Genomic DNA, 57,671 nt, shown 5'->3' with positions numbered 1-57,671 from the left:
TACATCCTCATCGGTTATTCTTAGGGAATCTACCAGAATGGTATTCCTTGCTACCAGGTACTCGTCGTTTTCAATTTTTTTCAGTGAATTACATGATAGCGCGACTATGGTAAGTAGTAAGAATAAGCTTATTTTAGCGATGCTATGTTCAGGGTATGAAAACCTCCTCATATTAATCAAAAATACATTATTTGTATGGTTGTAAAAAGTGAATTGAAACTTATCAAAAGCTTACATCAAAAAAAGTACCGAAATGAACACGGTCTGTTTATAATAGAAGGGAAAAAGGCTGTGGAGGAGTTATTGCGCTCTAAATTTAAGGTGTTCAGGATTTATGTTTTGGAGGATGTACTTCCTGTAAAAGGTGTTAAAGATGCAGCTGTAATTCTTCCAAAGGAAATGAATCAGATAAGTAGTTTAAAAAATCCAAATGGCGTTGTTGGGGTATTTTACATTCCAAAAGCCGCAGCTGTGGATTTTAGTGATTGGATTATAGTGCTAGATGATGTTCAAGACCCTGGTAATTTGGGAACTATAATCAGGCTTTGTGATTGGTTCGGGATACCTTCTTTGGTATGCTCCGAGAATACCGTGGATTGTTATAATCCAAAAGTGCTTCAGGCAACGATGGGTTCCATAGCTCGGGTAAATATTTCATATACCAGTCTAGATTTATTTCTGTCAGAGGTTTCGGTACCGGTCTACGGTTCGTTCATGGATGGGAATAACGTATATAAAGAAGAACTACCTAAAAGGGGTATTTTAATTATGGGCAATGAAGGGAAAGGTATTTCTGATCGGGTCAATAGGAAATGTGAAAATAGAATCACCATCCCCAGATACGGAAAATCTGAAACCGAAAGTTTAAATGTGGCGACGGCTTCAGCAATTCTAATGAATGAGATTAGAAGGGCTTAAATAGTACTCGCCGTTTACTCAAAAGTAAAGTTGACGAAAAGCCCTCTGGTGCGCATCCCGTCTATATTTCCCGTCCATGGGCTGTTGGGGTCGTTATCACGAATCAATTCATCCGTGAGTGCAAAAACTCCTCTTATCGATGGGGTGAACTTAAAATACTCCAAGTAAAAATCTATACCAAAACCAAGCTCATAATTATAGACCCATTTCGTCATTCGGAACGTACCCGAACTATTGTCGTCTAGGCTAGTTTCATTACTGCCAAGGTTTAAGCTTGTGGATCCGCCACCAATTAAAAAGGGTTTCCAATTCCCGAATCTTTTTGCACTCACCTTTAACAACAACGGAAAATTTATATAAGTTGATTTTACTTCTCGAATCGCATCTCGCTCCTCATCAAAACCTGGAAAGCCTAAATTTCTAGACGTATAATGAAGACCTGGCTCAAAGCGTAGGTCCAAGAAATTATTTATACGCATCTCTCCGATTAGCCCTACGTTAAAACCTAGTGTTTTGCTTACCAGAACATCTCTGCCATTCTCTTCATAATCAAACTTAAAATCATATTGATTGAACCCTAAAAAATAGCCCCAATTTAAGAATTTCTTATCCTCGTTCTCCTTATTAAGAATAGGGCGTTCATTAAATTGTGCATGGAGTGAGGGCATTAATACTACGAGCCCAACACAAATAAAAAACCATTTCCTCATTTACCAACAATTACGCCGTAGTTGTTAAACCATCGGGTTTACGATTAGTCTAGCTACGTTTTTTAGCAACATATATAGATGCGACCCCAAATGTTTGAGGCTTGTTCACTACATCTATAAACCCAATTTTGAGTAAAATATTGTTGAAGTTTTCTCCATGCGGAAAAACAGCGGCAGATTCGCTTAGATAGCCATAGGCGGAATTATCTTTGGAAAATATTTTACCTATCAGCGGCAAAACATATCTTGTATAAAGATGGTAACCCTGTCTAAAAGGTGTTTTGGTAGGCACAGAGGTTTCTAGCACTACGAGGCTACCTCCTGGTTTTAATACGCGAAGAATCTCGCTGAGACCAGTTTCCAAGGTTTCAAAATTACGAACACCAAAAGAGACCGTTACAGCGTCAAAAGAATGGTCGGGATACGCTAGATTTTCACTATCACCTACGACCATTTCAATTTTTGGGTCCAGTTTCTTTTCCTTTATTTTTTCCTTTCCAACTTCTAGCATGCCAGGAGAAATATCCAAACCTATGATTTTTTCAGCACCTGTTTTTACCAAGGCAATGGCAAGATCGCCCGTGCCCGTAGCAATATCCAAAATAGTTTTAGGTTTTTCTTTTTTAAGAATAGCAACAACTCTTTTCCTCCATTTAATATCAATTCCAAAAGAGATCACCCTGTTCAGTCCGTCATAATCTTTAGAAATCGTGTCGAACATTTTGGTGACCTGTTCTTTCTTACCAAGTTTGGAGTCCTTATAGGGAGTTACTTTATTAGGCATTGCATTTTTTTTTCAAAGATACGATTTAGGCTTTGCTTGCAAGCGCTTTAATTAGGATTGATGATCGTCAAGGTTAAAAGCTTTAAAATTAGTAGTGACCTTTATTTAATTGTGTAATTTTGCGTCGAAATACGCGTTGACTATACTACTACTAATTTTTAATATGCTATTATAAACGAGTTGTTTATAGTCTATAAAAGCGCAATTAAGTACGTAAATGAAGATTATAATTGCAGGTGCGGGTGAAGTAGGATTTCATCTTGCCAAATTGCTTTCCTACGAATCTCAAGATATTACCTTAATAGACACACGTAAAGAAAGTCTGGCCTATGCGGACAATCATTTAGATATTCGTGTGTTAAAGGGAGATGCTACTTCTATAGCTGTTCTGCAGGATGCGCGAGTACAGGATTCCGACCTTGTAATTGGCGTTACCTCCTCGGAAACTACGAATATAACCTTGTGTATGTTGGCAAAGCAGCTAGGTTGCAAACGTACCATTGCTAGAATATCCAATACAGAGTTTATAGATAATAAGGAAATATTGCAGTTCTCAGAGTTAGGTATTGATGAGCTCATTTCACCCGAAGAACTTGCGGCGACAGAGATTCAGTTACTACTCAATAAATCTGCCTTCAATGATACCTATGAGTTTGAAGACGGTAAGTTGATTATGGTAGGGGTTTCCCTGCCCAAGTCCGCTCCCTTTGTGGGTAAAATGGTAAAGGAGGCGGCTAAAATATTCCCCGAGCTTCATTTCATGCCCATTGCGCTAAAGAGAATGGGTACCCAATTCACGGTCATTCCAAGGGGTGATACCGTTTTCAAGGAGGGGGATCAAGTGTATTTTATTACGGTAAAAGAAGGTGTTGATGAACTGTACAAGCTTACCGGAAAAAAGAAAGAAGATATAAAGAATGTCATGATTCTTGGAGGAAGTAAGGTAGGTTTTAAAACGGCTAGGGACCTTTGCGCCAACAAATTCAATGTAAAGCTGATAGAGAAAAGTAAGGAAAAAGCTTTTGATTTGGCAGATGACCTGCCCAATGCCTTAGTAATCAATGGTGATGGTAGAAATGTGGAGCTTCTTGAGGAAGAGAGTCTAGAGTCCATGGATGCCTTTATTGCGGTTACCGGAAATTCAGAAACGAATATCATGTCTTGTTTGGTAGCAAAATCAAAATTCATAAAAAAGACCATTGCCTTGGTGGAGAACATGGATTATTTTCAGCTATCGCATTCTATTGGTATCGATACCTTAATAAATAAAAAGCTTTTGGCCGCGAATAATATATTCCGGCATATACGGCGTGGAGAAGTAGTAGCGCTCATGCGGTTGAACAACCTAAATGCGGAGATTTTAGAATTTGTCGTAAAAAAAGATTCTCGTGTTACGGGAACGACCATAAGGGAATTGAATTTTCCTAAAGCTGCTACCATTGGCGGTGTTGTTAGGAACGGTGAAGGTATCATTGCCTTAGGAGGATTTAAAATAGAGGCCGGAGATAGGGTAGTGGTCTGCTGTCTTCCAGAAGAAATTTCACAAATAGAACGAATGTTCCTGTAAAATGCGCCTGAATTCTAGAATAATTTTTCACTTAATGGGTCTTTTATTGCTTTGCAATGGGGGCTTTATGCTGTTGGCTGCAGTGGTCAGCGGTATCTACAAGGACGGTGCTACCTTAAGTATTACCCTAGCTTCGATTTCAACGATGTTCGCTGGTGTTTTTGCGATGTATTATACACGTGGACATCGTAAGGAAGTAAAGCAGAAAGAGGGTTATATTATCGTCACGTTCGGTTGGATCGTGATGTCCATTTCAGGGATGTTACCCTATATTTTTTCGGGAGCCATCCCCGATATCACTAATGCTTTCTTTGAGACCATATCCGGATATACCACAACAGGTGCTTCTATTATGGATGACATTGAATCCATGCCTGAAGGAATTTTGTTCTGGCGAAGCCTTACCCATTGGATCGGTGGTATGGGTATAATCGTATTGGCAATTGCAATACTACCGCTTTTAGGAATTGGTGGTATGCAGCTATTTGCAGCTGAAGCTCCTGGACCAAGTGCTGATAAATTACATCCAAGAATTACCGACACGGCAAAAAGACTTTGGCTCATTTACGTAGGGTATACCGTAGTCGAGACCATACTCTTAAAATTAGCGGGGATGTCCTTTTTTGATGCTATAAACCATGCCTTGGCGACCCTCTCTACAGGTGGATTTTCAACTAAAAATGCTAGTTTGGCACATTGGAACGACCAGCCCTTGATACAGTATATTATAATTCTTTTCATGTTCTTGGCAGGGACCAATTTTGTGATGAGCTATTTTGCGTTCAAAGGAAAAGTTCAAAAAGTATTGAAGGACGAGGAACTGAAGTTTTATTTTCTGTTTATTCTCACCGCAACGATTACGGCTGGCTTGGTCATTTATTTTAGAGCGAATATTACGGAACTTACTCCAGGATACCCTATGGTTTTAGGTAAAGCGGAAAGTTCGTTTAGGCATGCACTCTTTCAGGTGGTCGCCGTGGTTACCACTACGGGTTTTGTCAGTGCAGACTTTACCGCATGGACCCCTTTTTTAACGATATTCTTTTTTGGGTTATTTTTCTTGGGAGGTTCTGCCGGTTCTACAGCAGGTGGTATCAAGGTAATGCGCCATTTATTGATTATAAAGAATGGTCTTCTAGAGTTCAAACGAACCTTGCACTCCAATGCCATTATACCGGTACGGTACAATAATAAAACGGTCAAGGAACATATCGTTTATAATATAATAGGTTTTTTTGTACTTTATATGCTTCTTTTTATCATCGGGGCTTTGGTCTTGGGCTTCTTAGGTCTGGATTTTGAATCGGCCATTGGTGGGGCAGCGTCTTCCTTAGGTAATGTAGGCCCTGCCTTGGGAAGCTTAAATCCTGTTAGTAATTTTAACGGATTGCCAGATTTAGCGAAATGGTGGTGCGGATTTTTGATGCTGGCTGGTAGGCTAGAATTATTTACCGTATTGATACTTCTTACGCCTTATTTCTGGAAACGGACATAAACCCGATAACACTATAAAAGTTCTGTTTCAACGAATCCTGAAGGTGATCAGCGATACCCTTTAGTATAAACCGTTCTGTTGGTCGAGGTTAAACCATCCATTAATCCTTCTCTGGTAGTCTCCACAACCAATGTGGGTTCCCACGGAGTTTTGGTAGGGGGTTCTAGCCAGAGCGTCTGGGTCATCTTACTTGCTAGCCATTTTCCTGTTTTCGTATCTTTAAAAGGATAGGTTGAGGTAATCACCAGCCTATGGTCTTCCCAATGGGTAGTTGAGGTGATAGCTTTACGTTCCCGACCGGTCAATACATTGTTTTCGGATTTTGAACCGTCTAAAGCAAATTGATAGGTTACAAGTTGTTGAAAGTCCCGGGGAATAAAAACGACCCGCTCTACAGCTAACTCCTCAGGAACATGCTTGATTGAAATTTTATCTCCCCAACCGCTACCCAAAGTAGGTATGGCCGGTTCGTCCGTCCGATTTATGACCGATACCCTATGCAGCACGGTGGTAGACCATGTACCCGAAAAATCAGGGTTCTTCATAGCATTACTTCTAGGCTTCATTTTGGTTCTATCACTTCTCGTGTAGGTTTGTACTGGACTTCCCGAACCTTTTGAGGGTGGTAAATAGGGTTCTTTTCTATTTGCACTCGCTGTTACCCTGGGGTATTCAATGAATGTTTTTTCATAGTTCTGAACAATACTGTCCATAATTCCTACGACACCAGGATAATAATCTTTAACGTCTATTTCCTCTCTTGGGTCCACGCGCAAATCAAATAGGCGTACCAAGTTATCAGGTTCAGGGTCAGGTACTTCTGTTTTGTATACGTACCACAACTTCCAATTACGCCATTTCACTGCCATGATTTGACCAAAACGTTGTGTGAAAATGGCACTTTCGCGATTGGCGTGTTCTTGCTTGCCCTCTAAAAACGGTAGTTGGTTTACGCCATCGATATATCGGTCTTTCGGTACTGCCTTGTCCGAGCCCGTGGCATTGATAATGGTGGTGAATAAATCCACCTCATGTACCATCTCATTAGAAACTTGACCGAGTTTGATCCTATTTGGCCATCTAATGACCGCCGGCGTGCGCACACCACCTTCCATAGCGGAGTTATAGTAGCCTCTATACGGTCCTGGAGAACCTCTCCATGGTCTTCTCATCTCAGCGCCGTTGTCCGTACACCAAATAACTAAGGTGTTCTCCTCGATTCCCAGTTCTTTCAATTGGTCTAAAATTAAACCTACGTTAAAATCAACATCGGCCATGGAATCGCCCATATCACCTGCTCCGGTAGTTCCGGCCATATCGGGGTGGGGTAGTGCGGGAAAATGGAGCTGGGTCATGGCGTAATACAGAAAGAAGGGTTTATTTTTTTCGGCGTTCTCTTTTATAAATGCAACGCCTTTTTCGGCCGCTTCTCGGTCAATGGTTCGTCTGGTATCAGGATTAAATGGTTTTACTTTTTTAGAATCACTGCCTGCGGTACCTTCCCATATATAGGGTTCTGGCTGTAAACTTGGGTCAAATCCTTTCATTGCAGGATATTGGGCTACTGTGGTCGTTCCCGGTATGCCGTACCATTGGTCAAAACCTTGGTCCGTAGGCTCTCGGTTACCGAGCCAGTCTTTAGCCCCTAAATCCCACTTTCCGTAGAGCGCCGTGGCATAACCTTCCAATTTTAAACGTTCCGGGAGCATTTCTTCCCACAGTGTCGTCCCGGAATAGTAATCCTCCCCGGCGCGAACAGCATATCGTCCGGTCATAATGGCGATACGAGATGGAGTACATGAATACTCCACATTAAAGTTCGTTAGGCGAATGCCCTCATTTCCTATTCGGTCAATATTAGGCGTAGGAACACCCCTGGCACCACCAAACGAGGCAACCTCGCCTACGCCAAGGTTGTCTGGGAATATAAGTACCACGTTAGGTTTTGTTTGAGCGAAAAGAATACTACCAACAAAATAAAATGGAAGTAGTATTAAACGGGCGATCAGTTTTCTCATTGGGAAGTTTTTTCTAGTTTGAATATACTATATGATTCCCTCCAATTGTAATTTTTCTTTTAAAAAATGGAAGTCGCCTTTGTGGCATAGGTCACCTCCAAAGAAAACACCCTCAAGGCCTAAACCTTGAGGGTGTTTTCAATCGCTAGTTTCATAATTTCTAACCTAGAGCAGTTTTTATTCTAGATATGGCATCTTTTATATCCGCTACGGAGGCGGCATAAGATATACGAATACAATTTCCGTTACCGAAGGCATCACCCGTAACGGTTGCTACATTGGCATGTTCCAAGAGATACATGGCAAAATCCGAAGCATTATGTATTGTAGTGCCGTTCAAAGTCTTTCCGAAATACGCCGTTACATCCGGATAAACATAAAAGGCTCCCTCGGGTTCATTGCATTTAAATCCGTTGATACTATTTAAAAGACCAAGAATAAGTTTTCTTCGTTCTTTGAACTCGTCCACCATATACGAAATACGGTCGGGCGACTCTTCCAATGCGGTAATTACCGCTCTTTGTGCTATACAGTTAGCGCCACTAGTTACCTGACCTTGTAATTTGTTACATGCTCGGGCTATGTAGGCTGGGGCACCGATGTACCCAATACGCCATCCGGTCATGGCGAATGCCTTTGCTACTCCATTGACCGTTACGGTGCGATCGTACATGTCCGGGAATGAAGCCATAGAAGCATGTTCCGTGACACCATAGTTGATATGCTCATAAATTTCATCGCTTACTACGATGATTTGAGGATGTTTTTGTAACACATCCGCTAATGCGCGTAATTCTTCTTTACTATAAATAGATCCACTAGGGTTACAAGGAGAACTGTACCAAAGCATTTTTGTTTTTGGTGTGATGGCAGCCTCTAATTGTGCCGCGGTCATTTTAAAATCATCTTCCAAAGAAGTAGGTACTTCTACGGGAACACCGTCTGCAAGTTTCACGATATCAGAATAGCTTACCCAATAAGGGCAGGGTAAAATAACTTCGTCCCCTTTGTTCAACACTACTTGTGCAACGTTGTAAAGTGCTTGTTTGGCTCCTGTGGATACCACAATTTGAGGCGCTTCATAGGTCAAGTTATTATCACGTTTAAACTTTGTGATTATAGCTTGCTTTAAGTCTACATATCCGTCAACTGGGGTATAGGAATTATAACCATCTTTAACGGCTTGTATTGCGGCTTCTTGTATATAATCCGGAACTTTAAAATCGGGCTCCCCCAAGCTTAATCCTATGATGTCTTTACCTTGAGTTCTAAGTTCACGGGCCTTTGCGGCCATTTCCAGTGTTGCGGAAGGAGTTACACTGTTGATCCTGTCCGATAGTTGCTTGTTCATGTCGCTTATAAAATTACTAGTACTGAAGGGAAGGTTGTTTTCCCAATTCCTTTAAATGTTTGAAGTGCGAAATTATGGCTTTCCTAGTAGTTTTATACTCATGGTAAGGCAAATTAAATTCCTTTGCCGTCTGTTTCACAATTTTAGAAATTTTTGTGTAATGTACATGGCTAATGTTCGGAAAGATATGGTGCTCTACTTGGTGGTTCAAGCCTCCTGTGAACCAGTTAACAATTCGGTTTTTTGTGCCAAAATTTACCGTTGTGAACAATTGGTGAATAGCCCAAGTATTTTTCATGGTGCCGTTTTCGTCCGGCAACGGGGTATCAGCATGGTCAACAATGTGTGCTAATTGAAAAACTACGCTTAAAATAACCCCTGCCACGTAGTGCATAATAAAGAAACCAATAAGAATTTTCCACCATGCAATGTCAAGAAATAACATCGGTAAGACTATCCAAATAGTAATGTATAGCGCTTTGGTAATTAACAAGGTGCTCCAGTTCATGGCGGCACTTGGTAATTTTCCGTAAGACAACTTACGCTTCATGTAACGGTACATTTGCTGAAAATCTGTCGTAATGGCCCAGTTAAATGTGAGCAGACCGTAAAGGAATACCGAGTAAAAGTGTTGAAATTTATGATGTTTTTTCCATTCCGTATGTTTAGAAAAACGCAGAATTCTTCCTGCTTCCATATCTTCATCATGCTCGTGGATGTTGGTGTATGTGTGATGTAATACATTGTGTTGTACCTGCCAATTGTAAACATTTCCTGCGAGTATGTAAATACTACTTCCCATGAGTTTGTTCACCCATTTTTTATTGGAGTAAGACCCGTGATTACCATCGTGCATCACATTCATTCCTACCCCGGCCATTCCTACACCCATGACAATGGTTAAGAGCAAATTTGCCCAAGTTGGTAAGCCTAACGTAAGTATAAGGAAATAAGGAGCTAAAAATAGCGTAAACATTACGATAGTCTTTACGTGCAATCTCCAGTTCCCTGTTTTCTTTATTTTATTGTTTTTGAAATACTCGTTTACCCTTCCATTCAATGTTTTAAAAAATTGGGCAGAGTCTTTTCTTGAAAAACGAATTGTGTTCTGTTCCATTTGAAGAAATCTTTTTGATAAATATAACGCAATTGATGTCGTTATTGTTTGATAGCTTAGTTAAAAAACGAAATCTTTGCAAAAGTGAATATACTAATAAAATTAATTTACAAAGATACGGATGACGGCTGAAACCATATTTGAATATTTTCCCAATTTATCTGATATCCAAAAGAAACAGTTTGTGCTTTTGGAGGAGCTTTACAAAGATTGGAACCAGAAAATCAATGTGGTTTCCAGAAAGGATATTGAAGAGTTATACCTACGGCATGTGTTGCACTCTTTGGGAATCGCAAAGATTCAAGATTTTAAGGATGGTGCTGAGATTTTAGATGTGGGCACAGGTGGAGGTTTCCCGGGTATTCCTTTGGCAATTCTTTATCCCGACGTTCATTTTACTTTAGTAGATTCTATTGGTAAGAAAATTAAAGTGGTGAATGAGGTGGTGGACGGTTTAGAACTATTAAACGTTACTTCAGTAAATTCCAGAGTTGAGGAGATTCCAGGACAATTTGATTTTATAGTGAGCAGAGCCGTGGCGGCAATGCCAACTTTTGTACACTGGGTAAAAGACAAAATTAAAAAAGAGTCCGTTCATCAAAGAAGGAATGGTATTCTTTATCTAAAAGGAGGTGATTTAAGTGAGGAGCTTAAGGATTACAGGACGGCAGAGGTTTTCGACTTAACATCCTACTTTGAACATGATTTTTTTGAGACCAAGAAAGTAGTCTATTTGCCTCTAAAGTTTAAGGGGTAATTAAATGGCTAAAATGGCATAATAACCGCTTCTACATTTTTTTGCAAAGCTTTTCAGGTGACTCCAGTAATGGATTCTTAGACAAGTAATGGTCAGTCTTAATTTTGAATACATTTTTATGGCCCTTAGATTTTAGGTAATAGATATGAGATAATTAAATTTAATTTAAAATAAATTAACGTTAAATTTACATTTATATTGTTTTTAAGATGCTGATAGGCGCAGATTTTTTCAAGATTGTCATTTTAATTTGCCTGACAGGAAAAGTCATCTCTACTGAAAATAATTCTTGTGTCCGATAGTTCGTCCATAAGAATATCACTGCCTAAAAATCCAATTTGCTCTCCTTCGCAATTATAGATGGGAACGACTGTTCCACAAATGGGGCAGCAGTTATTAGCTATGAATACGGTTTGGTTTTGGTATTCGGCAATTTCAATGAAAAAATATTGGGCAATATCGCTTTGGTCATTTTTTATAACTTCGGTCTGTGCTCTTAACCAAGTTAAATCTTCGATTGGGTTCGTAGTGTCGCACGCGGCAATGATTGGAAGGTTTGAATCATCTGTACTACAGGATAATAAGCTAATAAAGCTCGCAAGTAGAATACGTCTTTTCATAATTACATTTCTTAAAGAGATACGCTAATTACCAAATGGTTGCTAGCTCTGGTGTTTTCTTTACGTCATGTATTAAGAATAAAAAGGTGCCAATTGGCACCTTTTACATGTTTTAGTGGTGAGAAGCTTATTTGCTCCAAGGCGGTACAACTCCATTAGACCGGGCATAAGCAATTAATTGGCCTTTATGCTCTCCATTGTGCTCCATAATGGCTAAAAGTCCGCCCATTTTGTTCATCTTAGCGAAACCAAAATCGACCTCTTCATTGAGTTCGCTATTGTCTACCATCATAATTTTTTCCAATACAAATTCGTTCGATTTTTTTAATGCGCTAATGATATTTTCTTTCCCTGTAATTTTTCCAAGAGACATCATATCAACATCTTCAGGCGGTGGAAATCCCATTTTAGAAGCAAGATAATAATTTGCTCCGGCAACATGCATAAGCGCCTCTCCTACAGAGCTTACGCCTTCGGCTGGTCTCCAGTCGTATTGGTCTTCGGCAAAAGCTTCTGCCAATTGAACAACTTGGGCTTGGTTACCCGTTAAAACAGCTTTAATAGTGCTTTGGGCTAAATTTTCTTGTGCATAATTGAGTCCCACGGTCAATAAGGCACAAATTGCTAATACTTTTTTCATTTTACGAGGTTATAGTTGTTTAAAGACTCCGTTAGGTTATCTAACGGAGCCTTTAAATTTAATCAATTTTCAATCTACTGATCGTTTTTCCAAACAATTTAACATCAGTAGGTTACCCTAAGAACGGATACCTGTAATTCTCTGGGGTAACAAACGTTTCTTTTATTAATCTTGGGGAAACCCATCTTAATAGATTTTGTGCGGAACCGGCCTTATCGTTGGTTCCCGATGCTCTAGCGCCACCAAAGGGTTGTTGTCCAACAACTGCTCCCGTAGGTTTGTCATTAATGTAAAAGTTTCCTGCGCAATTCTGTAGCGCCTGTGTCGCCTCTTCAATGGCGTACCTGTCCGTGGACAAAACTGCTCCGGTTAGTGCATATTCCGAGGTAGCATCTACAAGCTTCAAGGTTTTGCTCCAATCCTTGTCATCATAAACATATATGGTGACAACGGGGCCAAAAAGTTCGGTCTCCATAGTAGTGTATTTTGGATCTGTAGTGACAATCACGGTAGGCTCAATAAAATACCCTTTTGATTTGTCGTAGTTTCCACCCGCAACGATTTCCGCAGTCATATCGCTTTTAGCCTGATCAATATACTTGGCAAGTTTATCAAAGGACCCTTCGTGAATTACCGCAGTGATGAAATTGCTCATATCTTCAGGAGAACCCGGTTCGTTAAAAGAGGCAATATCCTTCTTTACGAGGTCCAGTATTTCTTGAGCCGTTGATTTTGGCAGATAAACCCTGGATGCCGCACTACACTTTTGTCCTTGGAATTCAAAGGCACCTCGGACAATGGCCGTTGCGACTTGTTTTGGTTTTGCTGAAGGGTGGGCTACGATGAAGTCTTTTCCACCAGTTTCACCAACGATTTTAGGATAGGTCTTGTAGGTATGTATATTATTTCCGATTTGTTTCCAAAGTTCTTTGAAAACAAATGTTGAGCCCGTGAAATGTATTCCTGCAAAATCGGGACTGGATAGCACCGTTTCCGTAATCATTACCGGGTCACCGTAGACTACGTTGATAACGCCATCAGGAAGACCTGCTTCCTTAAACACGTCTACAATTACTTTAGCCGAAAATACTTGACTATCACTCGGTTTCCATACGACAACATTACCCATCATGGCCGCACTTGCAGGCAGGTTTCCCGCAATAGCCGTAAAGTTGAACGGAGTAACCGCATATATAAATCCTTCTAAAGGACGATATTCCACGCGATTCCATATGCCTTCCGCAGAATCTGGCTGCTCCTCATAAATCTGTGACATGAATTCTACGTTGAACCTTAAGAAGTCTATGAACTCACAGGCCGCATCTATTTCTGCTTGGTGTATCGTCTTTGACTGTGCCATCATGGTGGCAGCGTTAATCTTTGCCCTGTAAGGACCTGCGATGAGTTCCGCTGCCTTTAAGAAAATAGCAGCGCGTTGTTCCCAAGTGAGGTTTGCCCATGCATCCCTTGAAGCTAGACAATTAGAAATGGCATTTTCTACGTGACTCTTTTCCGCGAGATGATAGCTCCCGACGATATGTTGGTGGTCATGTGGTGGAGACATGGTTTTGGTGTTCCCGGTACGCACTTCTTCGGCGCCAATATACATAGGTACATCGACTTTGTTATTGTAATATTCTTTATATTGATGTAGCACTTCCTCTCGCTCCGGAGTCCCCGGAGCATAGCTTTTTATTGGCTCATTAAAAGCTGTTGGTACTTGAAAAAAACCTTTACCCATTGTCAAAATTTTTAAAATTAAAAAGTCTAACAAAGGTACTAAAAGGGTTTGCCACTAAAAACTAAATGGCCCAGAAAAGGAATCAATTTAAGGCGAACGGTGCGCTAAATTTAAATGTAGGAATGAACACTCTGAATTTCTCCGAGGAATCAAAATTCACCATGTTATAATGTCCTTTCATAGCTCCTATAGGGGAGGTTAACAGGCAGCCAGAATTGTAGGTATGCGATTCCCCGGGTTGAATTACCGGTTTTTTGCCAATAACACCTTCACCGTCCAAAATTTCAATATCGTTTAAGGAGTCGTAGATTCTCCAATGACGTGATGTTAGTTGCACAGGTTCTTTGCTTTGATTCTCAATTGTAATGGTATACCCGAAAGCATAATGCATTTTATAATTTTTAAAGAAAGTACCTTCAAAATTAGTATTTACTGAAATCTTAATGCCTTTAGTAACCTGTGTAGTCATAATCTAAAATGTAAAAATGCTGGTGGTGAACAATATTGCTACACCTACAATAGCCAAAATAATGAAAATAGTATTGAGAAAAAGATATTTAACAATAGTTTTAAACCTTCCTTGCTGGTAATAATTTCTCATTGCCTTGTAGAGGTAAATCCCAAAAATGAGAAAGAAGATACCTCCGCTTTCAATACCAAAAATATTATCTATCAAATAACTAATAATGAGCAAGATAAATAACAATGATTGATTGTGGAAACTAAAGATTAAATGATCGGTATAAGTATATTTTTTTCTGATATACATCAACCAAACGAAGATGGCGAAGACCGGCAGAAAGAAAAATGTGGTGAAAGGCAATTTTGAAATTAAGGAACTAATGTACTCACCCGGTCGACTTTTGGCCTTGATCAGACTTTTAGCGCCGCTAAATGACATGCGGTGCTCCCGGCTGTTTTCGATATTATATTTCTCAACAAGATCATCAAAAACGTAGATGGTGTCGTTTTCTATTAAAAGGGTAAAAATCTTTTGTTTTTCAAAATACCTTGCAATAAAGCCTTTATCCGATACGGCTTCCAATTCTTTTTTTGGATGCGCAAGGATCATAGAATCTTTTTTACGCTGCTGATTACTGATAAATTCTCCTAATTTTAAGGAGTCTATAGTGTTTAAGAAGCTCTCCGCCTCTTTTTTCTCTTCAAAGTCTAAATTTTGAATGACATCGTCGGCCTCAAAATTTAGAATTTCATTTCCAGTGGTATCCGCAAATTTATCTATTTGTGAAAAATCACCTGATAAGCCCATTAAAAGAAAGTATACGATAGATAGGCTTAAAAGAAACCTAAAAGGATTGGTGTAAGAAACCCGTTTACCTTCTATATAGTCACGGGTAATTTTCCCCGGTCTTAATAAAAGGGCTCCCAGGGTCTTGAGCAGTTTAGAGTCGTAAGAAAGAACATTGGAAAAAAACTCATCAAAAAAATCTTTTAGGGAAAGCTTTTTGGTGCTATTGGCCTGTGCACAGTTAGGGCAATACTTATCGCTCATATCCAAGGGATGTTTGCAATTTAAGCAAGCTACCCCTCGGTATTTTAGCTTATAACGCCCAGAAGTATTAACCTTTGGTTTGGTTTCCATTTAAAATCAGAAAGTAAATTACCCTAATTGGTGATGTTTCTAGAGTTTGCCGAACCTACGCCAATAATACTATCGTAAATGTCGCCAAAATCCCTGTAATATACCAAAATCAAGTAATTATTTTCAGTAAAATGAAAATTACCTCCTACAGGATTTAAGTGGATTTCATTTTCCGAGTTTTTTGTCACGTATTTATAATTGTAAAAGCCTTGTTTGAATTTTATTACGGCTTCCATCATACCATTTTCTTCATTGTAGACCATTTTGTTCTCTTCGGTCAAGGCATAGTTATTGTACTTTCCGAATATGTGAACATCGTCCAGTGCTAGTGCCTCGGTATAGGGCAGACTAAAATGTACATTAGTGTACTCAGCTTCTCTGGAAGCGTTCTCGCCCTGCAATGTCCTAATCGTAAAATCACCATTTATGTCAGGGAAAAAGGTGTAGGGTTCGTCATTTCTGTAATCATCGGAGAATAGGTAGTGATGGTAGATTTCGTTCAATTCAATTCTTGATATCTGGGAACTTGGGGCCCTTAGGTCGCTTGTGTCAAAGAGCAGATACTCATTACCACCGTTAAATGCGGTCTCTTGGTCGTATCTGTACACCAGCTCTTGACCAAGTGTAAATTGTGGTTTAATGTTGTAAAGAGCGTTAGGCCAATAATAATTCTGTAAAATAGCCACTTTCACTTCCTTTTTTGGATTTACCAATCTAAAATTACCCGCATTGATGGCAAACTGTACCACCTGTTTCTCGTTTAAAAAGTCAAAATCCCTGGACCGTTTTACCGTACCACCTACTTTAACGATATCTTTATAGACTACAAATCTTCTAGAAAATTGAAGTTCATAACTACTGTTGTAAATTTCTAGGACATAATTGCCGCTAACTTTCAATTTTACATTCTCGTTGGGGATGGTTAATTGGTAGTTGGAATAGGTCTCTAGGGTGGTGTAGCTGTTTTCGTAATTAATGATTCGCTGATTGTCCACGCCACTCAAATATTGTGATTTAAGCAGGTCCGATGGTGTCCAGTCGTAATCACAGTGCACTATTTTATAGTAGTAGTCCTGTTCGTTGGCCAACAAATCGTCAAACTCCAAATACATGGGTTCACCTAGCTGTATAATGGGGAACTGATCTTCTGTAGGGCCTTTGAAAATAATCGATTTAATATTCTCTGGTTCAATTACTTCCTCCTGTACTTGAGCAACCGTATTTTGTAGAAAAAAAAGTAAAAGAATTTGTTTAAGGAAAAAGCGCATTATTTAGCCAATTTTTAGGTAAAGGTAAACAAAAAGGATGCCGAACAAATTAACATCGATATAATGCCGAAATTATAAGGTAATTATTATGAATTTTTTTCATTTAGTAGTAAATTCGCACCTAATTTTGTTAACCTAAGGTCTACAATATATGTCTAAAGACATTCGAATCAAAAAAGGTCTGAACCTCAATTTAGTAGGTGCTGCAGAGCTTACAACGTCAAAAGCTGTAGCGAGTAACGTTTACACTTTAAATCTAGAGGATTTTCATGGTGTGACGCCAAAAATGCTTGTAAAGCAAGGAGCTGAGATAAAAGCGGGAGAACCTATATTCTACAACAAAAACGTAGAGGAGATGCTTTTTGTGTCTCCTGTAAGTGGAGAGTTGGTGGAGATAGAAAGAGGAGCGAGAAGAAAAATCCTTACCGTAAAAATCTTGGCGGACAAGACTCAGGAAACGTTAAGTCACAAAGCTATCTCATTAGAAAGCGCTACTAAGCAAGATGTAAAGGCATTTTTATTAAAGGGTGGATGCTGGCCATTTATCAAACAGAGGCCCTATGACGTTATTGCAAACCCCGATACTACGCCGAAGTCTATATTCGTGTCCGGCTATAATTCAGGACCATTGACCGCAGATTTGGATTATGTACTAAAAGGTAAAGAGGCAGAGCTGCAGGCTGCGTTGAACGCACTAGCAAAACTGACACCAGGTAAGATTCACGTATCGGTTGGTCAAAATGCAGATTCTCCCCTTGCTGGAATGAATGGGGTTGAATTGCACAAAGTTTCTGGACCACACCCTGCAGGTTTGGTGGGAACACAAATCAATAGATTAGACCCCATTAATAAGGGGGAGGTGGTTTGGACCGTTGCTCCACAGGATTTAGTGATTATCGGCGAGTTTTTGTTGACAGGAAAATTTAATGCGGAGAGAACTGTTGCTTTGGCAGGTTCTTCGGTAAAAGCCCCCAAATATTATACTACCAAAATAGGTGCCGAGATATCTACCTTTTTATATGGTAGTGGTGTTAACGAAGAGAATTTTAGGGTAATCAACGGGGATGTGCTTACAGGGTCTAAAAGCAGCCCTGACGGTAGTTTAGGTTTTTATAATAATACGGTAACGGTAATTCCTGAAGGTGATGACTATGATTTCTTCGGATGGAATAAACCCATTTTCAATAAAGTTTCCAATACCAGAGCATTGACATTCTCGTGGTTACAGCCTAAAAAGAAATATGATTTAAATACGAATACCAATGGTGAGCACAGGGCTTTTGTGGTTACCGGTCAGTATGAGGAGGTGTTTCCTTTGGATATTTATCCAATGCAGTTATTAAAAGCCTGTATGGTTAAGGATTTGGATGAAATGGAGCAATTAGGGCTTTACGAGGTTGCGCCAGAAGATTTTTCTTTGACGGAATTTATATGTATATCTAAGCAACCACACCAGAAGATTATTCGTGAAGGATTGGATTTGTTACAAAAAGAAATAGGATAAAAGATGAGCATAAAAAGTAAAATGCATGAGTTGAAATTAAAGTATCAGGGCAAAAAGATGGCTCCGGCCTTCAATGCCTTTCATACTTTTTTATTCACTCCGGACGAAACCACCCATGCCGGTGGCACTCATGTGAAAGCAGCAGATGATTTAAAGCGAACCATGAACACGGTAATCATGGCATTGATTCCCATATTAGTGTTCTCCATGTTCAATGCAGGCTACCAACATTATTCTGCAATCAATGGTTTTCCATCCAACTTTTCGGTTATGGAACACTTTATTACATGGGATAATTTCTGGATAGGAATCATAAAAGTACTTCCGTTGGTGGTAATTTCTTACGGGATTGGACTTATAGTTGAATTTATCTTTGCGGTAATCAAAGGTCATGAAGTAGAGGAAGGCTATTTGGTTACGGGAATGCTTGTTCCATTGATTGTTCCTGTAGATACGCCATTATGGATGTTAGCGGTAGCTGTTGTTTTCGGTGTTGTTATCGGAAAAGAGGTCTTTGGAGGTACTGGGATGAATATTTTAAATCCCGCTTTGACCATACGGGCATTTTTATTCTTCGCCTATCCTACTTGGATGAGTGGTGACAAGGTTTGGGTACATGAGGCACGGGAGCGTTCAGAACAAATTTTAGCAGGCGCAACCAATGTTGATGCTATTTCCGGTGAAACCATTTTGGGTTATTTGGCCCAGAACAATGGTGCTGCGATGGAAGCAAAATACAGTATCTCGGATATGTTCTTCGGTTTTATTCCCGGTTCTGTAGGAGAAACATCGGCTTTTCTATGCCTTTTAGGAGGTCTCTTTTTAATATTCAGTAAAATTGCTAGCTGGAGAATTATGGTTAGCGCCGTGATAGGCTCATTGGTAATGGGTCTTATCTTTAATCAGGTTGTAGATTTCGGTTGGGTAGGAGAAACAAGTAAGTTCTATGGGCTAATGAGTTTCGATTTTTGGAAACATTTGATTGTAGGCGGACTTGCGTTTGGAATCGTTTACATGGCCACAGACCCTGTTACGGGGTCGCAGACCAATCGTGGGAAATGGATTTATGGTTTCTTTATTGGTTTCATTTCCGTAATGATAAGGGTATTTAATCCAGCTTATCCAGAGGGAGTTTTTCTTGCAATTCTATTAATGAACGTGTTTGCTCCAACGATAGACCATTACGTCATTCAAGGTAATGTCAAGAGAAGAATGAAAAGACTTAAGAATGCAGTTATCCTTCCGTTGGATTCGGACGCAGAGGCTAAAGAACTAAAAGCAGAAACTGTTTAATTATGGCACTAGATACAAATAAGAATAGTTACACCGTAATATTTGCGGCAGTAATGGTTGTAGTAGTAGGTTCTATACTAGCATTCCTTGCATCTGGTCTAAGACCTAACATTCAAGAGAACGAACGTTTTGCGAAACAGCAGAATATTCTCTACGCCATGGGTATAAACGAGAATGGTGATGATGCCGGTAGCGTAAACTTTATCCCTACGGACAAAGTAGAGGGAGAATTTAAAAGTTACATCAAGGAGCAACTCGTAATTGAAGGCGACAAGATTACGGAAAATAACGAGGCTTTTTTAATCGATTTGAAAAAGCAGTTAGCTGCTAAGAAAAAAGGGCAACCTTATAAACTTCCACTTTTCATTGGCGAAAAGGATCAAAAGAACTTTTATATCATTCCAATGTACGGGAAAGGACTATGGGATGCCATCTGGGGTTACATTGCGGTGGATGATACCATGACCGTTCAAGGTGTATACTTTGATCATAAAGGAGAAACGGCAGGATTGGGTGCCAATATTAAAATGCGCTATTTCATGGACGATTTTACGGGAGAAAGCATTTTAGACGGTACCAAGTATGAAGGTATCGCAGTGGCCAAAGGAAATAATGATCCTTTGAACAAAACTAAGGACGATAACGAGGTGGATGCACTTGCAGGCGCTACCATTACCGGTAACGGGGTGGCAGCTATGATCAAAGAGAGCATTGATTTGTATAAGGATTATTTAGAAACGATAAGAGTTAAATAATATGGGATTACTTACAAAAAAAGATGCTGGGTTAATATTGGACCCTTTAGCGGATAACAACCCAATTACCATTCAGGTTCTGGGAATTTGTTCGGCACTCGCGATTACTGCGGAATTGGAAGCCTCCATAGTAATGTCCATTTCGGTAATCTTTGTTATGGGTATCGGAAACTTTGTGATATCCTTAATGAGAGATATTATACCTTCAAAAATTAGAATTATCGTTCAGTTGATCGTAGTGGCGACACTGGTAATTATAGTAGATCAGGTTTTGAAGGCATTTGCTTATGAGCTTAGTAAAACACTTGGAGCCTTTATTGGGCTGATCATTACCAATTGTATAATCATGGGCCGTTTTGAAGCCTTTGCTTTGGCCAATGGTCCTTGGCGTTCTTTCTTGGACGGCATAGGGAATGCTCTTGGTTATGGCGTTATATTGATAATTGTAGGGTTTTTTAGAGAACTTTTAGGTTCAGGCACGCTTTTAGGTTTCCCTGTTTTAGGAGACCCGATCACGAAAACGGGTTTGTATGCTACCGGATATGAGAATAATGGTTTCATGATTATCCCTCCTGCAGCTTTGATAGTGGTAGGTATTATTATTTGGGTACAACGTTCAAGAAACCCAGCTTTAGTAGAAGAAAACTAACCAGATATTTAAAAAGACATTATGTTAGAACATATAGAATTATTCTTTAAATCCATTTTCATTGATAACATGGTTTTCGCCGTGTTCTTGGGAATGTGTTCCTATTTGGCAGTTTCAAAGAAAGTGGCGACTGCGGTAGGACTAGGTGCTGCTGTTATTTTTGTCTTGGCAGTAACCGTTCCTTTAAATTGGTTGTTGGATAAATATCTTTTGCAGGACGGTGCTCTGGTATGGTTAGGAGAGGAGTATGCAGACTATAATCTTAGTTTCTTGTCCTTTATTCTTTTCATAGCTACTATAGCCACTATGGTACAATTAGTGGAAATCGTGGTAGAAAAATTTTCTCCATCACTTTACAATTCATTGGGTATATTTTTACCGCTTATTGCTGTAAACTGTGCCATTTTGGGAGGTTCACTCTTTATGCAGGCAAGAGAAATAGAGACTTTAGGTTTGGCCTTTAATTATGGGGTAAGTTCCGGTATCGGTTGGTTTTTGGCCATTTTGGCAATTGCTGCGATTAGGGAAAAAATTAGATATTCCAACGTACCTGCACCATTAAGGGGTTTGGGAATCACCTTCATTATTACCGGATTAATGGGTATTGGATTTCAAAGTTTCGGTGGTATGCTTACCGGTGGCGGTGATGAGGCTCCGGCAGAGGTAGAGAATACCACGGTACAACAGCTAGAGCAGAAAGAAGTGCTTTCTGATGAAGATGCTGATGAAGTAAAAAAAGAGATTGACGAGAATGAAATTTCGTATAACGACGTAAACAAATAACAATGATTTTAGCTACAAGTACAGGTGGTACAATATTAATTACGGTAGTTGCCTTCTTAATACTATTAATGGTATTGGTGGCACTGCTATTGTTTACCAAAGAAAAATTATCCCCCTCGGGACCCGTGACCATTACCATAAATGGAGAGAAGAAGGTAGAGGTTGCATCAGGTAGTTCTTTGTTAACTACTTTGGGTAATCAAAAGGTATTCTTGCCATCGGCATGCGGTGGGGGTGGTACATGCATTCAATGTGAGTGCCACGTGCTTTCTGGTGGTGGTGAAGCATTACCTACAGAGACACCACACTTCTCTAAACGAGAATTAAATCACGGCGCGCGTTTGGCATGTCAGGTAAAAGTAAAGCAGGATATGGAGATTACTATTCCTGAAGAAGTTTTTGGTATCAAAAAATGGCCAGCCAAAGTAGTGCGTAATTATAACGTTGCATCTTTTATAAAGGAGTTTGTTGTAGAAATTCCAGAAGATATGGGTTATAAGGCTGGTGGATACATACAGATTGAAATTCCGGAATGTGAGGTCAAATTTGCCGATATGGATATTACGGCCCACCCAGAAGAGCATGACACTCCGGATAAGTTTCAAGCAGAGTGGGATAAATTTAATTTGTGGCCTTTGGTTATGAAAAATCCTGAAACGGTTGAAAGAGCATATTCAATGGCCTCTTTTCCCGCAGAAGGAAGAGAGATTATGTTGAACGTTCGTATTGCAACTCCGCCTTGGGACCGTTCTAAGAATGGATGGATGGATGTAAATCCTGGTGTTGCTTCTTCGTATATCTTTGGTTTAAAACCAGGCGATGATGTTACTATATCCGGACCTTACGGAGAATTCTTTATTAATGAGTCCGATGCGGAAATGTTGTATGTAGGTGGTGGTGCCGGTATGGCCCCTATGCGTTCACACCTGTATCATTTGTTCAAAACATTGAAGACAGATAGAAAGGTATCTTATTGGTACGGTGGTCGTTCTAAACGAGAGTTGTTCTATTTAGATCATTTCTATCGTTTGGAGAAGGAGTTTCCGAATTTCAAATTCTACTTAGCATTGTCGGAACCTATGGAAGAAGATAATTGGAAAGTGAAAGAGAATATAGATGCACCGGGAGATGGTTTCGTAGGTTTTATACATAATTGTGTAATTGATAATTATTTAAACCACCACGAATCTCCAGAGGATATCGAACTTTATTTCTGTGGACCGCCATTAATGAACAAAGCTGTTCAAAAAATGGGAGAGGATTTTGGAATTCCGGACGAACATATTCGTTTTGACGATTTCGGAGGATAATCTCAAGAAGAACATAAACATAGAAAAACCGATATTTTATATCGGTTTTTTTGATAAGTAGATAGAAGATGCAGCCATTAAACGAGCAAGAACTACATAACTTGGCCATGAATATCGTGGGAAAAGAACTTGAGGCTGGCGGTTTTGAGTTCTTGGCGGTAAATAGCGAATTGAAGAAGAATCCCCAATTTGTTTGTACTAAAGAAAAACAATTGCATTTTATTGTTGTAAAAAGTATTGAATATCCCGGTGACCCAAAAGATATAGCGTTTTACAAGAGTGACTTGAACAAGATGAGAGACCACGCCCTAAAGTTTGAGGCTAAGACCTATTATGCCGCTGTTGGTTTGGTCAATGCCAAGGATTACAATCTTCCGGTGTATTTGAATGAGGAGTATATAGTTGATTATGATGGTTTAATAGAGATTAAGGAATGAAGGGTTGTCTAAGTGTCTTTTTAGTTTGTTTATTTTTTTCATGTACTAATAAAGAAATAGTTAAAAATCAGGCAATAGGAGAAGCGCTAGGTACCTCTTATAATATCATCTACCTAATGGATGAAGAAGTGGACTATAGAAAAGAAATAGACTCTGTTTTTGCAGTAGTCAATCAATCGTTATCTACCTACATTCCAACATCCGATATTTCAAGAATTAATAAGGGAGAAACGACTATAGAAGTAGACCATATGTTTCGAGAAGTTTTTGAGCTTTCGAAGGAAATATATGAAGCCACGAACGGTTATTTTGACCCAACGGTCGGTAACTTGGTCAATGCATGGGGTTTTGGTCCTGAGGACCAGATAGTAATGGATAGTACTAAGGTGGATAGTTTATTGAAATATGTTGGTTTTAATAAGGTAAACATAACAAATGAAGGTATTATCGAAAAGGAAGATTCCAATATCTATTTCGATTTTAATGCTATTGCCAAAGGTTATGCCATTGACAGAGTAGCAGCTATGCTTAACGACAAGGGAATACAGAATTTTCTAGTAGAAGTAGGGGGCGAAATTGTAGCTAAGGGCACCAATGTGGTAAAGAACAAACAATGGGTGGTAGGTATAGATGACCCAGAGGCTACTGGAGATAGAGAACTGAAACTGTTGATTAATTTGGAAAATAGGGCCTTGGCTTCTTCTGGGAATTATAGAAAGTTTAGGGTAGATAGCCTTACGGGAAGAAAGTTCGTTCACACGATTGATCCTATTACAGGTTATACTAAGGATTCTAATACACTCGGGGTAACCATACTGGCGGAAAATTGCGCCATTGCAGATGCTTATGCTACAGCTTTCATGGCTATGGACCTCGATGAGGCTTTTAAATTAATTTCTTCTAATGATAAGTTAGAGGCATATATCGTCTACTTGGATGATAAGGGTGAGACTAAGGAGTTTTTAACTTCCGGGTTTAAAGAAGTCGTTTCTAAATAATTATTGGTGTTTTCTAACTAAAGGTATTATTTCTTCGCTAGCAAGACGGTATGTATCAATTTCTTTTTCTGTAAGGTTTTCCGAGTAATTAATTTCTTCAACTTTAAATCCTGCGGCCCTCAATTTATCAAAGTAATCTAAACCGTAAATACGTACATGATCGTATTGCCCAAAAATTTTTGCGCGCTCCTTTTTATCGGTGATGGAATCATCTTCAAAAGTTTTCGCTCTTTTTAGATCCTGCGGTATTTGCAGAACACCCCATCCACCTGGCTTTAGTATTCGAAATAATTCCTGCATGGCTTTTGTGTCATCAGGAATATGTTCTAACACATGATTGCAGAGAATTACATCAAAAGAATCGTTCTCAAAGGGCAAATCACAGATATCGGCCTTTACATCTGCCAAAGGAGAGTTTAAATCTGTGGTGGTGTAATCAATATTGGTAAGCTTTTTAAATCTATCATAAAAAGACTGTTCGGGTGCAAAATGAAGCACCTTTAAATGATCACTAAAAAAATTGGTTTCATTCTTTAAATACAACCATAAAAGTCGGTGTCTTTCCAGGGATAGGGTAGAAGGGGAGAGTACATTTTCTCTTGGACTCTCATAGCCATAGGGCAGAAAGCTTCTAAATTTTTTCTCGTCTATGGGGTCCTCATAGGTGTTTCCCTTATAATAAAGTGCAAATAAGGGTCTAAAGAAGTAACTTAACTTTATAAGGAGTGGTCTGGGTATTGCATTTAAAAAATATTTGAAGATTTTTTTCATTCTTCAATTACTATGACTTGAAAGCGGTCTGTCTAAATTCATCTTCTTCATTACTCTCAATCCCTAAGGCTTCGTAAATATATTTAAAGGTGGAGAGTAATTCTGGTTTACCGTTTACGATGGCTACATTGTGTTCAAAATGCGCACTTGGCTTTCCGTCAGCCGTAAGGATGGTCCAGCCATCTTTAAGCTGTTTTATGTTCTTAGTACCCATATTGGTCATTGGTTCAATGGCTACGGTCATTCCTTCTACAAATTTTTTACCGCGTCCGCGTCTTCCGTAATTCGGCATTTCGGGGTCTTCGTGCATTTTTCTTCCTAAACCATGTCCGACCAATTCCCGCACTACATCGTAACCATGGTCCTCCGTAAACTTTTGAATTGCATAACCTACATCACCGACTCGGTTACCTATTTTAAATTCCCGTATACCCACATAAAGGGACTGTTTGGTAATGTCCAATAGTCTTTTAATTTCTTTCGTTACCTCCCCAACTTCAAACGTATACGCATGATCTCCATAAAAATCGTTCATTAAAACACCACAATCTATAGAGATGATATCTCCTTCAACCAAAGGTATATTGTTTGGAATACCGTGAACCACTTGTGCATTTGGACTCATGCACAAAGAATTCGGAAAATCATATAGGCCAAGAAAGCCTGGGACGCCACCATGATCTCGAATAAAAGTTTCGGCTAGAGCGTCTAAATGTAGGGTGCTTACACCTGGTTTCACTTCAGTTGCGAGCATTCCCAACGTCTTTGATACAAGTAGTGCACTTTGGCGCATCAATTCTATTTCCTCGGCAGTTTTTATCTTAATCATAGGTTACAAAGGTAAAGCAATCGGTTCTTTGATTCTAATAGCCGCAAACGTATTGGATTAGATAAGCGATTTACAGGTCATAGTTTCTGGTTGTGGCACTCCTATCATTTTTAAAATGGTAGGGGCGATGTCTCCCAGAACACCATCCTCAATTTCCTTTAAATCTTTATCAATTAAAATCACCGGTACTGGATTGGTAGTGTGTGCAGTATGCGGAGAACCATCAGGATTTATCATTGTTTCGCAATTTCCGTGATCTGCTATAAGTATAGTGGAGTATCCATTGGCCAAACCGGTTTCTATAACCTTTTTAGCACAGGTGTCTACCGCTTCACAAGCTTTTATGGCAGCATCCATTATTCCGGTATGGCCAACCATATCCCCATTGGCAAAGTTCAGACAGACAAAATCTGCTTCCTGCTTTTCTAAATCTGCTACAAGGGCTTCGGTCAATTCATAAGCATTCATTTCCGGTTTTAGGTCATAGGTTGCCACTTTAGGGGAATTGCGAAGAATTCTACTTTCGCCTTCAAAAGGTTCTTCTTGTCCGCCGGAGAAAAAGAAAGTAACATGGGGATATTTCTCCGTCTCGGCTATCCTTATTTGTTTTTTACCGGCCTTGGCCAATACTTCGCCAAGCGTTTCGGTGATGTTATCCTTATTGAAAATAATATGAATACCACTAAAGCTGTCATCATAATTGGTCATGGTAACATAGTATAGCCTTAGTTTTTTGGTACCGTACTCTGGAAAATCATTTTGAGACAACATATTGGTCAGTTCCCTACCTCTATCTGTTCTAAAATTGAAAAAGATGACCACATCATCCTCTGAAATAGTACCATTTTTATCGGCTACCAGTGGTTTAATGAATTCATCGGTGATATCATTAGCGTAGTTGGCTTCTAAACTTTCGATAATATCAGTTGTAGCTTCACCTATGCCCTTTGTGATAACGTCGTAAGCCAGCTTAACTCGTTCCCAACGGTTGTCTCTGTCCATGGCATAATAACGTCCCGTCACGGTAGCAATTTTACCCGTAGTTTTACTCATGTGTTCTTGTAGATCCTTAACATAGGAGGTGCCGGCTTTAGGGTCAACGTCTCTACCGTCCGTAAAGGCATGAACATAGACATCTTTAAGTCCTCTATCATTGGCAGCGGTTAACAAACCCTTAAGATGGTTTATATGTGAATGCACCCCACCATCACTTAATAAACCTAGAAAATGGACCTTCTTATTATTCTGTATAGCATATTCAAAAGCATTGACCAATACCTGCTCGTCTTTTAAGGTATTGTTCTGAACCGCAAGGTTGATGCGTGTTAACTCTTGATAAACGATTCTACCGGCGCCAAGGTTCATATGGCCGACTTCACTATTGCCCATTTGCCCCTCTGGGAGTCCAACATTTAAACCATCTGTACGCAATGCCGCATTTGGATACGTTGTGTACAGTGCATCTATAAAAGGGGTATTGGCGTTGTCGATGGCCGAAACTTTAGGGTCTGGAGAGGTTCCCCAACCATCCAAAATCATTAAAATTACTTTTTTATTCATGTGTTTGTTGCAATATTGAATCCCAAAAATAGTACCATTTAGCTAGTTAAGCGATATTATCCTGCACCTTTTTGTTAAATTCTTAAAGCTTTGGGTGTTAATTCTTTTAACGCCGAAAAAGGTCTTTTGTTAAACTTTAGTTATTTAACTGTTAACGGTGAAACAAAACATAATAAGTAGCGTCTATATTTATATAAACAAAACCTATTCATCAATCTTACCGAAATTTCGGTATTAAATTCATTCATCATGAAAAAAGCAATCCTAACCTTCTCCATGACAGCGATGTTCTTGGGGACTGGCCTATTGGCCAACGAAACGAAGTCCAATGTTCAATTCGCTCAAACGACCAATGTCAAAGGAGTTGAAATCAATTCTTTCTGTAAAGCGGTCATGCAAGGAGATACTGACATGGTAAAACGCATGTTAGAACTTGGAGAAGACATCAACCAAAAATCACTGGGAATGACGCCCGTAATGTTTGCTGCTCGTTACAATAAGGCAGAAGTATTACAATTACTTATAGACAAGGGTGCCAATCTGAAAATTAAGAGTAATCAGGGCTTTTCCGTCAAAAAGTATGCGGAATTATCAAATGCCGTTGATGCTCTAGCGGTACTGGAAACCGCTTTAGGTTCCTGAAAATCCAATCAACCAAATCAATCAAAAAACGAAAAAACCCTTGCTTATACAAGGGTTTTTTAATTTAAATAATAACTCTTATAGTGTTCAGGTAAAAGAGTAATAGCGTTAAAATTCAAATCCGTTGAATGCTCTATGCATAAAAGCATAAACTGCCATAAACAACATTAAGGCACAAAAAACGGAATATACTTTTAAAAGCACGACCAAAAATTCAGGCTTGCAATTTTCAAATGCGCCCAAATACAGGCTTTTAAAGTGTGATAGTGTTCCCATTATAGTTCTATTTCAGTACTAAAACGAATTCAGTACAGGTGTTCTAAATACAAAGCTATAAGTTTAAATCTAGGCGGTAAAATTATTTGGGAGACTCAAATATAGGTAAAATCAATCTTCCTATGTTGTGTTTTAACGTTGATTGGCATAAATTAACGTTTAACGCCCTCCTTGATATTTCTCAATAGCTTCTCTTATCTTTTGTATTCTATTTTCAGGGTCAGGGTGCGTACTTTGGAATTCTGGAACCCTATTTGGACCACCAGCGGCCTTTAAAATTTCCATAACCTTAATCATTTCGTAAGGATCATAACCGGATTGTATCATAAAAAGTACGCCAAGCTCATCACTTTCTAACTCATCGTCTCTACCATTGGTCAACAAGGTGTTTTGACCTATATTACCAACCAGGCCGCCCATGTCCGCGCCAACTGTTGCTCCCATGGTCACGGTCTGCCAAAAACTGCTTTCTGCAATTCTTTCGGCGGAATGCCGCCCGATAACATGTCCTATTTCATGTCCTAGAACCCCGGCTAATTGTGCTTCGGTCAATTGGGAGAACAGTGCGTAGGTAATAAAACACTGTCCACCGGGTAGGGCGAACGCGTTAATGGTCTGGTTATCCGCTAAAAGATGAAAATCGTATTGATAGGGAGTTTCTCGCGCAATACTGTTGTTCACTAATTTTGCTCCAACATTATCCACAAAAGACTGTAATCGCTCATCAGGATAAAGGCCCCCATGTTGCTGTGCCATTTCCGGAGCACTTTGTAGTCCAATGGCAATCTCTTGTTCCGCAGACATATTTATAGTCTGGGTCCTACCTGTGTATGGGTTTTCTTCTTTGTTGTTACATTTTTGAATAAATGCAAAAGCGACAATTGCTAATCCTATAAATATTCGGATTTTCCAACTTCCTCTTCTCATGATGTGTTATTAGTGTTCGTAATGCGAACCCTAATATACAAAAGAGTTATAGAAGGGCTCTGTTGATGTCTAAAATATTGTTTTGTATATAATTCTTCAAAAAGCCGATGGTAAAGTGTTCAGCCCCAAGAAATTCTTCTTTTTGTAGCAATTGTACGATATTCTTACTTCGAAAAGCCTCTAGCATGGGTTTGGACAAGGGTGCATAGCTATAATGCCAGGGCTCATATTTAAACCCCCTTCGTTTTGGACTGTCGGTATAGACAAGATAATAGCCATACTCGTTTGCATTCTCATCCATCCAAGTTTTAAAATCCTCGAAAGGTCCTCCAGATTCAAACTTTTCGGGAACGAGAACATCACCTTTGGTCTTTCTATACCCATTTATGATATCAATATCGGTTCCCCAATGGTGACGACTGGTACCGGGGATAGTGGAATACGCTATAATCTTATCAATAGCAGCCAATGGTTGCATACCTTTCTCCTCGGTATAATTGAGATATTTACGTTCAAAAATGGCTTCTTGCCTGTAAAAGTTACGATAGCTAGAGACTATTTTTAAATCTATACCATCAAGATAAGCAGCTTTTTTCATCTTTACGAAAGCATCATGTGCTTCTTCTCTAAGATTGATGCCTTCACCGAACAAATCAATATCTACTTTACCCATAAGCTCAAGTATGGAATAGGTAACATGCTGCGATAGCGCTAAATTTGGAATAATTGAAAGGGCAATGCCTGCAGTTCCACTTTTTTTAATGAATGATCTCCTTTGCATATTGTAATTATTTTATGTCGGGTAAAATTACCAACTGAAAACAGTAGATATTGATTTAAAATTAAACAATTAATCTGTGCCGTATATCCAATTCACTTAAATCTTAATTAGTTTTCTTGGTACGTTGTCAAATATAAATATCCTTGATGCTTTTTCTTAATATCATTCAAGGTTATAATATAAAAGTAGATTCCCGAAGCTAATCCTTTGTTTCTGGAGAAAACATTGGAAACGTTAGAGATTCCGTCAAAGGAATTATCATAACCCCGTTTGTAATATACCAGTACACCGTATCTATTAAAAATTTGTAAGGTATTGTTCGGTGAGTTTTCTATGCCTTCAATCACTAGAAAATCGTTAGTTCCGTCACCGTTAGGGGTCATATAATAATTATCCGGTTCAACATTATCCAAAGTCTCTAATAAGTCGTTATTTCCACCAATCGTTAACACTTCGTATTGGTTAGGTATAAATTCTTCCGAAGTAACCGTTCCGTTTTCCAAATCACCTTCCACGCTTGTATTTCCTAAATTTTCCCATCTTTTTTCGGCAATGCTCCATCCTACTACTTTCAGGTCTTCGATGAATTCAGCAAGTAGACTAACAAAACTTTGATTATCCCACGATAAGGTGACTTTGGATGGAACCTCACCGTCGAGATGCCAAAATTCATAATTGCTTACCGAAAGAAATTCATCTTCAATGGCGCTAGTATCAAAAGAGGTTTCGAAATAAACGGGAGTATTGGGGTCTTCGTAAAAATAGGCACTCTTGGCGTAGTCGTTAATTGTATTTGAGTCAAGGGTCAACGGTCTGAGTCTATCGTCGATTCCCACCGGAAAGGTAAACGATTCCTTCCCTTGAATGTAGGCGTATCCGTCTACTTTTGTGCTATTAGATCCGCCAGTATAAAAGGAGTCGGATAAAAAACTTATGTTCGTTTCGGATGCAGCCCTTGGTGTAAAAATGGTACCTACTATAAAATTTAGGTTATTAAGAACACCCATAGTATTTTCCAAGTAAAAGCCATTGTCCACTGCAATTTCTGTGTCGTAAAACACCGGATTAGACGTTCCGGAGAGTGTAATGCTATTATCCGTATTGTAGAAACCGACCAGACCTCGGGTTTGGTTAAAGGCACCGTCGTTGATAACATCCATATGAAAACCGACCAAACCTGTGTCATGTATTTGAATAGTACCGTAGTTGTGAACGGCATCTTGTCCATACATCACGATGGTGAGTAAAAATGAGAAAATTTTAAAGCTAATTTTCATATTCGTTTATAAATCTAAAATCGTAAACATAAATTCTGAATCAAACCGTGATCTATCTGTTCCGCCGTTATCATTATCGCCAATGATTACTTCAAAGGTCGTCGCTGTCTGATTATTGTATGATATGCCAGGGTCATCGTTTCCGACACCTCCTCTTCCGGGCTGCGTCAATTGAATGATATAATCAGCATCAGATACGGCGCTAGCAGGTAGTGTTATTCTATATCGTCCGGTGCTTATTCTTGTTGAAGTTACACCAAGTGTGGCGCGGGTAACACCGCCACCTGAATTAATTTTTCCAAATGCTTTTATAGGACTTTCATAAAAAGCACCTCCATTCGCCCCCACTGAAATACTGTTGTTGGTTTCGGCGGCTATTACATTGGCGGTTTGAGTGACGGTAGCTTCATTAGAATAACTAATAACACCAGTTGACGTGTCCTGAGATAGCAAAGTAGTTGTTTCATTAATATTTACAGGTGTAATACCAGCTTCCGAAATAGTGGCAATTCTATTACCGGAAATAGTATTAGTTATACTAACATCATCGTCCGTTGTGATGGTTCCCAACTGTGTATCGACATATGTTTTGACCGCAAGTTCTGTTGGGAAAAGGGTGTTGGTACCGTCCGCCAGGGTAACGTCGGTGGACTTGTTGGCACTGTCCTCTTTTAAAGCGATGGCCGCGTCGGCATCACTTTCATTTAAATCTACATCGGCTTGCACCGCTGCGATGGCCGCATCGGCATCGGATTCGTTTAAATCCACATCTGCCTGTACCGCTGCGATGGCCGCGGAATCGTCGAGAGCGGAGATATCCGCGGATAACGTGGTTCCACTTTCGGTAACGTTCAGGTTGGTACCGTCGAAGGTGACCGCCGAGATATCGTCGTCCGTTGTGATGGTTCCCACTTGGGTATCGACATAGGTTTTGACCGCGAGTTCTGTAGGGAAAAGGGTGTTGGTACCGTCCGCTAGGGTAACGTCGGTGGACTTGTTGGCACTGTCCTCTTTAAGGGCGATGGCCGCATCGGCGTCACTTTCGTTTAAATCTACATCTGCCTGTACTGCCGCAATGGCCGCGTCGGCATCACTTTCGTTTGCATCGACATCGGCTTGTACGGCAGCGATAGCTGCGGAATCATCGAGAGCGGAGATGTCCGCCGATAACGTGGTTCCACTTTCGGTAACGTTCAGGTTGGTACCGTCGAAGGTGACCGCCGAGATATCGTCGTCCGTTGTGATAGTTCCCACTTGGGTATCGACATAGGTTTTGACCGCAAGTTCGGTAGGGAAAAGGGTATTGGTCCCGTCCGCCAGATTAACGTCGGTGGACTTGTTGGCACTGTCCTCTTTAAGGGCGATGGCCGCATCGGCATCGGATTCATTTAAATCCACATCTGCCTGTACTGCCGCAATGGCTGCGTCAGCATCACTTTCGTTTGCATCGACATCCGCTTGTACTGCGGCGATAGCTGCGGAGTCATCGAGAGCGGAGATGTCCGCCGATAACGTGGTTCCACTTTCGGTGACGTTCAGGTTGGTACCGTCAAAGGTGACCGCCGAGATATCGTCGTCCGTTGTGATGGTCCCCACTTGGGTATCGACATAGGTTTTGACCGCGAGTTCCGTAGGGAAAAGAGTATTGGTACCGTCCGCCAGGGTCACGTCGGTGGACTTGTTGGCACTGTCTTCTTTCAAAGCGATGGCTGCATCCGCGTCACTTTCATTTAAATCTACATCAGCTTGTACCGTTGCAATGGCTGCATCAGCATCGGATTCGTTCAAATCTACATCGGCTTGTACGGCAGCGATAGCTGCGGAATCGTCGAGAGCGGAGATATCCGCCGACAATGTGGTTCCACTTTCGGTAACGTTCAGGTTGGTACCGTCAAAGGTGACCGCGGAGATATCGTCGTCCGTTGTGATAGTTCCCACTTGGGTATCGACATAGGTCTTGACCGCGAGTTCCGTAGGGAAGAGGGTGTTGGTACCGTCCGCCAGGGTGACGTCGGTGGACTTGTTGGCACTGTCCTCTTTAAGGGCGATGGCCGCATCGGCATCGGATTCATTAGCATCTACATCCGCCTGTACGGCAGCAATGGCTGTATCGGCGTCAGATTCGTTAGCATCAACATCGGCCTGTACCGCTGTAATAGCTGCATCGGCATCGGATTCATTTAAATCCACATCCGCCTGTACTGCCGCAATGGCTGCAGAATTGTCAAGAGCGGAGATATCCGCGGATAAGGTGGTTCCACTTTCGGTAACGTTCAGGTTGGTACCGTCAAAGGTGACCGCGGAGATATCGTCGTCCGTTGTGATAGTTCCCACTTGGGTATCGACATAGGTCTTGACCGCGAGTTCTGTAGGGAAAAGGGTGTTGGTACCGTCCGCTAGGGTAACGTCGGTGGACTTGTTGGCACTGTCCTCTTTTAAAGCGATGGCCGCATCCGCATCGGATTCGTTCAGGTCCACATCAGCTTGCACCGCTGCAATGGTCGCATCGGTGTCACTTTCATTTGAATCCACATCCGCTTGCACCGCTGCGATGGCCGCGTCAGCGTCACTTTCGTTAGTATCCACATCCGCTTGAACGGCCGCAATGGCTGCGGAATCATCAAGAGCGGAGATATCCGCGGATAAGGTGGTTCCACTTTCGGTAACGTTCAGGTTGGTACCGTCAAAGGTGACCGCGGAGATATCGTCGTCCGTGGTGATGGTTCCCACCTGTGTATCGACATAGGTTTTGACCGCAAGTTCCGTAGGGAAAAGGGTATTGGTACCGTCCGCCAGGGTCACGTCGGTGGACTTGTTGGCACTGTCTTCTTTTAAAGCGATGGCTGCATCCGCGTCACTTTCATTTAAATCTACATCAGCTTGTACCGTTGCAATGGCTGCATCAGCATCGGATTCGTTCAAATCTACATCGGCTTGTACTGCCGCAATAGCTGCATCGGCATCACTTTCATTTAAATCTACATCGGCTTGCACCGCTGCGATGGCCGCATCGGCATCGGATTCGTTCAGGTCCACATCTGCCTGTACCGCGGCGATAGCTGCGGAGTCATCGAGAGCGGAGATATCCGCGGATAACGTGGTTCCACTTTCGGTAACGTTCAGGTTGGTACCGTCAAAGGTGACCGCGGAGATATCGTCGTCCGTTGTGATGGTTCCCACCTGTGTATCGACATAGGTTTTGACCGCGAGTTCCGTAGGGAAAAGGGTATTGGTACCGTCCGCCAGGGTGACGTCGGTGGACTTGTTGGCACTGTCCTCTTTAAGGGCGATGGCCGCATCGGCATCGGATTCATTAGCATCTACATCCGCCTGTACGGCAGCAATGGCCGCATCGGCATCGGATTCGTTAGTATCTACATCGGCCTGTACCGCTGCGATGGCTGCATCGGCGTCACTTTCGTTTGAATCCACATCGGCCTGTACCGCTGCAATGGCCGCATCCGCATCACTTTCGTTTGAATCCACATCCGCCTGTACGGCAGCGATAGCTGCGGAATCATCGAGAGCGGAAATATCCGCCGATAACGTGGTTCCGCTTTCGGTAACGTTCAGGTTGGTACCGTCAAAGGTGACCGCGGAGATATCGTCGTCCGTGGTGATGGTTCCTACCTGTGTATCGACATAGGTTTTGACCGCAAGTTCTGTAGGGAAAAGGGTATTGGTACCGTCCGCCAGGGTAACGTCGGTGGACTTGTTGGCACTGTCCTCTTTAAGGGCGATGGCCGCGTCGGCATCACTTTCGTTAGCATCGACATCCGCTTGTACGGCCGCAATGGCTGCGGAATCGTCGAGAGCGGAGATATCCGCCGACAATGTGGTTCCACTTTCGGTAACGTTCAGGTTGGTACCGTCAAAGGTGACCGCGGAGATATCGTCGTCCGTTGTGATGGTTGCCACTTGGGTATCGACATAGGTTTTAACCGCGAGTTCCGTAGGGAAGAGGGTGTTGGTACCGTCCGCCAGGGTGACGTCGGTGGACTTGTTGGCACTGTCCTCTTTAAGGGCGATGGCCGCATCGGCATCGGATTCATTAGCATCTACATCCGCCTGTACGGCAGCAATGGCTGTATCGGCGTCAGATTCGTTAGCATCAACATCGGCCTGTACCGCTGTAATAGCTGCATCGGCATCGGATTCATTTAAATCCACATCCGCCTGTACTGCCGCAATGGCTGCGGAATTGTCATAACCAGAAAGATTTATACTAGTACCATCCGGATCTCCGGATAGCGTGATGATATCGCTTGAAAATTGTAAATCTTGAATTTCATTCCCAGCATCCGCATCGGCATCGTTCACATTCAAGGTTATTGTATTTCCATCATCAATAGTAATATTTCCGGCTGTTCCATCCGTACTTAAGTTTTGAATATTAGCACTAGCGTTAATAATTGTTTCCTCACCAGACTCATTAGTGTAGGTATAGGTTCCATCTAAATTATCAACTAAGGTTGAAGGCGTTTCTGGTGCTCCATTGAACGTTAATTCTTCCCCTGAACCATCGCTAAGCGTTATGGTACCATCACCATTGTCTGTAAAAGAAAAGCCACTTGCCCCCGTTTCCTCACAAAGATTTTCCCACTCCGAACCATTGTAAAAGTGAACACATTGTGTATCAAAATTATAAGTAATAGCACCACGTAAGGGGGTAAGGCTTAACATTTCTGAATTACTTAGTCTTGTCAAGACTAAAGCCTTATTACTGCTTTCTAATTCTACGATAGAGCTAGAATCAATAGTATTAGGATTACTACCTATTTTAACTTGTGCGGCGATAAACTGAACACTAAAGAGAACAACTATTAACCAAAACTGTTTTTTGCGCATTGAAGTAAGATTTTAGGGGGATTAATCTTCGCGTGTAAAAATAACCCACAAATAAAGGGTTTGCAGATAATTGTTGTCAACGTAGGTAAAGTTGTTGTGAATTGCATATACGGGCCTGAAGCCTAAATTTAAAAGGTGTCTGGACCGTTAAAAACATGAAATTGAGCTGCTAATAGCAGCCGACAGTAATGGGTTGTCCAGATAGAAAGATAATAGGGTTAGGACAAAGAAATTATAGTACAATTATCTGGCCAAGTAAAGAAAACCTTGATAGTTTAAATCTAAATCCGCCATGTAAACGGTATAGAAATAGACCCCTACTGGCAGTCCGTCTTCCTTGTTAAAAATGAAATCCCCAACGTTCGCAACACCTACAAATTCATCCCTGTAATTTGCTTTTTCAAAAACCTTAAGCCCGTACCGGTCGTAAATTTGCACGAGATTATTGGGGGAATCCTCAAGTTCTGGAATAAAAAAGGAATCGTTGATGCCATCGCCGTTTACAGAAACAAAATAATTATCCAAACTCAACACCTCCATGGAAAGCGGTTCAAAAGGTTCTTTTGATATGCCGAGTGTAATAATTTCATAATCGTCGGGCACGAAAGAATCTGAGGTCACAAAACCCTCTTCCAAGGTTCCTGCCACAGGATTTGCACCTAGATTTTCCCAGCGGCTTCCTGCTTTACTCCAACCCGCGACCACCACTTTGGTAGCCTCTTCCGTAAGGTTTCCGATACCGCTTCGCACATTCCAACTAAGGCTTATGGTAGATGGTACACTGCTCTCTAAACGCCAAAATTCCAACGGACTGACAAAAGCCAAATCCAATGCGAGTTCCGCCGTGTCAAAACTACCGCTAAGTGTACTTGGGGTGCTTGGGTTTTCAAAGAAATAGGCACATCTGGAAAACGGGTTTTCCGTTTCGGAACTTACGATTAAGGGCCTTAAAAATTCCGCATCGCCTACGGGAAAGGTAAAATTCTGTTGGTTGGTGATGGCAGCATAGCCATCTATTTTGCTACTATTGCCTTCCCCATTATAAAAACCGTTTTGCAGAAAATTAAAGTTGCTATTCGCTTCGTTTCTTGGGGTTTGAATATCTCCCAGTATAAAATTGGTGTTGTTGCTATTATCTATACCAAGTTCCAGAAATAGACCCAGTTCCGTAGCAATTTCGATATCGTAGAACTGTGGCACAACATTTCCTTGAATTGCCAGATTGGATGGACTATAAAAGCCTACCAGTCCCAGGTTATTGTCAAAAGGCGCTTCGTTGATCAAGTTGGTATGGAAACCGATAGTACCTTCCTCATGAATACGCAAGTTTCCACCATTGAAGAGCGCCGTTTGAGCATTGGCCCAAATAGAAAGTAGCAACAGCGGTATGTACAACGTATATTTCATTACTCGTTGTTGTTTTTGGTTTGTAACAGTTGCTTAATTAGGTCCATATCCTTTTCTAAGCGTTGTAGCTTTTGCGCTAAGGCTTCTTTTTCCGCAGCTAATGCTTCAATCTTTTTCTCCTGTTCTATAGTATGCAGAAAGAGTTCCTCTATTTTTTCTAGGTTTTGGAGGTTGGATTGACTTAGGCTCCAAAAACCATTTTTTTTCGCTTGAGCGGCTGAAGTTACTCCTGGTAAATGATGATGCTTCTTTAAAAAATCTTCAATTTCTTTTAAAGTTTTGAATTTATAATCTTCTTTAATTGTAGAATAGCCAGCGAAATACTCTTGGAATACGTAGTCTGGAACTGCTTGGTGAGTGCCAGTAAAATTGACATCGCCATTAACTTGTAAAGCTCCGTTCGCAGTTAAAGCTCCACTCGTTAAAGTTCCTGTTGTTTGAATATTCTGATTAACAAAATTGGGATTTATTTTAGAACCGTCAATGGCTGCAGCAGAATTTATATCTGCATTAGTAATACTGTCATCTTCTATTTCGTCAGATGAAACAGCATCAGATTGAATTTCACCAGCACCAATTGCATTCGGGCCAATATCTCCCTGAGTTATTGAATTATTGGCGATGTTTCCTGATGGTCCACCTGAAATTTCAGATACTGAGAGGTCGAAACCGATTCCATTCGGTGCTATCGTTACAGAAGCATCACTAGATATTATGGTCTGTAGTTCATTGGTGTCGCTGGTGTCCCCGTCCGCAGTTTCCGATGCGAGTATCGCTGCCGCGAGTTCCACGTCGGTCGTCAGTTCACCAAGGTCTGCGGTCACGTTGTTGCCGCCCTCGATGTTGATTGCAAGGTCCGACCCTGTGAGTATTGCGCTTTCCAGGTTCTGGTTGTCCGTTCCACCTCCTGCTACGGTTAGCTCGTAATTGTTTCCAACGGGAGTTACGGTGACCGAAGCATCCGGCGAAGTAATGGTCTGTAGTTCATTGGTGTCGCTGGTGTCCCCGTCCGCAGTTTCCGATGCGAGTATCGCTGCCGCGAGTTCCACGTCGGTCGTCAGTTCACCAAGGTCTGCGGTCACGTTGTTGCCGCCCTCGATGTTGATTGCAAGGTCCGACCCTGTGAGTATTGCGCTTTCCAGGTTCTGGTCGTCAGAACCTCCGACCACAGAAAGGTCAAAGTCGTCGCCATTGGGAGTAACCGTTACTGAGTTGTCCGTAGAAGTTATAGTCTGAATCTCGTTGGTGTCGCTCGTGTCGCCATCTGCCGTATCGGAGACCAAAATTGCCGCTACCAGTTCTGCATCGGTGGCGAAGGTGGGGTCGAGATCAATACCTGTAGCACCTGTCACCGGGTTGGTCAAGTTGAGGGTGGTTCCTGTCAAAGAAATATCCGAAAGTTCGTTTTCTGGGTCTGCGTCCGCGTCATCGGTAACTAAGGCGGCCAGTTCTGTCTCTGTTACAAAAGTTAGGTCTAGGTCAATAGTACCATCAAATCCACCAATTGAACCAGTAAAATTAATTTCTGTTCCAGTAAGAAATACGTTTGTGATGACGCCGTCTGCTCCTCCAGCGGCATTAATATCCGTAATCCTGCCCTCCACATAAGCTCTTGTCGCTGCATCTTGCGGTAAGGTAGGGTCTAATAAATCATTAATTTGGCTATTACCAGCACTGTTTCCGGCGTTTAATACGTTCGCTAGATTTGGAGTTACTGCATTCAGCAGTGCCGCATCGATTCCTGTTAAGTGTCCCTCCACATCAGGTGAGTTAGGGGTGTAGTTTGAAGGAGTAGCCGCAACAGTAACCTCGCCGGCCGTTTGATTATTTAAAAAAGGTGTTAAGTCAATGGGTGTGCCGCCATCTACAAGTGTCAATAGATTGCCCGGTTGTTCCAGTGTTAATTGCTGACTGTCGGTTCCACCGCCAAGTGTGCCCAGTGGTATAGTACCACTAAAGCCAGGAGCAGTTCCCGTAACTATCAAATCGGTACCTGTAAGTTCCATATTGGTAATTACACCATCGGCTGCGCCACCGCCACCTAATCCCGCCAGACTAACCGTTCCGGTAAAACCACCGGGCGAGCTAGTGAACTCTAAATCGGTACCCGCGAGTTCTACATTCGTAAGTGCGCCATCTGCTGCGCCACCACCTAGTCCTGCAAGGCTTACAGAGCCGTTAAAACCACCGTTGGCACCGGTAAAATTTAAATCGGTTCCTGCGAGGGCCACATTGGTAACAACACCATCCGTTGCTCCACCGCCTAAAATTGGGGTCAAATCTACTCCGGTTCCCCCAGAAATATTTATTGTATTCCCTGTAAGACTCAAATTTTGATTATCAGTATTGACCGTACCCGCTGGCAAGTCAACAAATCCTCCATCCGTCAAGGATATTCTGTTTCCTGCGATACTTAGTTGTTGATCGTCCGTATCTACGGTGCCCGGGGGTAAATCCACGGCTCCTCCGTTGGTAAGGGAAATTCTATTACCTACAATACTGAGTTGTTGATCATCGGTATTGTCTAAAAATCCATTTAAGTTTACCGTATTACCCCTCTCAATCTCCAAGATGTTACCTGTTAAGTTTAAATTCTGATTATCCGTACCGGAATTATTCAAAGGGCTAAGATCTAGCGTAGTTTCGATACCGGATTCCGTTAAGATGAGATTGTTTCCTTCTAACCGGACATCGGTCAAAGTCTCGTTTTGGTCGTCGGTATCCGAGTCTTCCAAAATATGAGTAGCAAACGTCACGGTATTGTCATTGATGTTATTTTGTATTGCGTCGGTCAAAGTTAGGGGGTCTGCAACAGTCCCTGCACCTGTAATGGTGATTTCATCACCCGTAGCGCCCTGTAGCCCTGAGGCATCTCGCCAAAGGACAATACCATTTTCGTCCGAGGTCATTACTTGGTTTGGAATGGTGTTGGCCATATCTGTAGTTTGCACACTACCATCCCTTATTTCTGAGCTGCCCACGGAATTGTCTCGCAATTCATTAGAGCTCACCGAGTCGTCCCCCAACTTGCTTTCTCCGATGGAGTTATCCTGTATATCATCCCCGTTAATACCACCATCTATAATATTTTCACTTCTAATACTGTTGGGCGCAACCTCTAGGTTTATAGTGTTGCCATTGTCAACAATACTAATGGTTGTGTTGATATTTTCAATAGGATCATTGGTTAGGTTAAAGCTAACCGCATCGCACAGATTCACCCATTGGGAACCATCAAAATAATGTAAGCACTCCGTATCCGTATTATAGACCACCCCACCTCTTTGTGGAGCTATGGCTTCCATTTTTAATGTACTAACTCTAGAAATAACCAACACCCGGGAAGAACTCTCCAGTTCCAAAAGAGAAGTGGAATCTATGTTCTGCGGATTATCTCCTATTTTTATTTGTCCGGATACGGTAAAAATACCGAATATCGTAAGGAGGGCGATGAGGACTATTGATTTCATACTTAGTGTTTTAAAGCTGTTAAGATAAAGGGGGAAACAAAAATAGGATTATCCCAATATTAACCTAAGTTTAATGGTCAAAAATTACGATCTTTAGGATAAAGTGAAGGCAAATCTCGTTAAAAAGAAATGGGAGTTGGAGGCTTGTCTAGAAATGAGCTCAGACAGCCGCCATGAGGTCCTTCTACTAGAAATTAACAAAAGTTTATTGGTAGTGGTTTTTTTTAAACGGGTACAAGTGTTTTCTTTATATACTGTTTCATGGAACATTCCATGATAAAAGTCTTTAATACCGACTATTATGATTAAAAATTTACTTAGCGCTGCGCTACTATTTTTTACGGCAATATCTTTTTCACAAGACGATGATCGGCGTATTTTAATGGGTCAGGTTATTTATAAGAACGTTAATGTTGCCAATGAGTATGTTATAAATTCAACCACGGAAAAGGCTACGATAACCAACGATGATGGTGAATTTTCCATAAAAGTGAAAGTGGGTGACGATTTGGTATTTACTGCGGTAAATTTCCAATATAAATTAGTGAAAATAACCCCTGAGATTTTAGCGAACAACAGGTTAGTAGTTTCTGTTAACGAAAAGGTTACCGAATTGGATGAGGTGGTGCTAACACCAGAAGACCAAGAACGCTACTTACAAGTGAAGAATGAGGAATTTAAGGAGTATGAATATGAAGTGGACCGTGGTACGGAGGTTGAGAACGTAGCGCTCTCCCAATCGGAAAGGGGAATGCAGGACGGCATTAATTTTGTCAATATTTTCAGGGCAATTTTTAAGTCCAAGGAAATTGACCCAGAAGTAAAACCTATGTTGGCCAGTGAGGTATTACGCCAAGTATATGACGATCAATTTTTTGTCATGGATTTGAACATACCACAAGACAAAATTGACGCATTTTTACTGTATTGTGACCCTAAAATGCCCGCAAGATCCTTATTGAAAAAAGAAAACGAGTTTCAATTAATCGATTCCCTGGTGAATCTCAGCAAATCTTTCCTGGCGTCATTGAATGAGGAGTAAAATCTTTATATGCTGTTGTACATTGCCTATACTTTCCTTGGCTCAGATTGATAATGCCAAGGATTTAGATGGGAGGGTAACTAGTAGGGACGGAGATGTAGCTGCAACCCATGTTTTGAATACCACTACGCAAAGGGCAACGATTACGGACCTAAATGGTTTTTTTGATATACCCGTGCGCCTTAACGATACCCTTATATTTTCTGCCGTTCAGTTTAAAAAAAAACAAATCGTAATAACGCAGTCCATTTACGATAGTAAAATGCTTGTAGTGCCTTTGGAAGACGAGCTTACGGAGTTAGAAGAGGTTGTGGTTACGCCTTACAATCTTTCGGGAGATATCACCAAAGATTTGCTTTCTTTAGAAATAGAGCCTGTGGTAACGGCCTCCACATTAAATTTACCTAATGCTTATGTTCGTGTACCCACAAAGGCGGAGCGGGAATTATATGAGGCTACCTCTGGCGGAGGGCTGATTCCTGTAACACCCATTTTAAACGCGATATCCGGAAGGACTAAAATGCTGAAAAAACGTTTGGCCCGCAATAAATTATATGATCGGACCTTGCGGGTAAGAGAGTTCTATGCAGATTCCCTTTATCGAACAAAGCTTTATATACCTGAGGCCAACACGGACGACTTTTTCTATTTCTGTGAAATCGATCCTTCTTTTCAATCCATTGTAGATACGCACGATTTATTTAAAATATGGGAATTTTTGGAAAGAAAAAGCATCGTATACCTAGAAAACAATGATATTGACTAATTCATTTTTTGGCATATCGTTTGCTTATTTTTATAAAAACAACAATATGGGCTATTTAAGGAAAGGACTTTTACTTTTAATACTACCGCTTTTTGCATTTACGATAGCACATAAATTTTATATCAGTGTAACGCACGTGGGCTACTCTGAAAAAGATGATGCCTTACAGGTTACTACAAGGGTTTTTATAGATGATATGAACAGTGTGCTTAACGAGCGTTACGATATTAGTTCTAAACTAGGTACCGATGAAGCGTCTAAGGCGGATAATGCGTATTTTGAAAAGTATTTGCGTACCAAATTCGTTATTGAGATCAATGGAAAGCCAGTACGGTACACCATGATCGGTAAAGAGTATGATACGGACATGATCGTTTGTTATCTGGAAGTTCCAGAAATTGATTTACCCACCGTTAAGACTGTTGCTATTACGAACGAAATGCTAACCGACCTTTTCGATGAGCAACAGAATGTGTTGCATATTAAAATAAAGGAAAAAAAAAAGAGCTTCGTCTTGCTTAAATCTGATGCTAAAGGAATGTTAAACTTGTAACATTCTCCTCGGAAATCCTTTAAAAAACTTTATTTTCCCCCGACTAAAAATGGAATAGAAAATGATAAGATTCAAGTACACTTTTGCCTCGGTTTTATTTTTATTTGCTGCGATTTCCTTTGCACAGGAAGAAGAAAAGCAAGACAAAGAGCCAGGTCATTACAATCAGAGTAAATTCAAGCAACTTTACGAAGAGTTTTCAACGCCCAACACCTATCGCTCCGCTTCCGGGGCACCTGGTCCCGATTACTATCAGCAGCAGGCAGATTACGTGATGGACATTCGTTTAGACGATAAGAATGCCAAAATATATGGGGAAGAGACTATAACGTATACGAATAATTCTCCCGATAATCTGGAGTATCTTTGGGTGCAGTTAGACCAAAACGTTAGGGCTAAAGACTCCAAAGCACCCTTGCGTAATGGTGGCGGGGTACCTATTGCAGAAGGTCCAAGTGGCTTTGCCGCAAAATACTTGACCGAACCTTTTGATGGGGGTTTTAATATAGAACACGTAAAGGATGCCAATGGTAGAGCCCTTTCGCACACCATCAATTTTACTATGATGAGGATAAATATGCCAAAAGCGCTGAAGAGCGGAGAGCAGTACACCTTCTCTATTAAATGGAATTATAACATACCCGATCATACTGTGAACAGGGCACGCTCTGGTTATGAGTATTTTCCAAAAGATGGAAATAGAGCCTATGTCATTGCACAGTTTTTTCCTAGAATGGCCGTTTACAGCGATGTAGAAGGATGGCAGAATCATCAGTTTTGGGGAAGTGGAGAGTTTGCATTGCCTTTCGGGGACTATGAAGTGAACATTACCGTTCCTGCAGACCACGTTTTAGATGGTACAGGTGTTCTTCAAAATAGAAAAGAGGTCTATTCCAAAGAGATGATGAGGCGTTATGAGATGGCTAAGAAGTCTTATGATAAACCTGTAATCATTGTTTCCCAAGCGGAAGCCGAAGCAGCCGAAAAGTTTTTTTCCGATAAAACGAAGACTTGGAAATTAAAGGCCGAAAACGTCAGGGATTTTGGATTTGCCACTTCAAGAAAGTTTATTTGGGATATGCAGGCCGTCAAATTAGGGAATAGGGATGTCATGGCCGTATCTATGTACCCTAAAGAAGGTAATCCCCTTTGGGAGGAATATTCTACCAAAGCGGTAGCCCATACCTTAAAATCCTATTCCGCACATACTTTTGATTATCCTTATTCAAAGGCCATATCCGTACATGCAAAGAATCAGGGTATGGAATATCCTATGATTTGCTGGAATTACGGAAGACCAAATGAAGATGGAAGCTATTCGGACCGAGTAAAATATGGTATGATCAGTGTAATCATACACGAGGTTGGTCATAACTTTTTTCCAATGATCGTCAATTCCGATGAGCGTCAATGGGGTTGGATGGACGAAGGTTTGGATACCTTTATGCAGTATATGGCAGAGCAGGAATTCGGAGAAGCATTTCCGGAGGCAATCGCGCCAAATAGTGCTTACCCATCTAGAAGAGGGGCTCCGGCAAAGATAGTCCCGTATATGAGTGGTGACCAAAGTACGATTTCCCCGATTATGTCCAATCCTGAAAACGTATATCAGCTGGGTCCTAATGCTTACGGAAAACCGGCTACGGCCTTAAACATTCTTCGCGAAACGGTCATGGGCAGAGAACTTTTTGATCATGCGTTTAAAACCTATTCCAAACGTTGGATGTTTAAACACCCTACCCCGGAAGATTTCTTTAGAACTATGGAAGATGCCTCTGCCGTAGATTTGGACTGGTATTGGAGAGGATGGTTTTATACTACGGATTATGTGGATATAGGCGTAAAGGGTATTAAGAAGTACTACGTGAGCGATAAACCCAATAAAAAAATGCAGGAGTACATGGCTGCAAGGAACCTTACTGAAGCAGATTTAAGACCCTTGGTTTATTTAGCTGATGCGGAGGGTGATGATGCAGATCCTGAATTGAAAGGTAAGTTACCTTCTGAAAGTTCTACGACTCTTAAAGAGTTTATGATGGATAATATGACGGAGGCCGAGAGAGCTGCTGTCAAAGAACCCAAATATTTTTACGAGGTTACTTATGACAAGCCCGGTGGTATTCCCATGCCTTTAATCGTAGAGTATACCTATGCGGACGGTACTACGAAATATATAACCTATCCCGCAGAAATTTGGAGAAAAAACGATAAAGAAGTTAGTATTGTTATGGCATCCGAAAAAGAATTGAAGGGAATCGTGGTAGATCCAAAACTGGAAACCGCGGATATCGATACTACTAATAACTCTTGGCCTAAGAAAGAAGAGCAGAACGACTTTGATAAGTTCAAGGAGAATATTAAAGGAAAATAAATTCCATTTTTTCACTAAAAGCCTCGTTAATTCAACGGGGCTTTTTTAGTTAGCATCTAAACTTGTTTATATTTGTAGTATGATAGCGACCCATTTTTTGTTCATCAGCGGTGGTGAGATTTTCTTTATCATGTTCATAGTGGTAATGGTCTTTGGTGCGGATAAAATTCCAGGAATCGCCAAAGGTCTTGGAAAGGGCATGCGCCAGTTAAAGGACGCCACTGAGGATATAAAGCGAGAGATTCAGCGCAGTGCGGACAAGCAGGGCATAGATACAAGCGTAATTACTGATATCCAAAAGGATATAGATGATGTTAAGAACAGTATAGATACTGGTATTGCCAAAGACGTAAAAAAGGGTTTTGGTGATGTGGGTAAAAGTATTAGTGATGCGGCCGGTTCCGTAAAAAGAAAATAGTCCCATGCTCGATAAACTTTTACAATGGGATCGTGAAACCTTTATTTATTTAAACAGTCTTGGTATTGAACAGTTCGATGTGTTTTGGTCAACGGTAACCAAAATCCCCACTTGGACCCCTCTTTTTCTTCTCTTTGGATTCTTATTTTTCAGAACATACCCTAAAAAACAAGCACTAGGTATCATTATAACCTTGTTGGTTATGGTGTTCTTTGTAGTAACCCTAACAGATTTGACCAAGGAAGTCGTTGCGAGATTAAGGCCCAACAACGATACCGAAATAAATACGCTTATTCGAATCTTAAGGAGTCCTACAGGCTACAGTTTCTTTTCTGGTCACGCATCTTCATCATTCTCTATCACAACATTGGTTTTTTTGTTTTTAAGGAAGCATGTTAAATGGGCGGCCGTATTTTTTATATGGCCATTACTGTTTGCCATGAGTAGGATTTATGTAGGTGTTCATTTTCCCATTGATTTAATCGTGGGAGCTTTGGTGGGCGCCTTTTCGGCGTGGTTGTTCTACCGTCTTTATCTTAGGCTTATTTTACCCTACTTAGCGTAAGTCCGTCCCTTACCGGTAGTAGTACGGTCTCTAGTTTTGGATGTACCTTAAGGGTATTGTTATATTCCAACAGTATTTTTGTAGTCTTATCCTTGGGGTCCAGGGCTTCAATTACCTTTCCGGACCAAAGCACATTGTCCGACAGGAGTATAGTGCCTGTTTTGGTCTTGGGGAGTACAACATCTAAATAGTTGAGGTATTCTTTTTTTTCCGCATCAATAAATACGAGGTCAAAGGTGGTATCTAGCTGTGGAATAATATTCAGGGCATTGCCTATGTGTTGCTTAATATGAGTTCCATATCCACTTTTATCAAAGTATTTACGCTGTATGTCAAACAGCTCCGCATTTACGTCTATCGTATGCAGAGTGCCACCCTTTTGAAGTCCTTCAGCCAGGCAAATTGCCGAGTACCCCGTGTAGGTTCCAATCTCCAAAATATTTTTGGGACGTACTATTTTGGAAAGAAGACTAAGGACCCTTCCCTGAAAATGACCCGTAAGCATTCTCGGTTGTATTACCTTTAAATGGGTTTCCCGGGTTAGCTCCTTCAAAATATCAGGTTCGTCTTGCGAGTTGTCGCTGATATAATTCTCCAATAAAGTAGATAGGAAGTGCATGACTTAATTTATGTCAAAAATACCATTTTAAGCAGTACCTTAGGTCATCATAATTTTTCTGTATGACTGAAGAAATAGTGATAAGAAAGGCTGTTGATGCTGATTTGGAGGTGTTGTTGGCCATGGAGCAGGGCGTAATAACTGCCGAGAGGCCTTATGACCCTACTATAAAGGAAAATCCTGTACATTATTACGATTTAAAGGATTTAATGGCAAATCCAAAGGCACTACTATTGGTTGCCCTGTACAAAGAGAAAATTGTAAGTTGTGGATACGCGCTTGAAAAGGCGGCTAGGAGTTATTTGGACCATGATACGTATGCCTATTTAGGATTTATGTTCACGGTAGCGGATTACCGGGGTCACGGTATCAACAAGCTGATAATAGAAGGTTTAAAGGAGTGGGCGTACTCCCGGGGTCTGTCGGAAATTAGACTTACCGTATACAGTGATAACGACCCTGCACTACGAGCGTATAAAAAGGTTGGTTTCAAGAGCCATATGATAGAGATGCGAATACCGAATAAGCAATAAATTATAATTCTACTACCAAGTTCTACGCTTTCCTTTTGTATCAGTATTTTTACATAAAATTTTGTCTATGGAATTTAAGAACACCTTATCCTTTGCACAGGCGATGGATAGTAAAGATGCATTACAATCGTATAGGGATGAGTTCCTATTTCCAAAAGTCAATGGCAAGGATGTGATTTATTTTACCGGGAACTCTCTAGGCTTGCAGCCAAAGCGTACCAAGAAGTATATAGACGAGGTCATGAACGATTGGGCTTCACTTGCGGTAGAGGGTCATTTTTACGCTGATAAACCTTGGTGGGATTACCATGAGCGTCTAGCGGAGCCCCTAGCTAAGGTGGTAGGTGCCAAACCTAAGGAAGTATCCGTAATGAATACCCTAACGGTAAACCTACATCTCTTAATGGTATCCTTTTACAGGCCGGATAAAAAACGATTTAAGATCATATGCGAAGAAAAAGCATTTCCAAGTGATCAGTACATGCTTCAAAGTCAGGTTAAGTTTCATGGACTAGACCCGTCAGAGGCAATTATAGAGGTTAAAAAACCGGAAGGTGCACATGCTTGGAAGACCCAAGATTTTATTTCAAAAATTGAAGCGGTCGGGGATGAGTTGGCATTGGTTTTAATTGGTGGAGTAAATTATTACAACGGACAGGTTCTTGATATGGAAGCGATTACCAAGGCAGGTAAGGCAGCTGGGGCCATGGTAGGATGGGATTTGGCCCATGGCGTAGGTAATGTTGCTTTAGAATTACATGATTGGGACGCAGATTTTGCGGCATGGTGTAGTTATAAGTATATGAACAGTGGTCCGGGAAATGCTTCTGGAATTTATGTACACGAGCGCTATTTGAACAGGAAGGACATTCCACGTTTTGAAGGATGGTGGGGTACCAAAAAAGAAACACGTTTTCTTATGAAACCAGCATTTGAGCCTATGGAAAACGCAGATGCATGGCAGGTAAGTAACGCACCTATTTTATCCATAGCACCTTATCTAGCCTCCTTAGAGCTATTTGAAGAAGTAGGTATGGAAGCGTTGATCAGGAAAAGAGATAAAATTGTGGCTTACTTGGAGTTTGTATTAACGGAAATCGATAAAGAAGTAGCCAGTTCTTTTGAAATTATAACGCCAAAGGATAGGGGATGTCAGCTGTCGGTCTTCTTACATGGTGAAGGTAAAGCGCTATTTCAATATTTAATGGATAACGGTGTCATTACGGATTGGAGAGAACCAAATGTTATCCGATTGGCACCAGCACCCTTTTATTGCTCTTTTGAGGATATGTATAGATTCGGTCAGATTTTGAAAAATGGAATTCTTTCTAAATCAATTAAAAACTGAAATCTTATCAAGGAAACAGATAACACTAATGTTCAATAAATTAAAACCCGTTAGCAACATATACTATTGAAATCACTTCTCCTAATATTAGGTAATGCTCGGTATTTTGGCCCCTCTTGGGTATTTGCTAGTTTAAATATACTTTTTGGTACTTGGGCCATTTATATTCCAAGCGTAAAAGAATCGTTGGCGATAAACAACTCGGAGTTAGGAATTACCATTTTCTTTCTGTCACTTGGCGTATTCTCCATATTTCCGTTTGCGTCAACCATAATTAATAGGTTTGGGGTAGGTAAAACAACCTGGTACGGGGTAATAGGTAGTTCGTTTGCCGCTATGTTACCGTTACTTGCACCATCATATTATAGTTTGATGGCGGCACTATTTATTTTCGGAGCTACCAATGGTTTTACGGATATTTCAATGAATACCTTGGTCACGGAGATAGAGAAGAAAGATAAAGCGAAATTTATGTCCGCATCCCATGGTTTTTTCAGTCTCGGTGGGGTTTTGGCGGGATTAGGTAGTTTTCTCATAGGGCCTTTAGATAATCCTGTTTTGCATATGGGTTTGGCCGTTTTCTTGGTGCTTGTGGTAAATCTTGTTTTTTATAGAAAGTACGTATCCATTATAGCAGCACCTATTATAAAAGAGCCTTTTAGTTTAGGATTATTTAAACCGCTTATGCTTTTAGGAATAATTTCATTTATTGCTATGGGGAGTGAAGGCGCCATAGTAGATTGGAGTGGTATTTATTTAAAGGAAGTTAGCATAGCTCCGGAAGCACTCTGGGGGGTAGGATTTTTAGGGTTTCAGTTAACCATGACCTTGGGGCGTTTCTTAGGTGACCAAATGAGCAACGTAATGGGCTCTGTTAAAATGGTGGCCCTAGGTACAATTTTAGCTGTAGCGGGCTATGTTCTTGTGTTAACCGTTAATACGGGTCTGGCTATAGCAGGCTTTGCTCTGTGTGGTCTTGGTTTTTCGGTAATGGTGCCAGAAATATTTAGAATAGGAGGTAATGTCAAAGGAGTGGATTCTTCCCAAGGTGTGGCTTTTATTGCAGGAACCGGTTATGCAGGTTTTCTGTGTGCTCCCCCTATTTTGGGATTTTTAGCGGAAAACTATTCACTCAAAGTCTGTTTCATGGTTCTTTTGGCAGTGGCGTTGCTAATTCTAATGGCAACTTTGAGTCTAAAAAAACGACCAAGCTAATTTTATAAAATGATGTTTAATCTAGGTTGTTCCTAATTTTAAATTCCTTGCTTCCTTTGCCCATTTGTCTTATTAAATCTTGCATCTCCTTTGTAAGTAAAAGCTGGTTTTGTGCATCCCAATAGGTCTTTTTTTATTGAAATTTTAATTTGAAGATATCCTTTTGTTCATTTACGTTACTCTTTATTTTCTCATTACCAAAAATTATGTGCGGTTTTGGAGGTAATTTCTACTTTAAATAGGCGTTTCAATTAAGGAATCGGCGATTAAGGCTTTGTGATTATTTTGACAAAGCAGTAAAAAGGGAATAGAAAGAATGACTTTGGTAAGGTTGATTTTCATGAATAACTATGCTATTCTTTCTCAATCAAAAATAAGACCAAATTACTTCACTTCAATGCCGGTAAAATAGAGCATAAAGTCGCTATCCGGCATTTTATGCATACTGGCAATATGTAAACCGTTTAAATTCTTATAATCTTCCCAACTGGTAATCATGGAAGGTTCCTCTTGGTTCCCTTTTCTAAAGACCCATTCCTTTATCCTATAGTCCTCACCAAAGTAAAAATCATAGGCGTCTCCTGGAGTATAACCACCTTCACTACCATAAACGATGGTCAGTTTTTGCATAGCTTCCTTGCTTATAGGAGCGTCGCTATTCGCTTCATGTTCATAGGTGAAATTATTCTGGTCCCAAACCAACTGGAAGGGTCCTAAAAGCCAAAATTTATCGTTAATAAATCCACCATCTGTTTTCATGATGGTACTATCCATGGACATTCGATTATAACGAACCGTGTCCTCTCTCGTCGTCAGAACTACGTTATTGGTTTTTGGCTCCCAGAGCCAGGTACGCTCAAAATGAGAGGAATCCCTATCTACATTAAAAGTGTATTTGATATGAGATATGGTTTTCCAGTTCTCAAAACCATGGGCATTGGCTACTTTTTCTAGGATTGTAAGCTCTTTTACCTCACTGTGTACCTCCTCCTTTTTTTCCATCTTGCAGCTAATGGTAAGAAAGAAAAGTAGGATCAAGCAATAGATATTTTTGTTCATCATAACTTTCAATTTGGGATAAAGATATCGATATCTGAATCTTATACCTATTTTTGAAATACCTAAAAGTACCAGAGAGTGACCTTCATAAGAAAACTGTGTCTAATCATCATAAGCAACCAATTCAAAATAAAATTGGATTCTGATGACCCCTACAAGGACGTAAGTGATGAAGATCTAGTTCTTAAAATAGTTGAAAAGAAAGACTCTATGATGTTTGGAGTCTTGTACGACCGTTACGCAAAAATGGTCTATAACAAGTGTTATGGCTTTGCCAAATCCCAAAAGGAGGCAGAGGATTTAACGCAGGATGTCTTTTTAATGCTATTTGTGAAATTAGGTTCTTTTAAAGGAAGGTCTAAGTTTTCGACCTGGCTTTATTCGTTTACCTATAACTTTTGTGTAAATTATGTAAATAGGGATAAAGGAAGGAAAATTAGTGATAAGGCCAATAACATCGAGGACACCGAATATAAGTTGTCAGTTGAGGTAACGGATGAGAGTTTGTTGGACCTACAAGTAGAGAAGTTGAAAAGAGCATTGGAAATGATACCGCCAGAGGATAAGAGTTTATTATTGCTTAAATATCAAGATGGCGTATCTATTAAAGAGTTGGAGACTATCTTGGAGATAGGCAGTAGTGCGGTAAAAATGCGCTTAAAAAGAGCAAAAGCAAGAGTAATTGAAACCTATAATTCATTACCCTAGATGTTAGAACAAAACAAAAATCCGTTTAAGGGAATTCAGGGAGATCTTAAGGATGTTCCACCAGAATTGCGTAATAAAGTAATGCACGATATCGCCATAGCCAAACTTATCATGGAAATGGCTACATTGTTTACGGGTAATTATTCAGCAATAATAGAAGGTATGCTTAAAACATCGGGTTCAAATAATAAGAAATAATAATAAAGAGATAGTCATAAATTATGGAAACAGTAGGACAATGGAAAGATCTTATATTTGAGACATTGGGCTCAATCTTAAAGGATATTGCTTCGGCACTACCTGGCATTTTTGGAGCCTTTGTAGTGTTGTTATTCGGATGGATTACGATAAAAATAGTCTCTTTTATCGTTAAAAAAATCCTTAAAATAGCCAAGGTAGAAGTATTGTCTAACAAGGTAAACGACGCAAAACTTTTTGGGGATTCTGACATAAAGATAGATATAGCCAAGGTACTCCTAAGTTTTATTAAGGGTGTGTTATGGTTAGTATTCATTATCGTAGCCGCAGATGTAATGAATTTAAAGATTATCTCTAGTGAGATAGCCAATCTATTAAGGTACCTTCCCATACTGTTGTCCGCCCTCATCATTTTCATGATAGGACTGTATTTGGCAAAAGCCATCAAGAACACGGTTACCACTGTTTTTGAGTCTATGGACTTGGGCGGTGGCAAGATGTTGGGCAACGTTCTTTTCTATATGATAATAATTTTTGTGAGTATTACCGCGCTCAATCAGGCAGGTATTGATACGACCATAATTACTAGTAATTTCACTATAATATTAGGTGCTTTTCTTTTTGCTGCTGCCTTGGCGTTAGGTCTAGGTTCTAGAGAAGTAGTGGGTGACCTGCTACGAACCTTTTATACCAGAAAAATTTATGAAGTGGGGGATAAGGTTAAAATAGGTAAAATAGAAGGTAGGGTAGAGGCCATCGATAATATTTCTGTTATTGTTAAAACTAAATCCGGTAAGGTAGTTGTTCCCATCAAAAAAGTGGTGAATAAAACCGTTGAGGTAGAAGATTAAAGATTAGTGAATTATTATAGGTATAGGCGGGGCATATTGCTCCGCTTTTTTTTTATTTATTATGATTATCAAATTTTTGCGTGGTAGGTTTAGTAATTATTTCCTTAATTTTGATGTCTAGAAAAAACTTTATTTATGAGTGCTAAAAAAGGAAAAATACAAGAGGCTATAGATGAGAAAATGCTAGAAGAAAGAAAGGTATTTCTTTGGGGCATGGTAGACGATGATTCAGCAAAACATGTGATAGATAGATTGTTGTATTTGGATATGCAGAATAATAAGGAAATACAATTATACATTAATAGTCCTGGTGGTTATGTTACTTCCGGATTTGCCATGTATGATTCCATTAAGGCATTGAAAAGTCCCGTTTCTACTATATGTACTGGCCTCGCGGCGTCTATGGGTTCCATATTACTTTCTGTTGGAAAAAAAGGAAGACGTTTTATACAACCACATGCACAGGTGATGATTCATCAACCAAGTGGAGGAGCAAGGGGACAGGCCTCTAATATAGAAATTCAAGCAAGGGAAATTATAAAGACCAAAGAGTTAAGTGCCCAAATTCTTGCGGATAACTGTGGTCAAAAATTTGAGAAAGTTCTAAAGGATTTTGATAGGGATTACTGGATGAACGCCCAGGAGTCTATTGAATACGGTATTGTAGATGGTGTTTTAGAATAACCATTCTATATCGGTATTAAAAAAGTCCCTCTCAGATTAAGAGAAGGACTTTTTTTTAGTCTTTAAACTGTTATATTTTATTTGGCAGCCAAAACTCCTTTTTTGATTTGAACTATTGGGAATTCCGTTCTTCTGTTCAACTCTAATTCTTCTGGAGAACAATCTTTTTTGCTAGTACAATGGTTAATGGGCATTCGTTTACCAAATCCTTTATAAGAAATTATTCTATCTTCTGAGATGCCATTGGCAATCAAATATTCATAGGTAGATTTTGCCCTTCTTTGAGATAGGCCATCGTTATAGTTATGACTTCCAACTGGGTCGGTATGGGCCTCTAATTTTATGATCATATCAGGATAGGTCTTGGTCATTACGCGAACTACCTTATCCAATTCCAAAGCGGCATCCGGTCGTATATTACTTTTATTAAAATCAAAATAAATCTTATTCAAGTCTGCTAAAAGCTTAAGGTCTAAAACCGGTTCTAAAACGATATCTTTTCGTATCATCTTTTGTGCGTTAGGCGTTCCTGATGTGTTGAAATAGACATTCTTGTGCGGGTGTGTTTTTCTGACCGCCTCAATCATATAGGTGGTTTTTCTATTAATCGGAAATCTGTAGTAACCCTTTTCGTCAGTAACAGTCTGTGCGACCAAAGTGTTTGTTTTTTGGTCAAATAATTTTATATGAACACTATCTAGGGGTTGTTCATTAACACCATCAATTACAAACCCTTCCACATCCAAAGCAGGGGTGAACTTAAATTTATAGATATCATCTCCACCCATTCCTCCTTCTCGATTAGAACTTACATAACCATCTATTCCGTTTGGAAAACCGTAGTAGCCAAAATCATCGCTAGAGCTGTTGATAGGTGTACCTAAGTTAATTACATCTATGATGTCACCTTCTTCATTGGATATAGTTGAAAACACATCTAATTGACCAAAGCCTACATGACCGTCAGAACTAAAGAACAATTTTCCTTCTTCGTTTATGAAGGGAAACATTTCGTTACCTTCCGTATTCACGGCGGGCCCTGCGTTAATGGGTGAACCAATACCACCTCGGTCATGAATTTCAGAATAGTAGATATCCGTACCACCGTACCCTCCAGGTCTATCAGAAGTAAAATACAGTCTTTTTCTGTCTGGTGTAACGGATGGGTGACCTGTGGAATAGTAGTCACTATTTACACGCAAACCCCTGTTTTCTGTCCACTCACCATCTACGAGTTTAGCACTATATATTTTTAGGTTTATTTCATCAAAAGCTCCATATCCTTCCTTTTTATTAAAAAAGTTGTTCCTCGTAAAATAGATGATAGTATCATTCTTATAATCTGTAGAAAATACTAAAGAACTTTCATGGAATTTGGTATTCACTTCGCCTTTCAATCTAGTAGGAATAGATAATTCATTATCTCCCTGGATAACAAATAGGTCTAGCCAAGGCTCTTCGTTCCAACCATAAGTGTCTCCGGTGACAATGTCTCTCCTAGAAGATGCAAAATAAAGGTCTCCACCTCTTGAGAAGGTTCCAAAATCGCTTTCGGTAGAGTTGAAAGTAACCGGTTCTACTTCGTAACGCTGTCTACTATTAAAAACTACAGAAGCTAAATTCCCATCTTTAAGAAAACGCTTTAAACGAGAATCATTTTTGTTGAACTTTTTATATTTCCTTAACCACTTTGCGGACTCCTCATGTTCACCGTTACTATAAAGTGCCATAGCGTATTTAAAGTAATAGTCCGTAGGAAGGGTAGCATTATTGATTACCGCCTTAAAGTGTGGAATCGATTTTTTGTAATCTCTGATAAGCAGGTAACATTCTGCTAATTGTTGGTGGGCATAATCGCTGTTAAGCCCTCCTTCTATCATTCGCTCATACTCCGCAATTGCTTTGATATACGAGAATTTACTAAAGAAATAGTCTCCTTTTTTCTGTGCACCATACTGCGCAATGGTAAGTTGGTGGGCAAACAAAAAGGCGACCAATAAGACTGAATTTGTAAAACTTTTCATGATGTAGGATTTAATATTTTTGGAACTAAACGTATTGGGGTTCTTTAATTAGAAATATCTTGGGGACTTTATTGGACCTCTTTGTTTCTTTCTAAGTTCATAGATTAGAATTATTTCGTGGGTTCCACCAGTATAAGGTTTAATAGTTGAGGTAGGTAAATCATAGGCATAACCTACTCTAATATCTTTCGAAACTTGATAATCCATCATTGCTCCAAAGTTCGAAGCGTCATTAACCCTATAGGAAGCACCTATCCAAAACTTTTCATTAAAAAGAAAGTTTGCCGTAAAATCATAAGTGGCCGGAGCTCCGTTCGTAAATTTTGTAATAATTGTTGGTTTAAATTTTGTGTTTTCAGAGACATCTAAAACCAAGCCCCCAATAGCGTAATAACTATTTCTTTCTAGAGCTTGGAACTCACCTTCGTTCAAATCCGTATTAAGAATTCTTGGAGATGAAATCCCCGCATACCATCTATTGGAACCAATATAAAAACCCGCTCCAAAATTGGGGTTCCAACTATTAAAGTTAGAATTAAAGAATACGTCGTTGGGGTCAGGATTTTCCAAAGTATAGTTGGTAAAACCTGCCTTAAGACCAAATGACATTTTTACCTCTTCGTTTACCGGAACGGTATAGGAGAAATCCCCATATACATAATTTGTACTTTCAAAACCTAAACGGTCGTTTATATAGGAAATACCCAAACCGATCCTATCGTTTCTTAAGGGAGAGTGAACGGAAAATGTGCTAGTTCTTGGGTTTCCTTCCAGTCCAGCCCACTGATTTCTATGAAGAACAGTGGCGTTAAGTGTTCCTCTGCTTCCTGCATAGGCTGGGTTAACAGAGATTGTATTGTACATGTACTGTGTAAATTGGGGTAACTGTTGAGCGGTAGCAATGGTTCCGATAAAGACCATTAGGATAAATGTTACCTTTTTAAGGTTGTTCATGATAATTAGGTTAAATGCTTACTAGCTGATACTGGGGTATCGTAAATAGGTTAATTATAAATCAAATTTATATATATCCCCTGTTAATCAATAAATTAGACGTTTAAGGTGTTAGTAAATTCGTTCTTTTGCATAAGTTTCGTTTAACTGTGTTTTTTCATAGTTCAATGAGATATAAGACCGTAAGCGACGGTTTGTCACGGTTTTAAAAATTTATAGAGGGTCAGTAGATAAATTCATACTTTTGAATTCAATAAATATAGGGTTTATATGGATATTTTCAAGGGTCAAAACCTTCTAGAGTTCTCCGATGGCTTCAAAACGGATCTGGACTGCAAGGAGTATCTCGCCGGGATCAAATGGAAAGAGGGTTTCAAATGCGTCAAATGTAACCATGTCGCAGCGCAGGTAAGAAAAGACTTTTCGAGGACGTGCAACATCTGCGGCCATACCGATTCGGCCACTGCCAACACGCCTTTCCATAAGGTCAAGTTCGGTCTTCGAAAGGCCTTTTTCATCTGTTTCGAGATGTCGACCAGTACAAAGAGCCTGTCGGCCAGTTACATGGGCGTGCGCTACGGTGTCACCGAAAAGACCGCCCGCCTGTTCATGCTCAAGGTAAGGGAGGCCATGGCGTCCAGCGGGAACCACCCGATG

General features: G+C 40.4%; 52 protein-coding genes and 1 pseudogene (1 of these 53 running past the window's edge). 27 read left to right on the top strand and 26 right to left on the bottom strand.

The window, feature by feature from the left end:
• A protein-coding gene (gene tamL / locus BFP77_RS05655; protein WP_099573080.1) for a translocation and assembly module lipoprotein TamL crosses the window boundary here: on the bottom strand, positions 1-171 show its start. The gene continues 2,445 nt to the left of window position 1, outside the view; only the first 171 of its 2,616 coding nucleotides appear in the window; its start codon is at positions 169-171; its stop codon lies off the left edge, out of view.
• Positions 172-195: 24 nt separating this feature from the next.
• Between tamL and BFP77_RS05650 the strand changes: the two genes are divergently transcribed.
• Positions 196-918 carry a TrmH family RNA methyltransferase gene (locus tag BFP77_RS05650; RefSeq protein ID WP_099573079.1) on the top strand — a complete coding sequence of 241 codons (723 nt, stop codon included), beginning with the start codon at positions 196-198 and terminating at the stop codon, positions 916-918.
• Positions 919-932: 14 nt separating this feature from the next.
• Here the strand turns inward: BFP77_RS05650 and porT are convergent, their stop codons facing one another.
• Complete coding sequence (gene porT, locus BFP77_RS05645) at positions 933-1,628, bottom strand: type IX secretion/gliding motility protein PorT/SprT (RefSeq protein WP_099573078.1); 696 nt, start codon at positions 1,626-1,628, stop codon at positions 933-935.
• A gap of 49 nt (positions 1,629-1,677) precedes the next feature.
• On the bottom strand, positions 1,678-2,412 hold the full coding sequence (ubiE, locus tag BFP77_RS05640; protein WP_099573077.1) for a bifunctional demethylmenaquinone methyltransferase/2-methoxy-6-polyprenyl-1,4-benzoquinol methylase UbiE: 735 nt from the start codon (positions 2,410-2,412) through the stop codon (positions 1,678-1,680).
• 217 nt (positions 2,413-2,629) lie between these two features.
• Here ubiE and trkA point away from each other — a divergent pair, with 217 nt between their 5' ends.
• Together trkA and BFP77_RS05630 are read left to right on the top strand one after the other, a co-directional pair.
• A complete protein-coding gene (gene trkA, locus BFP77_RS05635; protein WP_099573076.1) occupies positions 2,630-3,979 on the top strand; it encodes a Trk system potassium transporter TrkA in 1,350 nt (449 codons plus the stop codon).
• A gap of 1 nt (position 3,980) precedes the next feature.
• Positions 3,981-5,474, top strand: coding sequence for a TrkH family potassium uptake protein (locus tag BFP77_RS05630; protein WP_099573075.1), 1,494 nt, complete (start codon positions 3,981-3,983; stop codon positions 5,472-5,474).
• 47 nt (positions 5,475-5,521) lie between these two features.
• On the opposite strand, the gene BFP77_RS05625 is transcribed toward BFP77_RS05630, so the two are convergent.
• The 3 genes from BFP77_RS05625 to BFP77_RS05615 all read right to left on the bottom strand — a co-directional run bounded on the left by BFP77_RS05625 (position 5,522) and on the right by BFP77_RS05615 (position 9,960).
• Positions 5,522-7,492: a sulfatase-like hydrolase/transferase gene (locus BFP77_RS05625; protein WP_099573074.1), complete on the bottom strand. Its 1,971-nt coding sequence runs from the start codon at positions 7,490-7,492 to the stop codon at positions 5,522-5,524.
• Positions 7,493-7,652: 160 nt separating this feature from the next.
• A complete protein-coding gene (locus BFP77_RS05620; RefSeq protein ID WP_099573073.1) occupies positions 7,653-8,843 on the bottom strand; it encodes a pyridoxal phosphate-dependent aminotransferase in 1,191 nt (396 codons plus the stop codon).
• 16 nt (positions 8,844-8,859) lie between these two features.
• On the bottom strand, positions 8,860-9,960 hold the full coding sequence (locus tag BFP77_RS05615; protein WP_099573072.1) for a fatty acid desaturase family protein: 1,101 nt from the start codon (positions 9,958-9,960) through the stop codon (positions 8,860-8,862).
• A gap of 121 nt (positions 9,961-10,081) precedes the next feature.
• Between BFP77_RS05615 and rsmG the strand changes: the two genes are divergently transcribed.
• A complete protein-coding gene (gene rsmG, locus BFP77_RS05610) occupies positions 10,082-10,717 on the top strand; it encodes a 16S rRNA (guanine(527)-N(7))-methyltransferase RsmG (protein WP_099573071.1) in 636 nt (211 codons plus the stop codon).
• 245 nt (positions 10,718-10,962) lie between these two features.
• Here the strand turns inward: rsmG and BFP77_RS05605 are convergent, their stop codons facing one another.
• From BFP77_RS05605 to BFP77_RS05580, 6 genes are all read right to left on the bottom strand, one after another.
• Entirely contained in the window at positions 10,963-11,337 is a 375-nt protein-coding gene (locus BFP77_RS05605; protein WP_099573070.1) for a hypothetical protein, read from the bottom strand.
• Between the two features lie 127 nt (positions 11,338-11,464).
• A complete protein-coding gene (locus tag BFP77_RS05600) occupies positions 11,465-11,977 on the bottom strand; it encodes a DinB family protein (RefSeq protein WP_099573069.1) in 513 nt (170 codons plus the stop codon).
• Positions 11,978-12,089: 112 nt separating this feature from the next.
• Positions 12,090-13,718, bottom strand: a complete 1,629-nt coding sequence (pruA, locus tag BFP77_RS05595; RefSeq protein WP_099573068.1) for an L-glutamate gamma-semialdehyde dehydrogenase — start codon at positions 13,716-13,718, stop codon at positions 12,090-12,092.
• A gap of 82 nt (positions 13,719-13,800) precedes the next feature.
• On the bottom strand, positions 13,801-14,187 hold the full coding sequence (apaG, locus tag BFP77_RS05590; RefSeq protein ID WP_099573067.1) for a Co2+/Mg2+ efflux protein ApaG: 387 nt from the start codon (positions 14,185-14,187) through the stop codon (positions 13,801-13,803).
• 3 nt (positions 14,188-14,190) lie between these two features.
• On the bottom strand, positions 14,191-15,321 hold the full coding sequence (locus BFP77_RS05585) for a DUF3667 domain-containing protein (protein ID WP_099573066.1): 1,131 nt from the start codon (positions 15,319-15,321) through the stop codon (positions 14,191-14,193).
• Positions 15,322-15,344: 23 nt separating this feature from the next.
• On the bottom strand, positions 15,345-16,589 hold the full coding sequence (locus BFP77_RS05580; RefSeq protein WP_099573065.1) for a DUF5103 domain-containing protein: 1,245 nt from the start codon (positions 16,587-16,589) through the stop codon (positions 15,345-15,347).
• Between the two features lie 151 nt (positions 16,590-16,740).
• Between BFP77_RS05580 and BFP77_RS05575 the strand changes: the two genes are divergently transcribed.
• The 8 genes from BFP77_RS05575 to BFP77_RS05540 all read left to right on the top strand — a co-directional run bounded on the left by BFP77_RS05575 (position 16,741) and on the right by BFP77_RS05540 (position 24,318).
• Positions 16,741-18,093 carry a Na(+)-translocating NADH-quinone reductase subunit A gene (locus BFP77_RS05575; RefSeq protein ID WP_099573064.1) on the top strand — a complete coding sequence of 451 codons (1,353 nt, stop codon included), beginning with the start codon at positions 16,741-16,743 and terminating at the stop codon, positions 18,091-18,093.
• Between the two features lie 3 nt (positions 18,094-18,096).
• Positions 18,097-19,386, top strand: coding sequence for an NADH:ubiquinone reductase (Na(+)-transporting) subunit B (locus BFP77_RS05570; RefSeq protein ID WP_099573063.1), 1,290 nt, complete (start codon positions 18,097-18,099; stop codon positions 19,384-19,386).
• 2 nt (positions 19,387-19,388) lie between these two features.
• Complete coding sequence (locus BFP77_RS05565; RefSeq protein ID WP_099573062.1) at positions 19,389-20,141, top strand: Na(+)-translocating NADH-quinone reductase subunit C; 753 nt, start codon at positions 19,389-19,391, stop codon at positions 20,139-20,141.
• Between the two features lies 1 nt (position 20,142).
• Positions 20,143-20,790: an NADH:ubiquinone reductase (Na(+)-transporting) subunit D gene (locus BFP77_RS05560; protein WP_099573061.1), complete on the top strand. Its 648-nt coding sequence runs from the start codon at positions 20,143-20,145 to the stop codon at positions 20,788-20,790.
• A gap of 21 nt (positions 20,791-20,811) precedes the next feature.
• Positions 20,812-21,573: an NADH:ubiquinone reductase (Na(+)-transporting) subunit E gene (gene nqrE / locus BFP77_RS05555; RefSeq protein WP_099573060.1), complete on the top strand. Its 762-nt coding sequence runs from the start codon at positions 20,812-20,814 to the stop codon at positions 21,571-21,573.
• 2 nt (positions 21,574-21,575) lie between these two features.
• Positions 21,576-22,883, top strand: coding sequence for an NADH:ubiquinone reductase (Na(+)-transporting) subunit F (gene nqrF, locus BFP77_RS05550; RefSeq protein ID WP_099573059.1), 1,308 nt, complete (start codon positions 21,576-21,578; stop codon positions 22,881-22,883).
• 68 nt (positions 22,884-22,951) lie between these two features.
• The gene (locus tag BFP77_RS05545) at positions 22,952-23,320 is read left to right on the top strand and encodes a Na(+)-translocating NADH-quinone reductase subunit F (RefSeq protein WP_099573058.1); all 369 of its coding nucleotides are present in this window, start codon (positions 22,952-22,954) and stop codon (positions 23,318-23,320) included.
• Positions 23,317-24,318: an FAD:protein FMN transferase gene (locus tag BFP77_RS05540; RefSeq protein ID WP_099573057.1), complete on the top strand. Its 1,002-nt coding sequence runs from the start codon at positions 23,317-23,319 to the stop codon at positions 24,316-24,318. Before BFP77_RS05545 ends, BFP77_RS05540 begins: the two co-directional genes overlap by 4 nt.
• On the opposite strand, the gene BFP77_RS05535 is transcribed toward BFP77_RS05540, so the two are convergent.
• The 3 genes from BFP77_RS05535 to gpmI are packed head-to-tail and all read right to left on the bottom strand — an operon-like array spanning position 24,319 to position 27,478.
• The gene (locus BFP77_RS05535) at positions 24,319-25,089 is read right to left on the bottom strand and encodes a class I SAM-dependent methyltransferase (protein ID WP_099573056.1); all 771 of its coding nucleotides are present in this window, start codon (positions 25,087-25,089) and stop codon (positions 24,319-24,321) included.
• Between the two features lie 10 nt (positions 25,090-25,099).
• Positions 25,100-25,918 carry a type I methionyl aminopeptidase gene (gene map, locus BFP77_RS05530; RefSeq protein ID WP_099573055.1) on the bottom strand — a complete coding sequence of 273 codons (819 nt, stop codon included), beginning with the start codon at positions 25,916-25,918 and terminating at the stop codon, positions 25,100-25,102.
• A 57-nt stretch (positions 25,919-25,975) separates the two neighbouring features.
• Complete coding sequence (gene gpmI, locus BFP77_RS05525) at positions 25,976-27,478, bottom strand: 2,3-bisphosphoglycerate-independent phosphoglycerate mutase (RefSeq protein ID WP_099573054.1); 1,503 nt, start codon at positions 27,476-27,478, stop codon at positions 25,976-25,978.
• Between the two features lie 249 nt (positions 27,479-27,727).
• Between gpmI and BFP77_RS05520 the strand changes: the two genes are divergently transcribed.
• Positions 27,728-28,120, top strand: coding sequence for an ankyrin repeat domain-containing protein (locus BFP77_RS05520; RefSeq protein ID WP_099573053.1), 393 nt, complete (start codon positions 27,728-27,730; stop codon positions 28,118-28,120).
• Positions 28,121-28,228: 108 nt separating this feature from the next.
• Here BFP77_RS05520 and BFP77_RS17455 read toward each other — a convergent pair whose 3' ends face one another.
• From BFP77_RS17455 to BFP77_RS05490, 7 genes are all read right to left on the bottom strand, one after another.
• Entirely contained in the window at positions 28,229-28,396 is a 168-nt protein-coding gene (locus BFP77_RS17455; RefSeq protein WP_306475418.1) for a DUF6747 family protein, read from the bottom strand.
• Positions 28,397-28,555: 159 nt separating this feature from the next.
• On the bottom strand, positions 28,556-29,323 hold the full coding sequence (locus tag BFP77_RS05515) for a M48 family metalloprotease (RefSeq protein WP_099573052.1): 768 nt from the start codon (positions 29,321-29,323) through the stop codon (positions 28,556-28,558).
• A gap of 46 nt (positions 29,324-29,369) precedes the next feature.
• The gene (locus BFP77_RS05510; protein WP_099573051.1) at positions 29,370-30,104 is read right to left on the bottom strand and encodes a M15 family metallopeptidase; all 735 of its coding nucleotides are present in this window, start codon (positions 30,102-30,104) and stop codon (positions 29,370-29,372) included.
• A 107-nt stretch (positions 30,105-30,211) separates the two neighbouring features.
• A complete protein-coding gene (locus tag BFP77_RS05505) occupies positions 30,212-31,381 on the bottom strand; it encodes a gliding motility-associated C-terminal domain-containing protein (protein WP_257212880.1) in 1,170 nt (389 codons plus the stop codon).
• A gap of 6 nt (positions 31,382-31,387) precedes the next feature.
• Positions 31,388-36,229 carry a beta strand repeat-containing protein gene (locus tag BFP77_RS05500; RefSeq protein WP_099573050.1) on the bottom strand — a complete coding sequence of 1,614 codons (4,842 nt, stop codon included), beginning with the start codon at positions 36,227-36,229 and terminating at the stop codon, positions 31,388-31,390.
• A gap of 243 nt (positions 36,230-36,472) precedes the next feature.
• A complete protein-coding gene (locus BFP77_RS05495; protein WP_099573049.1) occupies positions 36,473-37,636 on the bottom strand; it encodes a gliding motility-associated C-terminal domain-containing protein in 1,164 nt (387 codons plus the stop codon).
• Positions 37,636-41,106, bottom strand: a complete 3,471-nt coding sequence (locus BFP77_RS05490) for a beta strand repeat-containing protein (RefSeq protein ID WP_099573048.1) — start codon at positions 41,104-41,106, stop codon at positions 37,636-37,638. The genes BFP77_RS05495 and BFP77_RS05490 overlap by 1 nt, the downstream gene beginning before the upstream one ends.
• Before the next feature lie 301 nt (positions 41,107-41,407).
• On the opposite strand from BFP77_RS05490, the gene BFP77_RS05485 reads away from it, so the two are divergent.
• The 6 genes from BFP77_RS05485 to BFP77_RS05460 all read left to right on the top strand — a co-directional run bounded on the left by BFP77_RS05485 (position 41,408) and on the right by BFP77_RS05460 (position 46,821).
• The gene (locus tag BFP77_RS05485; RefSeq protein WP_099573047.1) at positions 41,408-42,148 is read left to right on the top strand and encodes a hypothetical protein; all 741 of its coding nucleotides are present in this window, start codon (positions 41,408-41,410) and stop codon (positions 42,146-42,148) included.
• Positions 42,138-42,914: a carboxypeptidase-like regulatory domain-containing protein gene (locus BFP77_RS05480; RefSeq protein ID WP_143751852.1), complete on the top strand. Its 777-nt coding sequence runs from the start codon at positions 42,138-42,140 to the stop codon at positions 42,912-42,914. The genes BFP77_RS05485 and BFP77_RS05480 overlap by 11 nt, the downstream gene beginning before the upstream one ends.
• A 46-nt stretch (positions 42,915-42,960) precedes the next feature.
• Positions 42,961-43,467 (top strand): DUF6702 family protein, encoded by a 507-nt coding sequence (locus BFP77_RS05475; protein WP_099573093.1) that lies wholly within the window; start codon positions 42,961-42,963, stop codon positions 43,465-43,467.
• A gap of 61 nt (positions 43,468-43,528) precedes the next feature.
• A complete protein-coding gene (locus BFP77_RS05470; protein ID WP_099573045.1) occupies positions 43,529-45,838 on the top strand; it encodes a M1 family metallopeptidase in 2,310 nt (769 codons plus the stop codon).
• Positions 45,839-45,917: 79 nt separating this feature from the next.
• On the top strand, positions 45,918-46,256 hold the full coding sequence (locus BFP77_RS05465) for a Sec-independent protein translocase subunit TatA/TatB (RefSeq protein WP_099573044.1): 339 nt from the start codon (positions 45,918-45,920) through the stop codon (positions 46,254-46,256).
• A gap of 4 nt (positions 46,257-46,260) precedes the next feature.
• Positions 46,261-46,821, top strand: a complete 561-nt coding sequence (locus BFP77_RS05460) for a phosphatase PAP2 family protein (protein ID WP_099573043.1) — start codon at positions 46,261-46,263, stop codon at positions 46,819-46,821.
• Here BFP77_RS05460 and BFP77_RS05455 read toward each other — a convergent pair.
• On the bottom strand, positions 46,799-47,440 hold the full coding sequence (locus BFP77_RS05455) for an O-methyltransferase (RefSeq protein ID WP_099573042.1): 642 nt from the start codon (positions 47,438-47,440) through the stop codon (positions 46,799-46,801). The genes BFP77_RS05460 and BFP77_RS05455 overlap by 23 nt on opposite strands.
• A gap of 62 nt (positions 47,441-47,502) precedes the next feature.
• On the opposite strand from BFP77_RS05455, the gene BFP77_RS05450 reads away from it, so the two are divergent.
• The 3 genes from BFP77_RS05450 to BFP77_RS05440 all read left to right on the top strand — a co-directional run bounded on the left by BFP77_RS05450 (position 47,503) and on the right by BFP77_RS05440 (position 50,536).
• On the top strand, positions 47,503-47,973 hold the full coding sequence (locus BFP77_RS05450) for a GNAT family N-acetyltransferase (protein WP_099573041.1): 471 nt from the start codon (positions 47,503-47,505) through the stop codon (positions 47,971-47,973).
• Between the two features lie 67 nt (positions 47,974-48,040).
• On the top strand, positions 48,041-49,321 hold the full coding sequence (gene kynU, locus BFP77_RS05445) for a kynureninase (RefSeq protein WP_099573040.1): 1,281 nt from the start codon (positions 48,041-48,043) through the stop codon (positions 49,319-49,321).
• Between the two features lie 66 nt (positions 49,322-49,387).
• Positions 49,388-50,536 carry an MFS transporter gene (locus BFP77_RS05440; RefSeq protein WP_099573039.1) on the top strand — a complete coding sequence of 383 codons (1,149 nt, stop codon included), beginning with the start codon at positions 49,388-49,390 and terminating at the stop codon, positions 50,534-50,536.
• 384 nt (positions 50,537-50,920) lie between these two features.
• Here the strand turns inward: BFP77_RS05440 and BFP77_RS05435 are convergent, their stop codons facing one another.
• Entirely contained in the window at positions 50,921-51,538 is a 618-nt protein-coding gene (locus tag BFP77_RS05435) for a hypothetical protein (protein WP_257212879.1), read from the bottom strand.
• A gap of 135 nt (positions 51,539-51,673) precedes the next feature.
• Here BFP77_RS05435 and BFP77_RS05430 point away from each other — a divergent pair, with 135 nt between their 5' ends.
• From BFP77_RS05430 to BFP77_RS05415, 4 genes are all read left to right on the top strand, one after another.
• Complete coding sequence (locus BFP77_RS05430) at positions 51,674-52,303, top strand: RNA polymerase sigma factor (RefSeq protein ID WP_180272315.1); 630 nt, start codon at positions 51,674-51,676, stop codon at positions 52,301-52,303.
• The gene (locus BFP77_RS05425) at positions 52,304-52,501 is read left to right on the top strand and encodes a hypothetical protein (protein ID WP_099573037.1); all 198 of its coding nucleotides are present in this window, start codon (positions 52,304-52,306) and stop codon (positions 52,499-52,501) included.
• A gap of 23 nt (positions 52,502-52,524) precedes the next feature.
• Positions 52,525-53,352, top strand: a complete 828-nt coding sequence (locus tag BFP77_RS05420; protein ID WP_099573036.1) for a mechanosensitive ion channel family protein — start codon at positions 52,525-52,527, stop codon at positions 53,350-53,352.
• Positions 53,353-53,487: 135 nt separating this feature from the next.
• Positions 53,488-54,036, top strand: a complete 549-nt coding sequence (locus tag BFP77_RS05415) for a ClpP family protease (RefSeq protein ID WP_099573035.1) — start codon at positions 53,488-53,490, stop codon at positions 54,034-54,036.
• A 77-nt stretch (positions 54,037-54,113) separates the two neighbouring features.
• Here the strand turns inward: BFP77_RS05415 and BFP77_RS05410 are convergent, their stop codons facing one another.
• Both BFP77_RS05410 and BFP77_RS05405 read right to left on the bottom strand, forming a co-directional pair.
• Positions 54,114-56,060: an OmpA family protein gene (locus BFP77_RS05410; RefSeq protein ID WP_099573034.1), complete on the bottom strand. Its 1,947-nt coding sequence runs from the start codon at positions 56,058-56,060 to the stop codon at positions 54,114-54,116.
• Between the two features lie 48 nt (positions 56,061-56,108).
• Positions 56,109-57,014 carry a PorP/SprF family type IX secretion system membrane protein gene (locus BFP77_RS05405; RefSeq protein ID WP_099573033.1) on the bottom strand — a complete coding sequence of 302 codons (906 nt, stop codon included), beginning with the start codon at positions 57,012-57,014 and terminating at the stop codon, positions 56,109-56,111.
• A gap of 270 nt (positions 57,015-57,284) precedes the next feature.
• Here BFP77_RS05405 and BFP77_RS05400 point away from each other — a divergent pair.
• Positions 57,285-57,671: pseudogene (locus BFP77_RS05400) on the top strand (IS1595 family transposase); the annotation flags it as partial.

Origin of the sequence: Maribacter sp. 4U21 (genome assembly GCF_002742365.1) — a bacterium.
Lineage (GTDB): Bacteria > Bacteroidota > Bacteroidia > Flavobacteriales > Flavobacteriaceae > Maribacter.
Note: the sequence above shows the minus strand (reverse complement) of the source record. Positions and strands in the feature narration are given on the sequence as shown.

What these genes read in the sequence shown, in the direction of transcription:
- BFP77_RS05485 (WP_099573047.1), top strand. Translation starts at nt 41,408, where the DNA reads ATGATTAAAAATTTACTTAGCGCTGCGCTACTATTTTTTACGGCAATA.
- BFP77_RS05575 (WP_099573064.1), top strand. Translation starts at nt 16,741, where the DNA reads ATGTCTAAAGACATTCGAATCAAAAAAGGTCTGAACCTCAATTTAGTA.
- BFP77_RS05470 (WP_099573045.1), top strand. Translation starts at nt 43,529, where the DNA reads ATGATAAGATTCAAGTACACTTTTGCCTCGGTTTTATTTTTATTTGCT.
- BFP77_RS05535 (WP_099573056.1), bottom strand. Translation starts at nt 25,089, where the DNA reads ATGAAAAAAATCTTCAAATATTTTTTAAATGCAATACCCAGACCACTC.
- nqrE (WP_099573060.1), top strand. Translation starts at nt 20,812, where the DNA reads ATGTTAGAACATATAGAATTATTCTTTAAATCCATTTTCATTGATAAC.
- BFP77_RS05560 (WP_099573061.1), top strand. Translation starts at nt 20,143, where the DNA reads ATGGGATTACTTACAAAAAAAGATGCTGGGTTAATATTGGACCCTTTA.
- pruA (WP_099573068.1), bottom strand. Translation starts at nt 13,718, where the DNA reads ATGGGTAAAGGTTTTTTTCAAGTACCAACAGCTTTTAATGAGCCAATA.
- BFP77_RS05505 (WP_257212880.1), bottom strand. Translation starts at nt 31,381, where the DNA reads ATGAAAATTAGCTTTAAAATTTTCTCATTTTTACTCACCATCGTGATG.
- BFP77_RS05415 (WP_099573035.1), top strand. Translation starts at nt 53,488, where the DNA reads ATGAGTGCTAAAAAAGGAAAAATACAAGAGGCTATAGATGAGAAAATG.
- ubiE (WP_099573077.1), bottom strand. Translation starts at nt 2,412, where the DNA reads ATGCCTAATAAAGTAACTCCCTATAAGGACTCCAAACTTGGTAAGAAA.
- BFP77_RS05435 (WP_257212879.1), bottom strand. Translation starts at nt 51,538, where the DNA reads ATGGAAAAAAAGGAGGAGGTACACAGTGAGGTAAAAGAGCTTACAATC.
- nqrF (WP_099573059.1), top strand. Translation starts at nt 21,576, where the DNA reads ATGATTTTAGCTACAAGTACAGGTGGTACAATATTAATTACGGTAGTT.
- BFP77_RS05585 (WP_099573066.1), bottom strand. Translation starts at nt 15,321, where the DNA reads ATGGAAACCAAACCAAAGGTTAATACTTCTGGGCGTTATAAGCTAAAA.
- BFP77_RS05620 (WP_099573073.1), bottom strand. Translation starts at nt 8,843, where the DNA reads ATGAACAAGCAACTATCGGACAGGATCAACAGTGTAACTCCTTCCGCA.
- BFP77_RS05455 (WP_099573042.1), bottom strand. Translation starts at nt 47,440, where the DNA reads ATGCACTTCCTATCTACTTTATTGGAGAATTATATCAGCGACAACTCG.
- BFP77_RS05650 (WP_099573079.1), top strand. Translation starts at nt 196, where the DNA reads ATGGTTGTAAAAAGTGAATTGAAACTTATCAAAAGCTTACATCAAAAA.
- BFP77_RS05410 (WP_099573034.1), bottom strand. Translation starts at nt 56,060, where the DNA reads ATGAAAAGTTTTACAAATTCAGTCTTATTGGTCGCCTTTTTGTTTGCC.
- map (WP_099573055.1), bottom strand. Translation starts at nt 25,918, where the DNA reads ATGATTAAGATAAAAACTGCCGAGGAAATAGAATTGATGCGCCAAAGT.
- BFP77_RS05465 (WP_099573044.1), top strand. Translation starts at nt 45,918, where the DNA reads ATGATAGCGACCCATTTTTTGTTCATCAGCGGTGGTGAGATTTTCTTT.
- BFP77_RS05545 (WP_099573058.1), top strand. Translation starts at nt 22,952, where the DNA reads ATGCAGCCATTAAACGAGCAAGAACTACATAACTTGGCCATGAATATC.
- rsmG (WP_099573071.1), top strand. Translation starts at nt 10,082, where the DNA reads ATGACGGCTGAAACCATATTTGAATATTTTCCCAATTTATCTGATATC.
- BFP77_RS05540 (WP_099573057.1), top strand. Translation starts at nt 23,317, where the DNA reads ATGAAGGGTTGTCTAAGTGTCTTTTTAGTTTGTTTATTTTTTTCATGT.
- BFP77_RS05605 (WP_099573070.1), bottom strand. Translation starts at nt 11,337, where the DNA reads ATGAAAAGACGTATTCTACTTGCGAGCTTTATTAGCTTATTATCCTGT.
- gpmI (WP_099573054.1), bottom strand. Translation starts at nt 27,478, where the DNA reads ATGAATAAAAAAGTAATTTTAATGATTTTGGATGGTTGGGGAACCTCT.
- BFP77_RS05630 (WP_099573075.1), top strand. Translation starts at nt 3,981, where the DNA reads ATGCGCCTGAATTCTAGAATAATTTTTCACTTAATGGGTCTTTTATTG.
- BFP77_RS05420 (WP_099573036.1), top strand. Translation starts at nt 52,525, where the DNA reads ATGGAAACAGTAGGACAATGGAAAGATCTTATATTTGAGACATTGGGC.
- BFP77_RS05405 (WP_099573033.1), bottom strand. Translation starts at nt 57,014, where the DNA reads ATGAACAACCTTAAAAAGGTAACATTTATCCTAATGGTCTTTATCGGA.
- BFP77_RS05570 (WP_099573063.1), top strand. Translation starts at nt 18,097, where the DNA reads ATGAGCATAAAAAGTAAAATGCATGAGTTGAAATTAAAGTATCAGGGC.
- BFP77_RS05480 (WP_143751852.1), top strand. Translation starts at nt 42,138, where the DNA reads ATGAGGAGTAAAATCTTTATATGCTGTTGTACATTGCCTATACTTTCC.
- kynU (WP_099573040.1), top strand. Translation starts at nt 48,041, where the DNA reads ATGGAATTTAAGAACACCTTATCCTTTGCACAGGCGATGGATAGTAAA.
- porT (WP_099573078.1), bottom strand. Translation starts at nt 1,628, where the DNA reads ATGAGGAAATGGTTTTTTATTTGTGTTGGGCTCGTAGTATTAATGCCC.
- BFP77_RS05520 (WP_099573053.1), top strand. Translation starts at nt 27,728, where the DNA reads ATGAAAAAAGCAATCCTAACCTTCTCCATGACAGCGATGTTCTTGGGG.
- BFP77_RS05565 (WP_099573062.1), top strand. Translation starts at nt 19,389, where the DNA reads ATGGCACTAGATACAAATAAGAATAGTTACACCGTAATATTTGCGGCA.
- BFP77_RS05450 (WP_099573041.1), top strand. Translation starts at nt 47,503, where the DNA reads ATGACTGAAGAAATAGTGATAAGAAAGGCTGTTGATGCTGATTTGGAG.
- BFP77_RS05460 (WP_099573043.1), top strand. Translation starts at nt 46,261, where the DNA reads ATGCTCGATAAACTTTTACAATGGGATCGTGAAACCTTTATTTATTTA.
- BFP77_RS05490 (WP_099573048.1), bottom strand. Translation starts at nt 41,106, where the DNA reads ATGAAATCAATAGTCCTCATCGCCCTCCTTACGATATTCGGTATTTTT.
- BFP77_RS05495 (WP_099573049.1), bottom strand. Translation starts at nt 37,636, where the DNA reads ATGAAATATACGTTGTACATACCGCTGTTGCTACTTTCTATTTGGGCC.
- apaG (WP_099573067.1), bottom strand. Translation starts at nt 14,187, where the DNA reads ATGACTACACAGGTTACTAAAGGCATTAAGATTTCAGTAAATACTAAT.
- BFP77_RS05515 (WP_099573052.1), bottom strand. Translation starts at nt 29,323, where the DNA reads ATGAGAAGAGGAAGTTGGAAAATCCGAATATTTATAGGATTAGCAATT.
- BFP77_RS05615 (WP_099573072.1), bottom strand. Translation starts at nt 9,960, where the DNA reads ATGGAACAGAACACAATTCGTTTTTCAAGAAAAGACTCTGCCCAATTT.
- BFP77_RS17455 (WP_306475418.1), bottom strand. Translation starts at nt 28,396, where the DNA reads ATGGGAACACTATCACACTTTAAAAGCCTGTATTTGGGCGCATTTGAA.
- BFP77_RS05625 (WP_099573074.1), bottom strand. Translation starts at nt 7,492, where the DNA reads ATGAGAAAACTGATCGCCCGTTTAATACTACTTCCATTTTATTTTGTT.
- BFP77_RS05510 (WP_099573051.1), bottom strand. Translation starts at nt 30,104, where the DNA reads ATGCAAAGGAGATCATTCATTAAAAAAAGTGGAACTGCAGGCATTGCC.
- BFP77_RS05425 (WP_099573037.1), top strand. Translation starts at nt 52,304, where the DNA reads ATGTTAGAACAAAACAAAAATCCGTTTAAGGGAATTCAGGGAGATCTT.
- BFP77_RS05580 (WP_099573065.1), bottom strand. Translation starts at nt 16,589, where the DNA reads ATGCGCTTTTTCCTTAAACAAATTCTTTTACTTTTTTTTCTACAAAAT.
- BFP77_RS05600 (WP_099573069.1), bottom strand. Translation starts at nt 11,977, where the DNA reads ATGAAAAAAGTATTAGCAATTTGTGCCTTATTGACCGTGGGACTCAAT.
- BFP77_RS05475 (WP_099573093.1), top strand. Translation starts at nt 42,961, where the DNA reads ATGGGCTATTTAAGGAAAGGACTTTTACTTTTAATACTACCGCTTTTT.
- trkA (WP_099573076.1), top strand. Translation starts at nt 2,630, where the DNA reads ATGAAGATTATAATTGCAGGTGCGGGTGAAGTAGGATTTCATCTTGCC.
- BFP77_RS05500 (WP_099573050.1), bottom strand. Translation starts at nt 36,229, where the DNA reads ATGCGCAAAAAACAGTTTTGGTTAATAGTTGTTCTCTTTAGTGTTCAG.